Below are 52,466 nucleotides of genomic sequence, written 5' to 3'. Positions count from 1 at the left end.
GATTTGATTGTCGAGATAGTTCACCTCAACTCTTCTGGTTTTCAGAAATTAATCTAAAATTTAAGAATAATATTAGAATTGCTAATCTAATAGCGAAGTCGAGATGAAAACTTTAAAAAAATTATTACCATTAAATAATCACTTCCCCTTCGACAAATGCTCAGGGAGCGTCTCAGTGAGCGCGTACTTTTAATGTTTTTTTGGACACCCTCTTGTTTTATTAAACGTACACTTGTTAAGGATTTAATGCGCGGTTGGCATAACTATTCAAGGCTTCGTATAGCTTTTGGGGTGTCAATGTTCGCCATTTTACTTCCGATAACTGACCGCCATAAAGCAAGTAGTAATTCAGGTTAAGCTTATCAAATTCAGCCTGCACATGTTCCCTGAAGTTTACGAGCATGATCCAGCCATCGTCCAGATCGTTAAACCAATCTTCGTAATAGGAATCATCAGAATAATGAAAGTTGAGTACGTTCTCGCCGATGAGGATAAATTTATTGATTCCTTTATTTTCAAGGTGTTCAACTATGTTTCGTTTAAGGTGCATAATATCGTTATGCAAACAATCATTCCACTCGCCCATTAATTCAATAATGCAATACCCGAAGTCGTAATCTGTGTAAATAATCTTTAGGTATAATGTTGATGAACCAAACTCGTCCCATAGTGGATGGATGTAATGGTTGTATATTGCGTTGCGGCAAAGAAATTCGTTATGGCTTTCACCATAATAGGGCGAATGCGGATCGGTGTAGGTATTATATATATTCTGCCACCTGCTATATGGTTCTATATCTTGCATGGAGTAAAATTAATTAGAAACATGTAATTATTATTGTGAAAAGTTGCTTGCTATCTTAATATTGTACTTGAATAAATATTAGGTATATTCGAGATTCAATTAAGAGCTTTTTTTTTTAAAACAAATCATACACTATGTTATTATATGCGTTGCCTGGTGGGCCTGAATTAATTCTTATTTTATTAGCCTTATTAGTTTTACTCTTACCACTTTGGGCTTTGATAAGTATTTTGAAGAATAATTTTGAAGGAAGCAATAAAATAATTTGGGTTTTAGTTGTGTTGTTTTTGCCTTTTTTAGGCGCGATTTTATACTTTACTATCGGAAGAAAGCAGCGGATCAATTCTTAAGGATATTATGGTATTAATTTACAAGGGAGCTGTTAAGCTCCCTTTGTTGTCTGTTGAAATGTGCGAATAGCGCTGGTGTTGCATGTGCTAATGATGTTTTTGTCAGGAAAAGAACTGATTTAATTCATGAAAAAAATCTATAAACATTGACAATAATCTTGTTTTCAGGAAAGCACTGTATCTAATTTTGACTCGACAAAAATCGAAAAAAAATGAGTGCTTTAAAAAAGTTAAAAGAGAAAGGTTATCTAAAGCGTAGACGATACGAGGGTATTATCTTCCTTGTAACATTTGGTGCCTTTTTTGGTTACCTGGGCCATGTAATGGGCGTTACCAATTTATTAAACACATTGATGCGTACAGCTCATGATTTGTTGATGAACACGGTGTTCTTCATCATGGGTATTACTGTTCTTACTGGTGCATTAGGCCGCTTACTTATTGAATTTGGTGTTGTGCGTTTGTTAGAGGTACTGTTGGCACCTTTAATGCGACCGTTATTTAATCTGCCTGGAGTGAGTGCTTTGGCCGGATTGATGACTTTCTTTTCGGATAACCCAGCTATTATTAGTTTGTCAAACGACAAAAACTTTAGCCGTTATTTCAAAACGCATGAATTGATTTCGTTGACCAACTTTGGTACTGCCTTTGGAATGGGGCTGATTGTATTAGCATTTATGACTGGCCTGGGATATTTCTCAGGAGCTATGATTGGATTGGCTGGTGCTGTTATTGGAGCCATTGTTTCGACGCGTTTGATGCAGTTTTTTATTAAAGGTAAGATTTCGCCAGATAAAGAGTTTGCTGGGGGCGGTGATGAAGAACAAATCTCATTTAAATCAGAGGGTAGTACTTTTCAACGTTTCCTAAACGCGATGCTAGATGGAGGTAAATCAGGTGTTAATCTTGGTTTAGCAATTATCCCTGGCGTATTGGTGATTAGTACTATTGTGATGATCATTACCTTTAAACCTGCCGACGCTGCTATTGGGTATCAAGGTTTAGCTTACGAAGGTGTACCTATTTTACCAAAGCTTGCAGGTTCAGTTGATTGGTTATTTAAATTCCTTTTTGGATTTGAAAATCCTGAATTAATTGCCTTCCCAGTAACTTCATTAGGAGCTGTTGGTGCTGCCTTATCAATGGTAAAAGCTTTTATTGCCCAAGGTATTGTTGGTGGAAACGAAATTGCTGTATTTACTGCAATGGGCATGTGTTGGAGTGGTTTCTTAAGTACACACACTGCTATGTTAGATACTTTGAATTTTAGAGAATTAACTCCTAAGGCATTAATGGCACATACAGTTGGTGGCTTACTTGCTGGAGTTTCCGCCCATTATCTATTTGTATTGCTCAGCATGTTTGGAATAGCATAAAATACTCCTTATAGTTTTGAATTTTTAGTACAACGAAAAAGCGAATCATTAATATGATTCGCTTTTTCTATTAATATCCTTTAAAGTATTGTTTTAGAAGTTAGCCAAGCGATTAAAAAACTTATCCATCCCTAATAATATCAGAATTCCAATTCCAATAAAGTAGATGATCGATGGAATTTGCCCAGCGAACGAAAAGAAACTGCCCAGGCTTTCATTTACAGAAGAGAAGTCAATTAGCTCGGAGCTTAGCTTGAATTGGCCGAGGTAGTTGCTAATGACTGAAGCATCAACGAGGAAGGTGAGCGCAAGCACAGCCGCAAATCCGCCCAATATCCACCAGCGGTTATTTTTATTGATGAGCGAATTATAGGCTGGGGGCTTTTCGGCCCAATCATGTAAAACGCGATTCATCGCATTCTGTTTGATCGATTCCGGCGCCTCCTCTGGCGTGAAGTCTTCAAATAAATCACGAATGAGTTTATCGTCGTCTTCTTGGTTTATATGTTTCTTAAAATTGTTCATTGCCACAAATTTACAAAATTGAATTTAATTCTCCTTTGAGCATTTTGTTTAGTTCTTCATGCATTTGCTTACGACCCCTGTGTAGTTTTACCTTCACATTTGAAGGACTAAGTCCACTCGCTTTACTTATTTCTTCAATATTTAACTCCTTGTAATAATAGAGGGTTAAAATAAATGCATCTTCTTCTTTTAATTGGTTTAAAGCCAGTTTAAGTAGTCTTTTCCTTTCTTGAAGCTCAAGCCGGTGTTTATTGTTATCTGCTATCCGATATTCGTATTTATCCGTTTGCTTATCATCAACATCTTTCATTTCCGGTTTCCTCTGTCGTAACTTCGAGATAGATGTATTATATACAATCCTGTAAAGCCAGGTCGAGAAAGCTGAGTCACCTTTATATTTATCAAGCGACTTATAGGCTTTAACAAATGCGTCTTGCGCCACTTCCTCGGCATCTTGTTTGTTTTTAACAATGCCCTTAGCTAAAGTGTAAACCATATTTTGATGGCTCTCAATCAACTGCGAGAAAGCGGCTACATCACCACCCTTAATCTGCTTTATTAATTCTATGTCTTCTTTTTTGCGCATTCAATCTTATGACGCCGCGTCATTAAAAATGGTTACAAGTAATTTTAAATTTATTAAAATTTGAAGGGTATTGCAAATAGGATCATCTTATGTCCTTAAATAGCTTTGGTAATTTCAATCATTAAAATGGAACGCTGAGACGCAGGAACACAGAGTTTATTTTTTTTTAAAATCTTTCTAAATATTTTTTCAACATTACTCAATACTATTTTTAATTATCGGCTGAATGCTCCTACAATACAATTGTTGCAAGGCTGTAAAAAAAATATCAGCCATTTTGTAACCGGATTAATTTTGGTGGCGTCATAACATTGAACGCTCCAGGAGAGATGATAACAAAAAACATTGTAAAACTTTAAAATATTAAATCATGGAAGGTGCATTAGCAATTATTTTTATTTTCGGTAGTATACCTGCAATCATTATCGCATTGTCGTATTTCAAAAGTAGACGAATTGAACGAACAGCTTTGATTGCAGCAGGAAAAGACGCTTCAATATTTGAGCAGTTTAGTAAAAAATCTAATCCTTATTTAAGCCTGAAATATGGTATGTTCTTAGTGGGATTGGCCGTAGGTGTAATATTAGGATCAGTACTAGATACCTATACAGCAATGGACGAGGTTGCCTCTTACTTTTCAATGGTCTTGGCATTTGGAGGATTAAGCCTAATATTATTCTACCTGATTCAGCGTAAGTTACAAGAAAAGGATAAGCAAGAATAAAGAGATAAGAAAAACTGAATCTTAAATGGCTGTCATAATTTGGCAGCCATTTTTTTTGCTTTTTGTTTTGGGTATTTAAAATAAAGCAACCGATTGCACAATATTTTTGTTTATATTTGGAAAATAATGCAAACGACTTTGTTTAGAACAGATATTGAATCTATAAATAAGCTGTATTCAGACTAATAGGTGACGATGTTTTAAGATGTTGTTTTGTGCAAAATTAGTTGTAGATGTAAAAACCAAACCTATGAAAATCTACTTGTTAATAATTGCTGCCCTTATAGCTATTAGCTGTGTTCCCAGTAATGATCCGCATAGGCCTCCTTTAAAAGAGGAAGCCGAAGTTGAGCTTGAAATTAATTTACCCGACTACAAAACGGACTTGCCATATACAGCTGGTTATCGTTATTCCTCTTATGGAGCGCAGCATTTAAATGTGCAACAGAACGAATATTGGACTACGGTAGGTAAAGAAATGGCGAGTAAGTTTGATGGATCTGCTCCTTCAAGTATCTGGATTTTGGGAACATTGCAAGGTGATGGCATATATTTAAATTTTCCGGCAGAAACGAATCATTCCTTAATTAAAACTGCGAGTACTGATTTTAACGAAGCCATATTTGATGAGTTTGATAAAAACGGTTTCAAGATCTGGTTACAGATTGAGCCTGGCAATGCACCGGTTGAAGAATTGATTAAAGTGATTCTTGAAAAATATAAACACCATTCTTGTATTATTGGATTTGGAGTTGATGTTGAGTGGTATCAGTCGGTTGATAAGCCAGATGGTGTTGCTATTTCAGATAAATTAGCCAAGCAGTGGTTAAGTTTAATTCGTTCATATAATCCAGAATACCGTTTGTTTTTGAAGCATTGGTTAAAGGAGAAGATGCCACCAACTTTTCGTGAGGGACTTGTATTTATCGATGATAGCCAGGGTGTAAGTAGTAAGCAGGTTTTATTGGATGAATTTAAGGAGTGGGGTGAATATTTCTCTGGTGGTCAAGTTGGCTTTCAATATGGTTATGATTCAGATAGAGCTTGGTGGGGCAATATGGATGATCCAGCTAAAGAATTTGGACAAGCCTTAAAAGATGAAATTCCGAATACCATTGGTTTGTATTGGGTCGATTTTACTTTAGAAACAGTACTTAAGCCTTAATGATGAATCGATTTTTACCAATATTGATATTTGTATTTTCGACGCTTTGTTTGTGCTCGTGCGATAGTACACATCAAACTGAGATATTAGGAGTTAAATGTTACGAATTGCCTGATAGTCCTGAAAATACAATAGCGCGATGGAATAATCTGGGCATCAATACAGCTTATGTGAGCGAAGACATAGCTGAGAATTTGGAGTTTCGAAAGTTGGCCAAGGCCTCTGGTATTGATGTTTATCTTATATTCCCAGTTTTTTATAACCCGGAGGCTTTAAAAGCCGATTCTAGCTTGTGGGCGCGTACATCGGATGGCGAACGTGCAAAAGCTGATTGGGTGGAGTTTGTCTGCCCATCACGTAAAGATTATCGTGCTTCAGTTGTAGAACATGCAAAAGACATGGTGAGTACTTTGAAGCCTGATGGTTTGAGTATTGACTTTATCCGTCATTTCGTTTTCTGGGAAATGGTTGGGCCAAATTTTGATCCTAATCGATTACCCGATGCCTGTTGTTGCTCGAATTGCATTGACGGTTTTATTACAGAAACAGGAATGGCTTTGTCAAACGAAATGTATAGTTCGGAAGAAAAGCTTTGGTTTATTCAAGAAAACCATAGCCAACAATGGCAAAAATATAAGGAGCGATTAATAACGACAATGGTCAGCGATTTGGCTCAAGCTGTTAAAAGCATTAAACCTGATACTAAGTTAAATTTACACGCTGTACCGTGGCGAGCTGATGATTATAACGGCGCTAGTCGCACAGTTACGTGTCAAAATTTACCTGAGCTATCAAAGATGGTTGATTACATCAGCCCGATGTGTTATACCCATATGTTATATCGAAGTGCTGAATGGGTTGACTCCTTAGTTGTTGATTTTCAAAAGCAAGGTGTTGATAATGTATTGCCGTGTATTCAGGTTGGCTTGAGTTACCGAAGTGAAGAATTTACACCCGAAGCATTTGATGCATGTGTGACATCAGCGCGAAAGAGCCAAGTCAATGGGCTGGTGTTGTGGTCGTGGGAAATGCTGGCTAAAGATTTAAAGAAACAAAAAAGTATAGAAGGAATTAAATGAACATTTAGGTGATTTCTATTTGTTTTAATTAGTGTGGTTTGTAAGTGTCTGGCTTCGTATTGGTGTGTTGTAGAAGTCAGATAAGAAAAAGGATGTTTTCGCTCGAAAACATCCTTTTTTGGTTTTATTCTTGTGGTTCAGAGAATTCAATTTCTGCTGTTTCTACCATTTTAAATTCATTACTTTCATAAAAAGACTTCATTTCAATTGGAAATTTTTCTGAAGGTTTAAATTCCATACTATCGATTACCAACGTTGTTCCTAATTGGACTTGCCAAGTAATAAATTCAGGTTTAAATATTTTCATTCCAGTTATTGAATCAATTATTGTTTCTCGAATACAATAATCGCAATCGATTAATGTAAAATTAAGTGTTGTTAGTGTCTTATATTCGTTTCTTGTAATCTTTCCTCTATAATAATAAAATCCACCATCAGAGGCTGAACGAATTGTGTCAATTTCAGTAACAAAGAATGGTTCCTTGTATAAAAAGGCAGAATCGCCTTTTATTAAAAGGTGGTTTTTATGAATTAATACACATTCATTATTTATCTTACAAATATTTTCAAATCCAATCCAATAATCTTGCTTTATTGTTGTATAGGAACAGGAAGCCATAATTAAGCCTGCAATTACTATTAGTTTAGACATATTGTAAGTTTTTCTTGTTGTTAAAAATTTACACCTTACCCAACCCTATCTCAATCATACTAATAAGATGGTCAATTTCTTCAATACCTACCGAGAAGCGAATTACACCCGGTAGTGGATATTTAGCGCCCCAAACAGGTTCAACAGGCAAAAGAATTGTGTCTGCTTCACCAAGAGTTGGAATCAGTGGTATATGCTCTTCAAGAGCGGCTACAAAACGATTAAGCTTGTTGCGCTTGTCTTCATCTGAAGTGCCTTTAATATCGAAGGTAATCATGCCACTGTACCCTTTATCACCAAATAGATCAAGAGCTTGTTTACGTGTAGGGTGTGATTCTAATCCCGGATAAAGTACCGACTCAATTTTAGGATGTTTTTCTAAATACTTGGCAACAGCAAGGGCATTGTTGCAATGCTGCTTAAATCGCAGGTTAAATGATTTCAATTGTGACCCTAGTCGGTAGGCATCATCAGGGCTTAAGAAATGACCAGCCCACTTGCGATATTCAATGGCTTCTTTGAGTAATTCCGTATCATTACCACAAATAACACCAGCGGATATATTACCATGCCCGCTAAGGTATTTAGTGGCTGAATGAATAACCAAATCGGCACCATCCAATAAAGGTTTCCATAGATAGGGAGTTCCAAAGGTATTGTCAATGATGATTTTGCAAGAGTACTGCTTAGCCAGTTCAATGATGCGTTTAACATCGGCTACAATTAGCATAGGGTTTGATACTGCCTCGAAGAAGATAAATTCAGGTTTGATCTTTTTCAGCATGTCTTCCAAAGCCGCCAAATCATAATTACCCTCATTCGCATAAAATCGATGTATATCCCGATTACGACGTTTGATTAATACGGTGTCAATAAAAGAATTGGTGCCTCCATATATCTCATGAAAAAACAACCATGGTCGTGTCTCATTTCCTTTTTCAAATATAGAAACGGCCACATCAATGGCCGCCATGCCTGTTTCAACCAATAAAGCCCAATTCGATTCCTCCAATTCCATCAATTGTTTTTCAACGGCTACTGTGGTTGGGTTACGATAGCGCGAATAGATGTAATTATCGGGCTCGTGATGATGTTCCAATTCATCGGCAAAGGCTTTTTTTGTAGTTTCAGAATCTTTAAGGTTGAAGCCTGCCTCGCGGTATAATGGTGTATGATTGTAGTTTACTTTTTTATTGGCCATGATGTATTCTATATTAATTTGATTCTAAAGATAATTCATTCAATGTGCCCTGAGGGGTAATGATCTCTGATTCAGTATAAAACTCGCTTCTATCGATTACTTCACCCAAAAGGATGATTGGTAATAAATACCATAATGGGGTAGATGGGTAATCAATTAATGCAGCTAAAGGCAGCAGAAGTAAAGCTATTCGGGTTAATGTAAGCCAATGCTTCGATTTTGCTTTTTGTTTATCTAGGTATACTTTTCGAACAAGGTATAAGCTCAGCTTAATAAGTGTGAAAGCAATGATTAAAGCTAAACTTTGTGTAAACCATGCAAACAAAAACGGTCCGGTTATGCTAATCAAGGCACTGTGTAATTTAATACTGTCTTTCCGCCTGAAGAATTTATACACCATATCGATTGAGATAAGTGTAAATGAGCCAAAAAGTAGTGCGAGATAGCCGATCGTTTTAGGATCAAAAACCTTATGTTCGAAAAGCTGTATGTTTGATTCTTTGAGAAGTAAAGCCAATCCGCCTAAGCCTAAAAATGCTGAGAAGGCAAATATCTCACGACTCAACCACGATCCTTTTAGGTTGAGTATGAATCGCCACAGTCTTAGTTTTTTGCCAACATGCATTGAAGTCAGAAAAATAGCTGAAGCCGCAATGCTGAAAAATAGAAGAGCAGGTAAGCTAACTCCAGTAATAAGATTGGCTGCTTGCCAGGCAACTAAAAGGGAAGCGGCAAGAGTAAATAGAACCAGGGGCCATTCTTTTTTTAATTCCACCTTGGATGGTGGTTTCTCTTGATATTTACCTATGTCTATTGGGAATTTAATGGCATCACTATTTTCTATTGTAGGTTTACGATGTTCTTCGCGCAATGGAATTAGGTTGATGGAGGGTTTTATTCCCATGTTAACAAAACCAGGACTTAGGTGATTTTTGTAATCAACCTTTGCATCAAAACTAAAGTCCAAAGCCCCTACCGGACAGGCTTGAGCGCACGCGGGCTTTTTACCATCCGAGATTCGGTCGACGCAGAAATTACACTTCTCAACAACTTTCGTCGTTTCATTAAATTTAGGCGCATCGTATGGACAAGCCCATGTGCAATAGGTACAACCAATGCATGCTTCGGCATGATGAATGATGGCGCCAGTGTCCTTATCACGTGTATATGCAAGGGCGGGACAATTTTTCATGCAAGGCGCATCATCGCAATGATTACAAGCCAAAGAAAAATGGAAAACTGGTAAGCCAGGATGTTTAATTTTATTGTGCCCGTTCACCACGCGCCAGTTAAGTTGTGGGGTAGTACCATTCTCGATGGAGCAGCCAGCCACACAAGCCATACAGCCTACGCACTTGTTTGTGTTAAATATGAAAGCGTTCTTTTCCATCTACATTTTTTTTACGTCTACCCAGGTGTTATGGAATGCCGTACCATGTCCCATGTCGGTTTCTATTCCCTTGGTAAATAAATTTGGCGTAGCGCCATCTACTGCCCAATAACCATTTGTTAGTACTACATTGCCTAGCCGCAACCCAAAATCGTATTGTACTTTTATACTTGCCTCTCCTTCATTATTATGAACTGTAACCATTTCATTGTCAGAAATATCTTTTGCTTCGGCATCATAAGGGTGTATGAATAAGCGAGCTTCTGGCTCAAATTGCTTGATGATATTGAGGTTGCCAAATTGCGAATGAATTCGGTTTTTGGAGTTGGGAGATAAGAGCTGAAACTCGAATTCTTTATCCTGAACCAATGGCACAAAGTCGGGCAAAGCATCTACACCCCATCTATCCTTTGCTTCTTTGTTTTCCAGTTCTATTTTTCCCGATTTTGTTGGGAACACATGATCGGCAAAGGGAATTTCCTCAAATGAATTGGCCAATTGCGGTCCTTGTTTTAATGCTTCTAAACTTAACTCCGGGAAGGGTTTAAGTGTTTGTTTTAATAGTTCCTCAATGGGCTCGTCGCCAGGTTGGGGAATGTTTTTTGTTATTTCTTCTTCACCATACCCCAAAGCTTTGGCCAGGTGATAATAGATTTCAGTTTCGGGTTTTACCTCACCAGCAGGCTCCATCACTTTTTGTCTGAGCTGTACATAGGGATTCCAGTACGAACCTATTATGTCGGATTGTTCAAACATGTTTTTAGCCGGTAATATAATGTCTGCTTCGTAGGCGGTATCTGTCATAAACTGATCGACTACAACGCGAAATTCTGCCTTGCGAAAAGCCTTACGTATTTTATTGGTATTGGGATTTTGTGTGAGCGGATTGCCGCGTTCTACCCATATCATTTTTATTTCTGGATCAACTATATTAAGCATGTCTTCACCCAATTTTGCAACAGATATTTTACGGCGGAAGCATGGATCTTCACATCCTGGAAAATAGGATTCTGGTTCTTTAAGATCATCAAATACATAACTCTGTAGATTAGCATAATGCCAACAGCCACCTTTTAATCCGATGTTGCCAGTAATAACTGACAAGGCCAACAAACAGCGAGTAGTTTGTCCGCCATTTTCGTAGCGTTGCATGCCGTATCCTGGTATTAAAGTCATTGGTTTGATAGTACCAATTAGTTTAGCAAGTTCCTTAATGGACTCTACTGGAATACGGCATACATCAGCTACTTTTTCAAGAGTATATAAATCGGCTTTCTTTTTAAAGGCCTCGAAGCCCAATACGTTTTTCTCAATGAATTTTTTATCAATCCAATCATTCTTAATTATTTCTCTAGCCAAGCCTAAGGCTAGTGCTCCATCAGTGCCTGATTTGATTTGAAACAGGGCATTGGCGCGTTCGGCAGAAGGTGTCCTTCGGGGGTCGATAACCACATATTTAGCGCCTTTTTCTTGGGCCTTCTCAATGGGCATCATCTGCTGAATATTTGTTTCCGCTGGATTTTTACCCCAGACAACAATCAACTTTGCATGTTCAAGATCCCAGGGCGCATTGTGTTTGTTGGCTCCTAAGGTTAGTCGAGTAGCTTCCAATCCAGCTGGCCAGCATAGGTTTCCATAACAAGTAGTTGCGCCACCATATAGCTTCCAGAAAGCCGTGCTAACCCCATTCAATAAGCCTGACATACCACTGGAAGCAAAATATAGAACTGAGTGTGGCCCATGTTCTTGCTTAACATTTTTGAGTTTGCTGCTGATGGTTTCAATGGCTTCATCCCATGAAATACGCTCGTATTTACCTTCCCCAACCTTCTTAAGTGGGTAGAGTAGGCGATCCTTTGAGTTGGCTCGTTCCACATAAGCCAAGCCTTTAATGCATGGCCCTTCTGGTGTAGCCAAATTATCGGGGTGTGGCGCCATGCTTTTAATCGTATTGTCTTCAATACCAACCATAAGACTGCAGGTGCTATAGCAGTTGCGAGGACATGCACTTGAGATGAGCTTCATTTTTTAAATCTAACGGTTTAAAATGATTTACAAAATACAAAAAACACTTAGAAGTTGGTGAGGTTTTATTCGCCGATAGGTAAACGTGTATGGGCTATGACCTCAGCAATGTAGCTTAGAACCCGTTTCTATAAGTGAAATTATTCTTAATCTCAACTTCGGCCTTCGGACTATAAACTGATGGACTCTTTTTATGCCATAAGACATGATAATGCGATGCAGTAAAACTTGGACTTTTTGCTCTCGCTTCGCGACATAACAACTACCGGTTTAATGGTGCCTTGAATAAGTCCAGCTAATTCACCTCCTCCAAAAAGCATTTGCCCTTTGTAAAAGCTGTTGGCTGATTCAAGCGATGGGAATATTAAAGCATCGGCTTCGCCATTAATAGGTGTGGGAATACCTTTAATTTCAACACTAGCTTTGTCGCAGGCCAGAAATATATCTAAGGGGCCATCAATTATGCAGTCTTTAATCTGTCCTCGATCGGCTAACTTACAAATGGTGGCATCATCTATGGTACTAGGAAATGCGGCATTTGGTTTTTCGGTGGCGCCTATGAGAGCTACCTTTGGTTTATCAATTCCAAAACGTTTAGCCATAGCAACAGAATAATTAATCATCGCTATTTTTTGATTGATATCGGGATATGGCAATACCGCAGTATCTGAAACAAAAAGTAGTTTGTCGTATTTAGGTAGATCTAAAGCACAAACGTAACTCATTACAGCTTTCGGAGGCAATAGGCCTTTTTCTTTGTTTAATACAGCTTTTAAAAACTTATCTGTGCCAACCAAGCCTTTCATCAATACATCTGCTTCATCTTCTTTTACCATCCGTACCGCTTCAGCAACGGCAGCTTGATTGTCTTTGATGTCTATTATCTGAAAACTGGATGGATCTGTGTTTTCGCCAACTAGAAGTTGTGTGATTCTTGTTTTGTCACCAATAAGTATTGGAGTTGCAAAACCGGATAGGTGCGCCTCGATGATGGCACCAATGGTATTGTCATCCTCGGCTACGGCTACAGCAATTTTCTTATTGACACCTAGTTCTAGTAGGTGTTGTACCATTCCGTTCAGTGATTTTATTTGATTCATTTCCCTGTTTTTTTTGATTAAACAACACAAAGTTGTAATTCTCTCTGAATTAAATAAGACAAACGTTGAATGCCTAATATCGTTTTTTCATCGTTAACATACGAAAAATTTAGGCGGAGCGTGTTAGTAATTTTACCATTACTATAAAAAACTTTACCTAAAACAAAGGCCACCTTGTTTTCAACAGCTTTGTAAAATAATTGCTCAGCATCCATATGTTCTGGTAATGTTAGAAATAAGAATAGGCCACCTTCTGGTACTGTCCAGGTTACCCCCTTGGGCATGTTTCGCTCAAGTTGATTAATCATAACGTTGCGTCTGTGTTTGTATAATTCAATCGTTTTATTTAGGTTGGTTAAAAAATAAGGTGATTTCATGTAACGTACTGCAATTTTTTGCACAAAAGTAGGGGTGCATAAATCAGTAGATTGTTTCGCTATTACTATTTTTTCATTTATCTCTGGTGGAGCTAGAACCCATCCTATGCGAAATCCAGGTGCAACTATCTTAGAGAAGGTGCCAAGTGTTATTACATGATTATCTTTATCTAGCTCATACATTGTACGTTGTGTTTGTCCTTCAAAGCGTATTTCACGATATGGGCTATCTTCCACAATTAGAATATCATAAATGTGTGCTAATGCGATGATTTCAAGTCGCCTAGACTCGGGCATGGTAATTCCCGTTGGATTCTGAAAATCAGGAATGATATAAATGAATTTTGGTTTAGTGCCCGCCTTTTGTAATTCCTTGAGTTTTTGCTCTAACAAATCAGCACGTAATCCAAATTCATCAAGTTCGATACTGTGTATTTTAGCACCATATGACGTAAATGCGCTAATTCCACCAAGATAGGATGGAGAGCCACATATGATGCTATCATTATTATTGATAAATATTTTACCAACTAAATCTAAGCCTTGCTGCGATGCAGTGGTTATGATGAGGTTTTGTAATGTGCAATTAATACCTTCTGCCCTGTATTTTTCTACTAATAATTCTCGAAGTTCAAGTATGCCTTCTGTTGCGTCGTATTGAAGTGAGGCAGGTCCATCTTCTTTTAATAAGGTACTAACAATTTCATTTAAATCATTGACCGGAAACGATTCAGGAGCAGGCAAGCCACCTGCAAATGATATGACTTCTGGGTTCTGTGTGAGTTTGAGAATTTCTCTTATTGCCGATCGTTTAATGTTGTTGCTAATGTTTGAAAAACTTGCATTTAAGTTAGTAATCATGTTGCTGGGTTTTAAAGTTACTATTAATGGAAGAAGGATTTATCGACCCATTGATAACTACATGGGCATGTATACAATGGGTCGAGTAAATCAGGGTGGGACGTAACAATAAGCTATTTCTGAAGCCAATGCTTTCGCATTCTTTCCCACTTTTTATCGCGGTTGCTACTTACTATTTCAATATCCCTATCAGACATGTGTTTAAAGCGTCCTTGTTTCGCTAGGTAATCATTTACTGATTTAAAATTCTTAGGGTTCCGATTAAGTTTGTATTCACCATTTTCGTATTCAGCCAGAAATATCAAACCACAATCAACAGCTTCTTTTGCTATGTCAACCGATGTTTCTGTTGGCGTGCCCCATCCAGTTGGGCAAGAGGCATAAACATGTATGAAAGAGGTCCCTTTAGTGTGCTTTGCTTTGTTGACCTTATTTATGAAATCTTGCGGATAGCCTATGCTTGCTGTTGCTGCATAAGCAATGTCGTGTGCTGCAATTATTTCAAACAGGTTCTTTTTATGCGTAACCGAACCTGGTAAGTTTTTACCCGTTGGTGTGGTCGTTGTTTTTGTTCCATAAGGGGTAAGACCGCTTTTCTGGATGCCCGTATTCATGTAGGCTTCATTGTCGTAGCAGATATACAATACATCGTCATTTCTGTCGATCATGCCGGATAGTGCTTGAAAGCCAATGTCAGCCGTTCCTCCATCACCGGCAATAACAACCGTTTTGAAATCTTTAAGGCCTATGGCTTTGGCTCCAACGGCTATACCTGATCCCATACTTGCAGCACCCGGAAAAGTGGTGATTAGTGCATTGATATTAAATGCCATTTGTGGATAAATAAACCCTACTGCCGACATACATCCTGCTGGTAAGGCTGCAAAGGTGCGTTCGCCCAATACTTTTAAGGCTAGTCGAACAGCAATGCTTCCACCACACCCGGCACAAGCTTTATGACCATAGAAAAATTCCTTATCGGTCATGTTTTTAACATTTACTTTTGGAATGGCTAACATGTTATTCATTTGTTTCAACGTTAAGACTAAAAAATTCGACTTTTTCTTCCTGCTCGGATGATATACCTAGAAAGAGCTTGTTAAACATGGCTTCAATCTCATTCTTGGTAATATCGCGGCCACCTAGTCCGCCAACAAAGTTTTGCTTGAAAACGTGCTTGTCTATTTTAGATAGAGCAGAGTTGACATTGGTGTAAACGGTACCTTCGTATCCAAATGAAATATCTTTATCAATTACACCCATTGCTTTAACACGCTTACCTAATGCTTTTACTTCAGCCTCTGGGAAAGGACGCATGTATCGTATTTTTAGTAAGCCAACTTTCTTACCTGCTTTACGCATGTTATCAATCACTACACGTACGGTTCCACATACACTTCCCAAGGCAACTAATACAACTTCGGCATCTTCACATTTGTATTCCTCAACCATACCGTGGTAGGTGCGGCCAAATTTTGATCCAAACTCCTTATCAACGTCTTGTAATACAGGTATTGCGTTGAACATGGCTTCGTTCTGTTGGTATTTGAATTCGGTATTATCATCAGGCTTTGAGCTAAAACCTAAATTCTTGGGGTCTTCAAAAGACATTTTGTTTGGAGTGATAAATGCTGGTAGAAATTGATCAACTTCATCCTGATTTGGAATATCAACCAATTCATAGGTATGTGTTAATATGAATCCATCAAGATTAACCATCATTGGTGTTAAAACATCTTTATGCTCGGCAATTTTATAGGCTTGAATAATCATATCTAAGGCCTCTTGAGCATCCTCTACATATACTTGAATCCAACCAGAGTCTAAAAGGGATAAAGAATCACGTTGATCTCCATAAATACTCCATGGCAAGGCTACCGAACGGTTAGCATTCATCATAACAACAGGGTAGCGGCCGCCGCTACAATAATGTAAACCTTCTGTCATGTACAGTAATCCCTGCGAAGAAGAAGCTGTAAAAGTACGCGCTCCAACGGCTGAAGCTCCCATAGTCGCAGATATGGCTGAATGTTCTGATTCAACATGCATGTATTCCGCATCCAATTCTTTTGCTTCTACCATGTCAGATAGGCGCTCAACTGTTATTGTTTGGGGTGTTATTGGATAAGCGGCAATAACATGAGGACGTGATAGTTTTACGCCAACAGCAACGGCCTCATCACCTGATATAAATATTTTATTATTTTTCATCGATCACAAATTGAATTCACTAGATTAGTTTACAATTCTTCTTTTATCATTGTTATGGCATCTTTCGGGCATTCAAATGCACATACACCACATCCCTTGCAATAATCCATATCAATGTTTATTTTCCCGTTATCCTTAAATATGGTGCCGTCCGGACAAAGCATATAGCAACGTAGACAAAATACACAGGCTTCATGATCTACAAGTGGTCGTACGGTTCGCCAACCGGCATTTGTTTCAGGTAAGAATCCTGCCGTATATTGTGGCCCTGTTGGGTAATCATCAATGTGCTTTGGGGTTTTAAATTCTTGTTTCTTTGGTTGATTCATCACATCTGGTTTTTTACCGTTTCGTAAGCAAGTTTTACTATTCTCATGTTCTTTTCTGCAATGGCAGGTTTCATTTCTGTTTTAATGCTTTCGAGTGCGGCATCGAGGCTAACTAAATCTGATGCAGCGGCTAAAGCTCCATACATTGCCGTATTGGTAATATGACGACCTAGAATCTCCATAGCTATTTTTGAAGCATCAATGCTCATAATAGTGTAGCTTGGCAATAAGGCTCTATAGCGTTCGGGTTGTGTGGTATTAATTACGATTGTAGCGCCAGTTTTAATGCCTTTTGAAAACCCGGAATCGATTAGCGTTTCGTCCATTACTACCACATAGTCACTTTCTTCAACTTCGCTACGGTCGTTGAGTTTTGTATCATCAATCTTAGTGAAGGCCAAAACAGGAGCACCTCGTCGTTCTGGACCAAAAGAAGGAAATGCCAGTGCGTGCTTATTGCCATGTACACTTGCCGCAATGCCTAATAGTCGGGAGGCTGTAAATCCGCCTTGACCGCCTCTTCCATGCCATCTAATTTCTTTCATTTTATTCGGTTTTAAATGTGTTGTTGATCAGGATTACAATTAATATGTTTGTGCAATTTCAACTTTATCAATCACTCTGAATGCACCTTCTGCTAGTGCTTCCATTTCATTCTCGCCGGGGTAAACATGGAATTCGGTCAGGCAACCAACATAGCTCTTCAGATCAGTGATGAATTTTTCGTTAAAGGCAATTCCACCTGTTGCAATTATCGCCTGCGCCTGACCTTTTGTTGCGGCAAAATAGGCACCTATTTCTTTAGATATTTGATAAACAAAAGCGTTGTAAATCAAGGTGGCATTTTCGTGACCAGATTCGACAAGTTGGATGACATCACGTAAATCTTCTTTCCCTAAATAACCTTTAAGTCCACTGTTTTTAGATAAAAGATTAGCAACTTCATCGTAAGTCATTTCTGTGCATAGTTTCATGATACCTCTTAACGGAATGGCGCCTGCTCGATTAGGAGAGAAAGGTCCCATGCCTAGTAAAGCATCGTTTATATCCACTATTTTACCACCTTGAATATGTGCAATTGATATTCCACCACCTAAATGGGCAACGACATAGTTGGTCTTTTCAAACGGAATATTTTGCATTAGGGCAACCTTTCGAGCCGTCATTTTCATATTTAAGGGATGTCCTCTTCCATTGCGCTTTATCCCTGGTACGCCAGATATTTCAGCTATTGGGGATATGTTTGAGGAAGAAACAGGATCGACGGTGTAGCTGTCTTTTAATCCGAACTCATCTTTTAATCGATCGGCCAAAAGGCTTCCTAAATTTGAAGCATGATCGCCGTATGTGCCATTGGCAGCATCGTATAAGAATTCGGAGTTAATCTTATATGTGCCCCCAGAAAGTGGTTTGACTATTCCGCCACGGCCTACTACACCAACAACTTTATAGGTGTTGTTTTCGAAAAATGAATTTACGGTGTCGCGAATTATTTCAAATCGGTATTCTAGTTGATCACCAATTCGTTCGAACTGGTCTAAATCTGATTGGTAGTGCCCAATTGTTTTGGAACCCAACTTTGTCTTGCGATTATAAATAGCAATTTTGGTTGATGTTGATCCGGGATTAATAACAATTACGATTTCGTTATTCATGATGAATGTTTGTTGTTGATATAATTTTCTACAAATATATTTTAAGGCGAAATATAAATCTGTAAGATTACATTAAAACAGAAAACATTACTGGGTTAAAACTATGAGAATAGTATGCTATTCTATAATTTGCATTTGTTAATTGTTCTAATAGATAAATTTTCTTGTTATGAAAAATTTAGATCAGACCGACCGCAAATTATTAAGACTTCTTCAGCAAGATTGCAGGATAACAATTAAGGAATTGTCAAAGAAACTTTATTTAAGTAATACGCCAGTTTATGAGCGTATTAAGAAGTTGGAAAAGCGCGGTATTATTAAAGGTTATGTCGCCTTATTAGAACCGGAGGTATTAGATAGGAGTATGGTGGTTTTTATTTCATTATCTATGGAAAACCACTCGCGTGATGCAGTTGAAAAATTTAAGAATGAGGTGATGGTTCTTACTGAAGTGATGGAGTTTTATTATACATCGGGTAATTATGATGCCTTGATAAAATTGATGGTAAAGGATATGAATGCATATAGCATATTCGTGCAAGAGAAATTGTCTAAAATTGATATCGTAAGCCGCTTTAACAGTACTTTTATAATTTCTTCAAGTGTAAAAACTGTCTTTGATATTTAAGATTGTTTGTGCTAGTGAAGGTTAAATCTACTACCTAATCTTAATTAAGTTGCTGGATAAAAAAGTAATGTTTGATTTGTGATTTTTTAACCTTAAATAATGACTTGATGGTATTGTCATCTTCAGCTACTGCAACCGCAATTCTTTTATTTACACCTAGTTTTAGTAGGTGTTGTACCATTCCGTTCAGTGATTTTATTTGTTCCATGTTCTTAAGCATTTATACAGTAATGCAATATATTGTTACTATTTTTATTTATTCGTTTTTGAAGTCAAATTTTTAGCAATAATTATTATCACCTATAATGAGCGTATTAGATTTATTTAGCTTAAAAGGAAAAGTTGCCTTAGTAACAGGTTGCAAAAGAGGTATTGGCATGGCTATGTCAATTGCTTTGGCTGAAGCTGGCGCCGATATTATTGGGGTGAGTGCCTCATTGGAAAAAAGTGGGAGTCAAGTTTCGAAAGCAGTTGAAGCTGTGGGAAGAAAGTTTAGTGCTTACGCCTGTGATTTTAGCGATCGTGATGCTATTTATGAATTTATCAAAGCTGTTAAATGTAAGCACCCTGTTATTGATATCCTTGTTAATAATGCAGGTGCAATTCAGAGAGCTCCAGCAGTTGATCATACCGATGAAATGTGGGATGAGCTTGTTAAGGTCAATCAAGATGCGCCATTTATTCTGACACGAGAAATTGGAAAGGAGATGCTTGAGCGCGGTACAGGAAAGATTATTTTTACGGCTTCTTTATTGACGTTTCAAGGTGGTATTACTGTTCCCGGGTACGCTGCTAGCAAAGGTGCCATTGGTCAATTGACTAAGGCATTTGCAAATGAGTGGGCATCTAGCGGTGTGAATGTAAACGCTATTGCTCCTGGATATATAGAAACTGACAATACTAAGCCTATACGTATGGACTCACTTCGTAATGAGCAAATTTTATCCCGCATTCCGGCAGGACGCTGGGGTAAACCACAGGATTTTGCGGGACCAGTTGTTTTTCTTTGTTCAGATGCATCTGCCTATCTAAATGGAAGCATTGTTATTGTTGATGGCGGCTGGATGGGAAGGTAATACCGATAACAAACCATTGTTAATCTTTGTTTGTACTTTTACCCCATGAAACGAGCCACGTGAATAATTTCACAAAAGTAGTATGGCAATTGGCGAGTTCCATCCCGATAGCAATTGGGTGACCGATAAAAATCAAACTATAGCACATGAATGAAAAGATAGGAGAGTTGGTTGATTTTATAAAAGCACATATACAAGCTTTGGATCATTACGCGGAGTTGGTACTGCTTGAAGGATCTGCGCCAGGTCAGGAGGACGAGTTTGATATATACATATTTACCAGTAATGCGGTAGATTACGGATTAGAACAACAGTACCGTGATGCCTGTGTTAAAGTTGGTTTGTTGGCAAAAGTTGATTTGAAATTACATCTATACTCAAAAGAGGAGTGGCATAAGCAGCATGCCGAAACTCCCCTCTACCAAAGAGTTAATTCTGAAGGTTTAATGTTGTAAATCACATTTGTTCTAAATAAATACTAGCTAATGCTTAAATGCGATGTGGCTTAAGGGCCTCAGCTGATGAGCCAATAAACAAGGTTAGTTTGACGGTTAAAATCGTTTTTGTTTGAGCGAAGCGAGTTTAAACGATTTCAGTCAAACAGCCGTAGTTTAGTGAGTGAAGCAGGTGCAGCCTTGACTTTTTTTGTCCCGAAATAAGTTTTTGTTGTTTTGAAGAATTCGAAACTTACAAAACTATAATCGGGATCGGGTTTGGGCGAAGCGCCAAAGGGAAAGTTCGTAAAGACTGCTCAAGTTGTAAGTGAATTAATCAGCAAAGCCGCATGAGAAAGGGAGATGTGTTTAGGTAGGCGCCTTCATCCAATCACGAATCAAACTACTGCCATCTGCCTATAATCTACCAAACTTTTAATTAATGGTATCATCCCTTTGAACTCACTTCGTGCAAGCGACCATTCATTACCATGTGGCCACTTGTTGCAAATGTGGCTATGTATTGGGCTATGTCTTGAGGTTGTACATCGGCTTGATAACCTGGAAAAGCTTGGGTCAGCATTTCGGTTTGTACAGCGCCGGGATTAATGCAATTCACTTTAATGTTATCATTTTCAAATTCCTTGGACATCACTTCTGTCAAGGTATTTACGGCTCCTTTGCTGGTGCTGTAGGCTGATAAACCCGGGAACTTTTCGGTGCCCTGTACACCACCCATTGATCCAATATTTACAATGTGTGCGCTGCTTTTTTTGTTAAAATATGGAAAGAGTTCTCTTGATAATCGGGCAACAGCAAAAACATTGACTTCAAACATGGCCTGCCAATCTTCATCGCTTAATTCAAGAAATGGTTTGTTAATGAGGTAAGCTGCATTATTAATAAGTACATCAACTGCACTATTAAAAGTTGAGTTAATGTCTGTTATTAGGCGTGAGTAGTCTTTCTGCGCCAAATCAAATGAGATAGTTGATAGTTCTGATGGGCCATCATCTGGTAATTGATCTTTAAGTTTAGCCAAACCATCTTTTGATCGTGCTATGGCAATTATATGATGCTTTCCACTTTCAGCAAGGGCTAATGTTGTAGCATATCCTATTCCCTGGCTAGCGCCTGTTATTACAATATTCATAAGAAGATATTTATATCATTTCTTTTATCTAAACAAGGATAAGCCATTTTTGATTAGATTGTTCAGTTCCTTTTTGTTTGTGCTTAGTTTTAATAAGTCCGAATGAATCTGATCGGAGATATTATTGTTCGTTTCTACGGCTAGTTCATACAACTCCAATAACAATAACCATTCGTCAGGATATTTTGAATTAACCTTTTGTACTAACTCCTCAAGTTTGTGCTCTGAGTTGTTACCTCTAAAATCGCGAAGCTCTTGAAACATCCTGATGTATTTTTGATCACTATAATTGTGACTTACAGTATTGGTTTGCGAAACTGGAATTATTTCTTCAAACTCAGACTTGTCGGCTGCGCCCGAAAATACAGAAACAACCTCATTGCCAATAGCCATATCAAAAATACCCCATTCGGGTAAAAATAATACCTGCTCAGCATATCGAACCGTGCAGTCAGTAAAGCTCATTAATAAATTCTTACCAAAGCTATTTTGTCTGATGTATTGCAGTTTGCCCTCTACCTTTACACCACTTTCGAAGTTTAAGGTGCAGGCTTTCCCAACTTCAATCTGATTGGCTTTTAATTCATCAAGCTTAGCTGTATGTAGATTTAGTGTTGAACTGGCCAATGCACCTATTGGTGTGCCAAAGCCATCTTGATGTGCGCTTTTTCCATGGCCAATTAATACCTTGTTATTTTCGGCTAATAAAGTGGGGCCAGTGGTACTTATATAAATTAGTTGTTTGTCTTCCGATTGAATCATTTTTGAAAAAACACCACTAATTTGAAGTCCGCTATCGAGCTGGCAAGTGGATAAGGCCTTTGAATCAATGGCTGCTTGAACACTTGAACATCCACCCTTACGAAAAGCCATGGTATCGGCAAATTCGTTCAGCACTTGAATGAGGTGCGAAAAGCCTGAGGTCACAAATAAATGAGGTTGCTGCTTGGTGATGTCAAAGTCGTAATTAGCTGTGTCTATGGAGTAATTGATTTTTTCAACGGCTGAAGTAAGGCATGTCGCACTTTCGCCAATGGAGGATAACAGACCAGCTCCATATATTTGTGGTTGATCAAGTGTATCAATTAAGCCATATTCCACGGTCCACCAATGCAAATTACGTAAGCGTGCCATCTCCGAAGTTTTACCCATATTGTTTGAGATGTGTTCAAGTTTTTGTTCCGCCACTTTAATATCTTCGTCCGTAGCATTTGGGTTCTCTTTCAGGATTGAGAGTTTGCGAACCGCTTCGTACAAGTCGTAATCGCGCTTTGACGAAAGTGCCTTACTTCCTATTTCGCCAAATAAACGCAGGTATTCAGCATAGGCAGGATCAACAATAATTGGTGCGTGACCAGCTGCTTCGTGCACTATGTCGGGCGCCGGAGTGTATTCAATATGATCGATATGGCGCATGTCGGCAGCAATCACCAATACTTTGTAGGCCTGAAATTCCATAAATGCGGCAGGGGGAATAAAACCATCAACACAGACGGCTCCCCAACCAATTTTTGAAAGAATGGTGTTCATTTCTTCTACTTTGGGGATGCGTTCGATGCTAATGCCAGTTGCGACTAATCCTTTTAAATAAGATTCGTGCGCCGTGTCTTTCAGGAATTGATAGTTTAGGCGCATGATGTAGCGCCATACCGCATGATCAACAGCCGTATATTTCTCGTAATGCTGATCGACTATAAATTGTTTCAGGTAAGCGGGAAGTCGTTGGATGTTTTCGTTTGGCATGTTTTGTTGGATTAGGATTGCATTTGACCGTAGTATTCGACAAAGTTATTCTCTGTTTCAATCAGCTTTATCTTATGTAATTGGCAGTTTGCTGTTTTTAGCTCAGCTTCTATTTCGTTCCAGATGGCGAAAGCTATATTTTCCGCAGTAGGAATAAGGTCTTTTAGAAAATCAACATCCAGGTTAAGGTTCTTGTGATCTAGTTTATTGATTACCCGCTGGTTTAAAATTTCACTCAATTTTTTGAGATCAAACACGTAACCTGTCGACTTATCTATTTCACCCCTTAGTGTAACTATCAATTCGTAATTATGTCCATGAAAATTAGCATTTGCACACTTGTCGTATATTTCTATGTTTTTCTCATCTGAGAATTCATAGTTCCAGAGTTTGTGTGCTGCGCTAAACCGCTCTCTTCGGCTGATGTACATCATTTTGTTGTGTTATCTACAGTCAAAATCAGACTAGGTTATTTTTCTTGTAATAATATAGCAATTAAAACAGCTAGTTTGTTCGACTTGTAAATAGTAACATTCCTAATCGTTTATAAACAAACAGATGTGGAGCTTATATGACCGATTAATATATTGGTCAATGTGATATCGTAAGTTGTCTGGACTTAGGGCAAAATAATAAAAACTATTGGAACTGCCATAATGAAGAAAGCTCGCTTTAATTAAGACCAGGGGCAAAATTATCGTATTCCTAGAGACAAGAACGGTTCTGAGAAGAAAAGTTTAAAAGGAGCGGCTCTTTGTTTAGGATTTATTAAAGAGAGCCGCTCCCTAAATGCCGTTCCGAAAATGAGAATCTAATCTTCTATGGTTTGCGTTTTCAAGAGGTCTAAATATTTCTTATGATAAGCATCTACTTGCTTTTCCTGAAAAGCTTCTGCCTTTGCTTGTCTGGCTTTGTATTCCGTTTTTGACTCACCTTGTTTTCTTGGTTTAAAAAGTGTATTGCCATATACTTCCTTGGCCATTTCAGAGCCAAAGTAATAATCAACAAAAACCTTTGGAGATAATGACCATAGGGCTATTTTTCCATTTTTGTCGCAGGCGTAAAACTCGTCTCCCTTGGCACTCCATTTCACATCTAGTACAGCTGCTTCGTGGTATTTGTAGCGATGAATATGATCACCAGTAGCAATGGCATATAAATTTATAGTATTGTCGTGGGCTGCGGTAAGTAAGTATTTGCCATTTGGACTAATGTCAATGTCGCTAATGGCTTTGGTGTGTCCGTCGTATATGACTTTACGTTCGCCTGTTTTTATATTCCAAAGATATGCTAGTCCATCATGAGAAGCGGAAACCAGGTATGTGTCATCAACAAAGTAGAGGCAGCAAACTGGTTTTGAGTGAGCGTCGATCGACTGCATATGCTGCAGTGAATCAGCCGACCATATTTTGATTGTGTTGTCTAAAGAGCCACTTGCAATTAATTCTTTGTTGTTACTTAAGGCTATGGATATAACACTTTTTTCGTGTGTGGTAGTTACTGTTTCTGGAGTAGCGAGTTCTGTTTCGTTCCAACATCGAAATCGCTTTTCGTACGATCCGCCTACAAAAAAATCTTCGTTGGCTGACATGTCCCAGTCGGTAATTGAAGTATGACTGCCCTTATATATTTTCTCTGGCTTATCAGCATTGTCAATCCATAACTTAAAGCTTTTGTCGCCCACCGTGTAAAAGCCATTGTGCTTTTTCGAGAAATGCACTTCAATAACAGGTTGATAATGGGCAAGGGTTTCAAATAGCACTTTTTTAGTTGTTAAATCCAATAGAGTAACGGTTTTGTTATCGCCGCCTATAAGCATGGTTTTATTATCCTCACTTACTGCAATACAATTTGTTTCGAAATCACATTCGTAAATCACCTCCTTTAGGTATTCATCTTCTTGAGCGAAAGGTACGATGGCATTAAATAATAAAACGACCAGTGTAGTGAGTAGTTGCTTTTGCATTGGATTGTTTTCTTGTGTGAGCTTTTCAGTTAACGCTATTACTACGTGACTTTTAATTTCAGTGTTTCAATCATTTCTTCAAAAGTTGAAAATAATGGTGCTTTCAACACTAAGTCTTCGCCACTAATGGGGTGCGTAATTTTTAATTGCTTGGCATGAAGCAACATGGTCATCATGTTCCAACGTTCTTTAAAAAGCTTATTTTGCTTGTTGCAACCATGCGGGCGATCACCAATAATGGGATGGCGCAGATGGTTGAGGTGTTTGCGTATTTGGTGCATCCGGCCTGTTTTAGGCTTTGCTTCTATCAGAGAGTATCGCGAGGTGTTGAACTTCCCAAAGGGTATTTCTAACTCGGTATGCTTGAGATTTCTAAAAGAAGTAAATGCTTCCTGGGTTTTGCCACTATCATTGGTAAGTGGGTAATCCACATCAATAGTTTCAGGGAAGTGACCTCGAACGATGGCTAGGTATATTTTCTGGGTAAGCTCGTCTTCCAGGCAGGCTTGTAGTTTGGCTGCAACTTCACTACTTAGTGCAAACAGCAATATACCTGATGTTTTTCTGTCCAGTCGATGAATGGGGAATACCTTACGTTGCAATTGGTCGCGAAGTAATTGTAGTGCAAATTCTTCTGCGTCGGCTGCTATTGGGCTGCGATGCACCAACAAACCATGGGGTTTGTTAATAGCTACAAAATATTCGTCCTGATAGATGATTTCTAACATTCAATCTTAAATTTATTGTTAGTTTACAAAGTTAGAAAAGGTACTGAATAACTAGTTGTAAAGCTGAGTAGAGGATTAATATTAACAATTTGTCTAAATTATAAATTGTCCAATTTCCGGCGAAGGCTACACTGTGTGTTTTGTATAACTATCATACTATTTTAATTTTTCATATTTGCCTGTTATTTAGGTATAAAGGTTTGAACTTAACAGCAAATAGGTGCGCTGATATTCGATACTAGAACAGAAGGAGGTATTATTTCCATTCTGCTTCAATCATATCAAAGACATTAGCATCACGACTAAAGTATAATGTAGACCAAACCAATTCGGTATCATTTATTTCCATAATAATTTTGTGGTAGCCACTAAACATAGATACGTCAATTATTTCATTGAAAGCACTATTAGCTAAAATGTTTAGCTCGCTCATTCCGGTCGTGTCAATTGAGTTATTCGAATAGTAGTTGGTAAAATCAGTATTCGTGAATTGTTTAGATATTTGCCCCTTTATCAGCCAAACTCCTGTTATGTTTGCAGAGCTATGTATGAGCAAATAATCCGAAGTTGGATTCGGGTAAAATGCTGTAGAGATGTCTAGTTCTGGTATTCTGGTTTTATCACATGGATTTCCATAATGAATCATTGTTTGACCTGTTTCATCAAGGATTCTAATTCCAGTTACAAGTTCTTGGCTATTTAGGTTTAGGTTATGCTCAGTGGTGTCGTCTTTTGAACAAGCAATTAGGATGATGGTTAGCATTATAAGATTGAAGATTCTCATGTGTTTAGTTTAGGTTGTAATAATTGAGCTTAAATAGTCTAAAATAGTGCTTCTATTTTTAAGGAATTGCTAATGTAATTATTTATTAGCGTTTGCTTGTCGGTTTATCGATATGATTTATTGCAAAGTTTTGATAAATTTATTTATAACAGAGTGATGTGCTTTCAACCTGCTCAAGCAATAGTAGATGAAGTAATTAATAAACCATTCTTGTTTTTACTATTCCAGTGATACGATGTACATCTTTTGGAGAAAAAACAAGGTCTTGTTGTTCTTATCATTAAGAATACTTTTTGAATAGAAGAAAAGTGCTGATAGTTATGAAAAATAGGTATTCTTTAAACTATTCGTCGGGATGACAGGATTTGAACCTGCGACCCCTGGTCCCCCAGACCAGTGCGCTAACCGAGCTGCGCCACATCCCGTTATTTATTCTGAAAACAAATATAATTAAAATGTCAATTATTAATAAGCCGCACTCAATTAGAATGACGATTAAAGTTAAAATTTACAAAAGCCAAGCGAATTTAATGTAAAGTTAATAGTAATTTATATTTTTACTGAGCAATCAACCTTATTAAGCATCCTTAATGCAGAAAGTACAAGATGATAGTTGGATCATAGAAGGAATCAAAGCAGGTGATGAATCTGCCTATGAACAACTCTTTTTAAAGTTTTATGCCCAGCTGGTTGTATTTGCTCGTAAAGTGGTTATTGATGATGATTTGTCTCGTGAATTGGTGCAGGATGTTTTTGTGTCATTCTATGAAAAAAGAAAAGAAATAAAAATTCATACTTCCCTAAAAGCTCACCTCTATCAGTCTGTTCGTAATAGGTGCTTAAATCAATTAAAACATAGTCAAATACGACGCGACCACCATGCGAGCATGTATCTTGATAAGAAGAATGAAGAAGCTTATGTTGAAGATAAGTTACAGCAAACCGAACTTGAATATAAAATTCATAGCATAGTAAAGACTTTACCAGAACAGTGTAGAAGGATATTTGAAAAAAGTAGGTTCGAAGGAATAACTAATCAGGAAATAGCGGATGAACTTGATCTATCGAAGCGAACTGTGGAAACACAAATAAGTAAAGCGCTAAAAATTCTGCGCAAGAATTTGGCTGGATACTTGGATGTAATAGCTTGGTTAATAATTGTTTTAAAGTATTGGTGAAAAAATATTGAAATTAAGTACGTGTGATGATAAGTTAGGTTGTCTTATTATCGAAACATTGGAATATTAAACCTAATCTAATTATAATGGAATTTATTTTTCAAGTATTAGCGGAGTTTTTATCTCCTGTAGATGAGGAGAATGGAAAAATAAAAGCGGAAGAAAGTGTTAAGGAGCAAGTAAAAGAAGAAGTGCTTGTTGATAAGACAGAAAAGGTAGAAACAGAAGATACCAATTTATTTGGTATGGTGGAGTTTCATTAAGCGTATGGATAGAGACTGGAACGATATTGATGAATTGATAGTCAGAAGATTTTCTTCTGTATTAGAGCCGAATGAACAAGAATGTTTGGAGGCTTGGATACAAGAGTCGACTGAAAATGCAAAGTATTTTGAGGACATGCAAAAGATTTGGCAGGGTTCTGAAGATATTGCTGCATTTGATGCTATTGATGTAGAACTTGATTACAAGAAGTTCGCCAATAAAGTAGGTTTCCAGAAACATAGTATAAATACAGTATCACAAAGTTTATTGTCACTTCGTAAGATAGCTGCCATCATGATCCCATTTATGGCCATCTCCGTAGCGATAGTTCTATATCAAACAACACCTGGATTTGGTAAGTGGGTGGCTTTTTCATCATCTACTGAGATGATTGAAAATGAACTGCCAGATAACTCTACTGTTGCAATTAATGCAAATAGTAAGTTAGTTTTTCAAAAAAGTTTTAAGGGACAGGAGCGCTTATTGAAACTTAAGGGTGAAGCTTATTTTAAAGTCGCAAAAAACCCTTCAAAACCTTTCGTTGTAAATGTTGGAGATGCTCAGGTTAAAGTTCTAGGAACAGAGTTTAACCTTGAAGAAAATGAAAAGACTGGTGATGTTTTATTATTAGTTACCGAGGGCAAAGTTTTATTTTCAACAACGAATAATGAGCTTGAATTAGTTAAAGGAGAATCTGCAATTTGTATTGATGGTGTTATTTCTAGAAAAAACAATATTTCTTCCAATATAATGGCTTGGAGAACTGGAGAAATTAATTTTACAAAAGCACCATTAGCAGAAGTAATGGAAACCATTCTTGATTATTTCCCTGAAGTTGAAGCTATCGAGAATAATACAAACATTTCTGAAACTACTATGACTTCGAAGTTTGAAAGTCCATCTTTGGAAGATGTAATGGTTGAATTACGTATTCACTTCGATAAAAAGTTTAGCTTGGATGGTAACAAATTGATCATCTCTGATTAAATTCGGGGACGATTTAGATGTTACATGTTCCGAAGTTCGAAAACTACTTTTAAGAATATATTTTTTTTGTTGCTCATTTTTTTGATTCCTAGTCAAATAAGTGGGCAAAGTGTTTTGTATAAGACGGTAAGTTTTAAACAAAAGACGGCTTCGACTGCCTATTTCCTTTCGCAGATAGAAAAACAAGGTGAGGTGGTTTTTAGCTATAGCAATAAATTGTGCTTTAGCGAAAGCATCACCCTAAGTAAAAACTCTGGTTCGATTCGCGAAATACTTAATGAATTGTTTATTTCGTGTCCTTCAAATTTTATCGTTAAGGGACCTAAGATTATTATAGAGCCCTATTCTGCTGAAGCAGGTAAGTTTATAATTCGTGGTTTTATTCGTGACTCTGAATCCAAGGAATCATTGATTCAAGCTAATATTTATGAACCTGATCAGCTCCTTGGTACCGTAAGCAATAATTTTGGGTTTTATAGCCTAACGCTTCCCGCAGGTTTGATAAGGCTACAGTGTTCATATGTTGGTTTTAAAGATGAACATTTACTTCTTAATTTACGGGGTGATACAACCATCAATTTTTACCTTAAGACAGAGTCAGAGCTGGGGCAAATTGATGTGGTGGGTTCACGCGTGCCTGGACGATTGCAAAGTACACGAACAGGAACCATCGATGTGCCTATAGAGCAAATTAAGAATGTACCTGTTTTTTTAGGCGAAGTAGATATCGTCAAAAGCATACAGCTGTTGCCAGGCATTCAAAGTGGTGGTGAGGGCCTGAGTGAAATGTATGTTAGAGGCGGGGGGCCGGATCAGAATTTGGTTCTAATGGATGATGTTCCAGTGTATAATGTTGGCCATTTACTAGGGTTCTTTTCCATCTTCAATGCTGATGCAATTAATCATGTTTCAGTTATCAAAGGAGGTTTTCCTGCTCGATACGGCGGGCGTTTGTCATCTGTTGTCGATATCCGATTAAATGATGGCAATATGACCGAACATAAAGGTGTGGCAAGTGTTGGCCTGCTGTCAAGTCGCTTATCTGTTGAAGGCCCTTTGGTAAAAGATAAATCGTCCTATTCGGTTTCTTTTCGTCGTACCTATTTCGATTTGTTTACTGGATTATTACAATACAGCGCTGTAGAGAAGAGCCGTTATTATTTCTACGATTTTAATGCAAAGTTCAATTATAAACTGTCGAAGCGCGATCGATTGTTTTTTAGTGCATACGCTGGTAAAGATCAATATGGCTTGCAGTACAATGAACAAAAGGTATCTGTTACACCTCCGGATGAGAGTAGTGAAACTCAATTTGTAACAACGCATGATAACAGTGATGTGGGCTGGAAGAATTACGTTGCTTCTACGCGTTGGAATCACATATATGGTGATAGGATGTTTTCAAACCTGACACTAACCTATAGCGATTACCGCTTTTTCATCCAACAAAGATTGAATTATCAAACGGATGGAAATTGGAGCATTGGGACACAGAACTATTACAGTGGAATTCGCGATTTCAGTGTGAAAGCTGATTTTGATTATTTTCCATCACCAAAGCATTACTTACGTTTTGGAGCCAACTTAACCATGCATACCTTTTATCCCGGGGTAGACTTATTAGTGCAAGAGATTTCTGGTGGAACTCCCATCGATACAGCTTTTGGAGGTAAGGATGTGTTTAGGCCTGAATTACGAACATACATTGAGGATGATTTTAAATTGTCTGATAAATTAAAGCTGAATATTGGGGCACACTTTTCATTATTTCGAACCGAAAATCAGTATTATTGGTCGGCCGAACCACGTTTGTCCGGATTGTATCTCATAAACGATAATTTCTCAATAAAAGCCGCCTATAGTCATATGACACAATATATGCACCTGTTGAGAACGGCATCAGTCGCCATGCCAACCGATCTGTGGTTGCCTGTTTCTGATAATATTAAGCCCATGCGGGCATCGCAAGGCGCCCTTGGCTTAGAATATGAGTTTAATCGTGGATTTAGTCTTGCTATTGAGGGATATTATAAACGCTTTCATGATATTTTAGCTTATAAAGAAGCGGCTGGTTACTTTGATTTTGCATCTGATTGGGAAGATAAGTTAACCAGTGGAGAAGGTTTGTCTAGAGGTGTGGAAATTCTATTGCATAAAAAAACTGGAAAATTATCAGGATGGATTGGTTACACGTATTCTAAAACGACTAATCAATTTGAGGGATTAAATGGAGGAAGGGAATTTGCTGCGGATTTTGATCGAACTCATGATTTATCCATTTTTGGTAATTATAAATTTTCAAAGAAGGTAGATATGGGTTTAACTTGGACTTTTGGAACTGGAAGCCCAATCACTTTGCCCGAAACAAAGTATTATGCGCCCGATTTACCAACTGGTCAGGCACCTGTTAACTCGGGTTTTAATCAGTTTATTAGTGAGCGAAATGGATATCGAATGCCCAATTTTCATCGTTTAGATGTTGGTTTTAATTTTAATAAAGTGAAATCCTATGGAAGTAGAACTTGGAGTCTGGGTGTAATGAATTTATATGGGCGACAGAATCCTTTCTTTTTGTACTTTGCAGATTCAGAAAATGAACAGACTGGAGAATTACAGCGTTCGTTAAAACAGTTTAGTTTGTTTCCGTTTCCAATACCCTATTTGCGTTTAACTGTTAGATTTTAAATTGATTTAAAATGCGAGCATATTTTGGCATATTCGTTATCTTTTTTTTATTGCTTGCTTCGGCTTGTGAGAAGGATATTGAAATTGAGCTTAATTCACAGGAAGATCAGATGGTGATGTATGCTTTTATCTATCCTGATAGTGCTTTGAATCTCCATTTTAGTAAAAGTCAGAGCATATTGGCCTTGCCAGATTATAAGCAAATCGAGAATGGCCGATTCCGAATTTCCATTAATGATAATAATCAAGGTACTTATATCCTGCCATCCGATACGGTTTGGAGTACTTGGAAAGAATTCATTTTTAAACCGGGAGATAAAGTTCGGATTGAAGCTTACGAGCGTGATGGAGATACCGTTAAAGTTGAATCATTTTTGCCTGAAATCATTGATGTAGAATCAATGGATACAACTCGAATTAATACGCCAATAGATGATGGTGGGAGTGAGGCATTTCTTAAGACGCGCCTATCCTTTACCGATCCGGCTGATGAGAATAATTATTACCAATTATATGTGGTTCGGGAAGGATGGGGAGTTAAGGGAGGTGATCTTTATTATACCTATGCTGTTGTTGAATTTATGAAAGATGACCCAATTTTCCTACAGCGCGATCAAGGAGGAAGTTTGTTACAAGGACTCGATTTTCAGGGATTATTCACCGATCAGTTAATAAATGGCCATTCCTATGAACTAACTTATAATTTACCTGTTGATTATATGTTTTTCGATTATTACGAGGACAAAATAAAAATAACAACTTATCTCTATCACCACACAAACGATTATTATTCTTATTTTAGAACCAAGATATTATCGGCCGGATATGAGGGTTTTTATGAAGGCTTACCAATTTTTGATCCGGTGCGTGTTCATAATAATGTGCAGGGTGGTTTAGGGCTAGTGTCTGGATTGACTTTTGATTCCGATTCGATTGTTCTCCATAAATGACGTTTCTATTTAATTGGTAAATTGTCAGTTGCTAAGTTGATTTGTCAGTTTTGTCACGAAAAGAATCATGTTTTTAATGACGGCATATATTTTGATAGGAATAGCCAAAATTCGTAAGTTTGCAACTTATTTATAAATATTAATATATAGATATTATGGCTCTATTTGGGAAAATGGAGAATTTAAATACTCCAAATAAAGAAAACAAAGATATGAGTGAAGTAGAAAAAGTTAAAGTTCTTATTGTAGGTTCTGGACCTGCAGGGTATACCGCAGCAATTTACGCAGCACGAGCTAATCTGAGCCCGGTAATGTACGAAGGAATGCAACCAGGTGGACAGTTAACAACAACAACAGAGGTTGAAAACTTTCCGGGTTATTCTGATGGTGTTACTGGTCCTGAAATGATGGAAGATGTTAAGAAGCAGGCAGTACGCTTTGGAACAGATGTTCGTTTCGGTATGGCTACTGCGGTTGATTTGTCACAACGTCCTTTTAAGGTGACCATTGATGGTACGAAAGAGATGGAAGCAGAAGCTTTGATTATTGCTACTGGAGCTACAGCAAAATATTTGGGATTAGAAGATGAAACCAAATATGCAGGATCGGGTGTTTCGGCTTGTGCAACTTGTGATGGTTTCTTTTACCGAGGTAAAGATGTTGCCGTTGTAGGTGGTGGCGATACCGCACTTGAAGAGGCCTTGTACCTTGCTGGTTTATGTAAAAAGGTATACTTGATTGTACGACGCGATGTATTCCGTGCTTCGAAAGTAATGCAAGCAAGGGCTGAAAAGGCTGAGAATATTGAGATTCTGTGGAAGCATCAAACCAAAGGATTATTTGGTGATGGTGTTGTTGAAGGTGCTACCTTGGTGAAAAACCAGGGAACTCCTGAAGAGGAAGAAGTGAAAATCGCCATTGATGGTTTCTTCTTAGGAATTGGTCACAAGCCAAACTCTGACATTTTTGCAGATTACATCGATACTAATGAAGTGGGTTATATCAAAACCATTCCTGGTACAGCGAAAACCAATGTTGAAGGTGTATTTGCTTGTGGCGATGTTCAGGATGATCAATACCGTCAAGCTGTAACAGCAGCTGGATCGGGTTGTATGGCAGCCATCGATGCTGAACGTTTCTTAGCAGAACAAGAGTAAATCAAAATATTTTCTTAGAAATGGAGGATGTCCAAAAAGTAAGCTCGTTCATCGAGCGTAGTCGAGATGAAATTTTATTAATGCTGATTATCAACTAATAATCACTTCGACTTCGCTCAGTGAACGGATGCTTTCAGAGTTTTTGGACACCCTTTTTTGTATTATTGATTTATATAATAATCTACTGCTTTTTTTACTGAACCATGTTCTAGCAATAATGCATTAGCAGCTTCGTAGGAAATCCCAATTTCTTCCATAATCATACGCGTACCTCTATCCACTAATTTATTGTTGGTTAATTGCATATTTACCATTTTATTTCCCTTAACCCGGCCCAGCTTTATCATGATAGTTGTGGTTATCATGTTGAGTATCATTTTTTGAGCAGTTCCAGATTTTAGACGCGTACTTCCGGTAACAAATTCAGGACCAACAATGGCTTCAATGGGAATTTCACATGCCTGGGCTATTTTACTGTTAGGGTTGCACGTGATACATCCGGTTAATAAACCATTTTTACGGGCATGCTTCAAACCACCTATCACATATGGTGTGGTTCCCGAAGCGGCAATACCTATCACTGTGTCTTTTGTGCCAACATCATATTTTTGTAATTCTTGCCAAGCTTTATTCGGATCATCTTCAGCTGCTTCAACAGCCTTGCGTAAAGCAATATCTCCACCAGCTATTAAGCCAATTACCATGTCGGCTGATACACCAAAGGTGGGAGGAAGCTCCGAAGCATCTAAAACGCCAAGACGGCCACTTGTTCCGGCACCCAAATAGAACACACGACCACCTTCCTTCATTCTAACTACAATCTGTTCTACTAACTTTTGTATTTGTGGTAAAGTCTGTTTTACGGCAAGATGAACTTTTGCATCTTCTTGATTAATGCCTTTAATGAGCTCTTCGACACTCATCTTTTCCAGGTTTTCGAAATTAGATGATGCTTCAGTTATGTTTGTTTTTTTATTGTCCGGCATAATTCCTTGTTTAGCTGTGAAACTTTATTAATCCTTGCATCGGTGACTGAATTATAGTACCTGTAGTTAACTTAAACTCATCAAGTACAGTTAGTAGTTGGTTCTTAAAATAAAAAGCAATGCTACCAATAAAATGTATTGGCAATTGTTTGCACTTACTATATTGTAAGATATTTCGCCTTATGAAATTTCGAAAGTTGTTTAACACCAAGGTTTCCAGTTCAGGGCTATTAATATTTTCTAATATGAATTTAGAAAATTGAGCTAAATATCGATTTGGGAAAGGTTCTTTATAGATGGCATTTACTATTTCGGAAGGATTGATATTGTAATACTGGTAAAAAGCGTCGACTATCTTCGATGGTAACTGATTCTTTAATAAATCAGCAATAAACAGTTTCCCCAATACGGCTCCGCTGCCTTCATCGCCTAATATATACCCCAAGGGTGAAATGTTTTCTGTAATATCTTTACCATTGTAAAAGCAAGAATTTGAACCAGTACCCAGTATGCAAGCAATTCCCTGTTTATTTTGGCATAAGGCTCTGGCACTTCCCAATAAATCGCTCTCTACAGTAATATTATTTATTTGGAAGAATTCTTTTAAGGCAGATTCAACAATGGCGTTTTTTTCTTTGTTTGCACATCCAGCTCCGTAAAAATGGATTTCATTAGGTCTTGAAAAAGCATTGTCAAATTGAGATTCTAAGCTTTTTAAAATCTCTGATGAAGTTTGGTAAAATGGGTTTATGCCTTTGGTTGAAGTCTTATATATAACTTGGTTTGAGTCGTTGATAAGTATCCAATCTGTTTTTGTTGATCCGCTGTCTGCAATAAGTTTCATTGTCAATGATTTAAAGTGTTGTGTTGGATTTAACTCAAATACAAATGTATTAGAAATAAAATTGTGCTAAAATGTTTTTACATTTGATTAAAACATGAGCTATAGTAATTGTATGTTATGAATAAAAATCATCGTGGACTAATTGCATTTTGTTTGCTGATCTTTTGGGGCTCAACCGTTATAGTTGGTCAATCTTTAAGATCGCTTAATCTGAACAAAAAAGCTAATAAGAGGCTTGAGAATTGGCAGAATGTTTTTTATGAGTGGGAACACCTTGGCAAGGTTAGTATTGATTCAATAAAAGTAGAGGAGAGTATAAAAGAGATTGATGTTTATTTCTCCGAAAATTTAGCTTATATGCCCGTTCGTGAAACATCAATTGACGTTTTAAGCGCATCATTAAAAACTAAACTTCGGAAGAAATTTAAAGATTATACGCTTAATGTCTATACCGGAGCTTATGAGTATTCCGAATTGGTTCCAAATATTTACAGGGATTCATTAGCTATATGCGGAAAACGTACCTTACCACCTAAGGTAAAAGCAGGTAATTTGGTACAGCGTGTTGATGACAACAAATATTCCAAAGGTTTAAGTTCAAATCATCTTGCCTTGTGGCACAGTCATGGTTGGTATTACGAATCGAAATTGGATCGATGGGAATGGCAACGCGCACGTTTGTATGGAACAGTTGAAGATATCTTCCCAATGACTTATGTGCTGCCCTACCTGGTGCCAATGCTTGAAAATGCTGGTGCCAATGTGTTTCTGCCGCGCGAACGTGATTTTCAAAAGCACGAAGTTATCGTTGATAACGATGGATGTACAGGTAATTCTGAATTTTATTTGCATTCGAATAATGAGCCGATACCAAAAGAAGGATTTGCTTGGCGAGATACTTTATTCTCTGGTGATAATCCTTTTAAGATAGGCAATTCACAAACGCTTAGGCTCGATGAAGAACAGATAGTTGCAAGTTATTTGCCAGAATTCCCTGTTAGTGGTGAATATGCCGTTTATGTCTCTTATCATCAAAGCGAAGAAAATAGCGATGCAGTCGAATACAAGGTTAATCATACGGGGGGAAGTACTTCTTATATTGTTGATCAAACCATGGGCGGCGGAACATGGGTTTATCTTGGAACTTACAGTTTTAATAAAGGAATAGATTCCTTACAAGGTAGTGTTGAGGTGTTTGGTATGGATCAGGTTTCGCTTGATGCAATTCGTTTTGGTGGAGGTATGGGTAATGTAGCTCGCAGACCTTCGGATAAACTAAAGGCCAACGAATGGTCGCTCGCAGGAACAAATGCTGTTTCCAATGATATTGAGGTGAGCCCCGATGATTATTCCTGGAAGACATCAAAACGACCGAGGTATATGGAGGCTGCCCGTTATTGGATGCAATATGCAGGCATGCCTGATAGTTTGGTATACAGCCTAAATGAAGAAAAAAACGATTATAATGATGATTATCAATCGCGAGGGGAATGGGTGAACTATTTAAAAGATGGGCTCAACATTCCAATTGATTTAGCATTTGCTTTTCATACCGATGCAGGAGTTACTCCCAACGATTCTATAATTGGCACTTTGGGGATTTATAGTTCCGTTCGTGATGGTGGGGTGTTTTCAAACGGTCAATCGAAATTAGCCAATCGCGATTTATGTGATGTTGTTCAAAGTGAAATTGTGAATGATATAAGGCATTTATTTAATGAGAATTGGACGCGCCGTGCCATGTGGGATAAACAGTATTCCGAGGCTTGGCGTCCAGATGTACCAACCATGCTGCTAGAACTATTGTCGCATCAAAATTTGGCTGATATGCGTTATGGACTCGATCCTCGTTTTCGATTTGCCGTAAGCCGTTCCATTTATAAAGGCATATTGAAATTTCAAGCGTTTCAGGAAGCTCGTTCGTATGTAGTCCAACCGCTACCTGTTGATCATATGGCCATTGAAAAGCATGAAAATGAATTTGTATTAAGTTGGCACGCAGTCGTTGATAGTTTGGAACCATCAGCAAGAGCGACCAGGTATAAGGTTTATAAACGCATAGGTAATAATGGTTTTGATAATGGAACTGTTGTAAGCGATAGTTTTTATCGTTTTTCTCAGCCTGAGCAAGGAGAAATAGTAAGTTTTAAAGTGTCTGCTTTAAATGATGGAGGTGAAAGTTTTCCAAGTGAGATTTTATCCATGGGAATCGGCGAGAAAGTTGACGAATTTGTTTTGGTTGTTAATGCCTTTGATCGAGTTGCTGGACCAGCTAAAATTGATGCAAAAGAAATGGCAGGCCTTGCTTCTTGGAAGGATGAAGGTGTTGCTGATAAGTTTAATTTTGGCTTTACAGGTCAACAATATGACTTTGATCGAAATTCGCCATGGTTAGACGATGACAGTCCGGGTTGGGGAGCAAGTTATGGCGATCAGGAAGGCAAAATTATACCCGGAAATACTTTCGATTTTACTGCAATTCATGGTGATGCTCTTATGGCAGCGGGGTATTCGTTTGTTTCCATGAGTGATGAAGTGTTTAATCAAACGAAGACTACCTTAAGTGTTTATAAAGCGATTGATATTGTATTGGGGGAGGAGAAAACGACTCAGGGGTATAAGGATGAGGATAAGGTGGGTTTTAAGATTTATACACCAGAATTCATGAGTAAACTCAAGCATGCTTGCGAAAATAGAATTCCATTGATAATGAGTGGTGCTCATGTTGGAAGCGATATGGTTGAAAATATGGATTCCGTAGCTATCCAATTTACAGCCGATTATTTGCATTTTAAATGGCGAACAAATCATGCGGTTAGAACTGGTGGAGTATATTCAACAGATTATGCCAAAGGTGATTTTCAAACGGAATTTAAATTTAATACACACTACAATCCTAATATTTACAAAGTAGAGGCGCCTGATGCTATTGAGCCTGTTGAAGGAGGGATTACGGCTTTTCGATATGGAGAGAATAACAGTAGTGCTGGTGTTTTATATAAAGGGAAGCATTGTAGCTTAACGCTAGGTTTTCCTTTCGAAACCATTATTGATGTAAAGCAACGCCGTGAATTAATGAGGCAGATTGTGGCTTGTTTATTGAATGAAGACTATAACTTAGAAGTTGGACGAAATAATGATGAAGATGAGTAAGAAAATAACATGTGTTTTGCCAATGGCTGCGCTGGAAGAACTAGAACTTAGTATTAAATCTTTTAAAGCAGAGCTGAAAGAAGTTGATGTAATAGTTGTAGCTAAAGAAGAAGTTGAGTTAAGTGACGCTCGTGTTATTGTAAGCAATGCTTCTATTGAAGCAAGCCAAACATGGAAGCATTTAATTAAGGAAATAGATTCGCCATATGTATTTATTTATACTAAAGATGTTGCTTTAAATCTTGGGCAATATGCCTTGGAACGCATGGTGCGCACCTGTGAGGATTGCAATGCTGGTATGGTTTACGCCGACTACTACGAACAAAAGGAAGGTGCTTTGAAGGCGCACCCACTAATCGATTATCAGGAAGGCAGTTTGCGCGATGATTTTAATTTTGGATCTTTAATGCTTTTCAATGCTAATGATTTGAAAGATGCTGTCATAGCAATGTCTGAGGACTTTACCTTTGCAGGATTATACGATTTGCGATTACGTGTGTCACAAAAAAAAGAACTGATTCATTTACCTGAATTATTGTATACCGAGTTGGAATTAGACACACGAAAGTCAGGTGAGAAAATATTTGACTACGTTGATCCTCAAAACCGATCTCGTCAAATTGAAATGGAAAAGGCTTGCACCGCACACCTCAAAATAATTGGTGCTTATTTGGAACCAAAATTTAAGGCTATTCAGTTCGATGTATCTAATTTTCCAGTAGAGGCTTCTGTGATCATACCTGTGCGCAATCGCGAAAAAACAATTGCCGATGCCATTGAATCAGTGTTAAAACAAAAAACGAAGTTTGCTTTTAACTTGATTGTTGTTGATAATCACTCCACTGATCGTACCCCTGAAATAATTCGCTCGTTTGCATCTGACGAACGATTGATTCACATTGTTCCCGATAGCAATGATTTGGGCATTGGTGGATGCTGGAATTACGCGGTGGCCGATGAACGTTGCGGTAAATTTGCCATTCAGTTGGATAGTGATGACCTGTATATAGATGATCAAGTTATAGAAAAAGTAGTAAGCGCCTTTTATGGGCAGAACTGTGCAATGGTAGTTGGAAGTTATCAGATGGTTAATTTTAAACTGGAAGAAATTCCACCAGGATTAATTGATCATCGCGAATGGACGCCAGATAATGGAAGGAATAATGCCTTACGTATAAATGGCCTTGGTGCACCACGAGCTTTCTACACGCCGGTGTTGCGAGATGTTAAAGTGCCCAATACTAGTTATGGCGAAGATTATGCATTGGGATTGAATATAAGTCGTCATTACCAAATTGGTCGCATCTATGACCCACTTTATTTGTGTCGTCGTTGGGACGATAACTCTGATGCTTCGTTGGATGTGCTTAAGATGAATGCGCATAATTTCTATAAGGATAAAATTCGAACCATTGAGTTAAAGGCGAGAATCCAATATGTGTCAGCTGGCCAATTGGTATAATCAATTCGAAATTTATTAATAATGAAACTCCAAGAACAAGTAGAAAACTTATTTTTAGAGCAATTGCAAAATTGGCCACTTGCTGCTACCAACTATTCTGGGTTAAATAAAATTCAGACTAAAATGGTTCACTTGTCGGGAGGAGCTGAAATTAAGGTGCAGTTCAATCCTGAGCGTATTCGGTCTTCAGCTGCTAAGGTAGATGTAAAGTCAATTGCGGAGCGAGCTTGTTTTTTATGTAGTGAGAATAGACCTAAGGAGCAAAGCGGGGTAGGATTTTTAGAAGACTACACCATATTGGTCAATCCTTTTCCGATTTTTCAAAAGCACCTTACCGTTCCTTTAAACAAGCACTCCAATCAAGAGATTAAGCCTTATTTCTCTTCGATGCTTTCCTTGGCAAAGTCCCTGCCAGATTATACCATTTTCTATAATGGTCCTAAATGTGGCGCTTCAGCACCCGACCATTTTCATTTTCAAGCAGGAAATAAAGGTTTGTTGCCCCTTGAAGTGGATTTTGAGAATAAAGAATTTACACATTTGCAGAAAGATGTTGAAGGCGTTAATATTTATAATTGGGAGGCTTATAACAGAGGACTAATCAGTTTGGAATCAAGTTCTGAGAGTGCGCTTCAAAAGGTTTTCGATTTAATTTATGATAGCTTGCTTAAGCGAAGTTCCGAAGCCTTGGAGCCGATGTTAAATATTTTGGCTTATTCCAAAGGAGAGAAATGGGTGGTTCATATATTTCCGCGTATGAAACATCGCCCAAGTTGCTATTTCAAGGAAGGAAATGAGCAGTTGCTTATTAGTCCAGCATCTGTTGATATGGGTGGTGTTTTTATTATGCCGCGTAAGGAAGATTTTGATAAAATTACTGATCTGGAAATAGAAAGTATTTTAAACGAAGTTTGCCTGAGTGAGAAAGAGTGTGCTCAAATAATAAGCGAAGTTTCAAATGTAATTTAACTTAATCATGATGGTTCAATCACCATATATACAAATAGGCATTCAGTTTGAAAAGGCAATAGAATTTTCATTAAACGAAGAATATACTTTGCCTTCAGGAAGCATATTGAATGGTCGTTGCATTGTTCAAATGAAGGGAAATGGCTTGTTACTCAAAAATGGAAGTGGTGAGCATAGCATAAATTCAGGCACAGAACTTAAACCATTAAATAAGGCGGAAGGTACATTCACATTACATGGGGTGACTATTGGTATCAATTTTCATTGGGAGAGAAAAGAGGATCAGACTTTTAAAGGCAGTTTAAAGTTGTTGATCGAAGATAAAAAAATCAGTGCTATAAATATTCTCCCACTAGAAGATTACTTGTTGAGCGTTATTTCATCAGAAATGAGTGCAACATCTTCATTGGAATTATTAAAGGCGCATGCTGTAATTTCACGCAGTTGGTTACTGGCTCAAATTCAAAAGAATAAAGAAATTGAAGAAAAGAGCGAGTCCTATGTTTCAATGCAGCAAGATGAACATGAACACATAAAATGGTATGATCGGGAAGATCACGCTAATTTTGATGTGTGTGCCGATGATCATTGTCAGCGCTATCAAGGTATAACCCGCAGTAGTACAAAACATGTGGAGCAAGCAATTGGTGCTACTAGAGGGGAGGTGTTGGTGTATGATGGTGATATATGCGATGCGCGTTTCTCAAAATGTTGTGGAGGAAAGGTTGAGGTATTCGAAAAAGTGTGGGAGCCAGTTAATCATCCGTATTTACAATCATTTTTGGATTCTGACACTGAGCTTAGCGATTATAGCCTTGACCTTGTCAAGGAAGATGCTGCTCAGTTTTGGATAACTGGTCAGCCAGATGCGTTTTGTAATACCAGCGATAAAAGCGTATTGAGTCAGGTATTAAATGATTACGACCAGGAGACCAATGATTTTTATAGATGGAAACAGACCTATTCACAAGATGAATTAAGCCAATTGGTACGAGAGCGTAGTGGAATCGACTTTGGTTTAATATCAGATTTGGTGCCCGTCGAGCGTGGTGATTCTGGTCGTTTAATAAAGCTAAAGGTAATAGGTGATAAACGAGCCATGGTGATAGGGAAAGAACTGGAAATAAGAAAAACCTTGTCAACTTCACACCTTTATAGTTCTGCCTTTGTAATTGAGAAAGAAGAGAAAGACGGTCAATTATATTTTAATTTGCTAGGTGCAGGCTGGGGGCATGGTGTAGGACTTTGTCAGATAGGAGCTGCAGTGATGGGAGCCAAGGGATATGATTACAAAGCTATATTAAATCATTATTTTAGAGGCGCTACACTCAATAAACGTTACTGATGAATAGGAGGTTATGAATAAACAAAAGATAAAATCGCCATGGGCTTGGGTGCCATCCCTTTATTTTGCTGAAGGATTGCCGTATGTGGTGGTAATGACATTGGCGGTTATCATGTATAAACGTCTGGATATTTCAAATACTGATATTGCTTTGTATACCTCGTGGTTATATTTGCCTTGGGTAATTAAACCATTCTGGAGTCCTATTGTCGATATTTTAAAAAGTAAACGTTGGTGGATTGTGACCATGCAATTACTTATTGGAGCTGGTTTAGCGGGTGTAGCCTTCACAGTTCCAACCACTTTATTTTTTCAGTCCACATTGGCTTGCTTCTGGTTGTTGGCATTCAGTTCTGCTACGCATGATATAGCTGCCGATGGCTTTTATATGTTTGGTATGGACGAAAGTAAACAGGCTTATTTTATTGGTATTCGTAGCACATTTTACCGTCTTGCTATGATTGCAGGGCAAGGAGGTTTGGTTTTTCTTGCGGGTAAATTGGAGGAAGTAACTTTGTTTGGCAAAGATGAGCCAAGCATTCCTATGGCTTGGTCACTTACTTTCTTGGTTTTAACAGCATTATTTCTCGTTTTCAGCTTGTATCACAAATATGCCTTACCATATCCCGAAGGAGATAAGGATAAAGCCGTCAAAGGTTTCGCTGAGATCATGTCTGATTTTGGCGATACCATCGTTACTTTTTTCAATAAGAAAAATATATGGGTGATACTTGGTATGTTGCTCTTTTATCGCCTGGGAGAATCTCAGTTGGTGAAAATGGCCTCTCCATTTTTATTGGATGGACAAGAGGTTGGGGGATTAGGTTTGTCCACGAGTGATGTGGGCATTGTATACGGAACGATTGGAGTCATTTTTTTGACCATTGGAGGTGTATTAGGGGGTTATGTGGCTTCAAGAAGAGGTCTGAAATATTGGTTGTGGCCAATGGTGATTGCCATCAACCTTCCAAATTTAGTATACGTTTATTTATCCTATGTATTGCCCGATTCTTTTTTATTGGTTTGTGCATCGGTTGCAGTTGAGCAATTCGGTTACGGTTTTGGTTTTACGGCTTATATGCTCTATCAAATTTATATTTCTGAGGGTGAGCATAAAACGGCTCATTTTGCATTCTGTACTGGCTTAATGGCTTTGGGCATGATGTTGCCGGGAATGGTATCAGGTTATATTCAAGAGTTGATCGGGTATCAGAACTTCTTTGTTTGGGTGGTCATTTGTACAATTCCAAGTTTCATAATGGTTAAACTTATTAAGGTGGATCCAACGTTTGGGATTAAAAAACAGAATATTTAACCTTTAATTCTAAACTGTACTATGACTGGGAATAAACGATATTTAGCTCTTGATGTACTCCGAGGAATTACTATTGCTGGTATGATATTGGTAAATACGCCTGGTAGTTGGTCTTACGTGTATTCTCCTTTGCGACATGCTTCATGGCACGGTTGTACACCTACCGATCTTGTTTTTCCATTTTTCTTATTTGTGATGGGGGTTTCGATGTTTTTCTCCTTTTCTAAGAATGCTTATGAATTAAATAAACATGTCTTTCTTAAAATAGGAAAAAGAGCATTGATAATATTTGTGTTGGGATTGTTTTTACGTACGTTCCCTCAGTGGCAAGCTGATTTTAGCAATGTTCGATTGCTAGGCGTATTGCAACGTATAGCCATTGTTTATTTCATAGCTTCACTTATTGTGCTTTCCTTTCGTATTAGAGTCATACAAATTATTTCATTAGCTCTTCTTATTACTTATTGGCTCATCTTATATGTCTTCGGTGGTGATGCTCCTTATAGTCTTGAGCAAAATGTGGTTGGTTTTATTGATTTACTAATCCTTGGTGAAAAGCACATGTATCTAGGCTTTGGTATTCCTTTCGAGCCCGAGGGTTTGATGAGTTCGATAGGCGCTTTGGTTAGTGTATTAATTGGATACGTGATTGGTTATGTAATTGTTAAAACTAAGAGAAAGAAGTTACCCTTTAAGCTTCTACTAATTGGTACTTCTCTAGCAATTGTTGGATGGGTATGGGGATTAATTTTACCACTAAATAAAGCACTTTGGACAAGTTCTTATGTGATGTATACGGGAGGCTTAGCTGTTGTGTGTCTTAGTATTTTAATCTTTCTAATTGACATTAAGGGTTATAAAACATGGGCGAAGTTCTTTTCCGTTTTTGGTGTGAATCCCTTATTCATATTTTTTATTTCTGCCATTTGGGTTAGGGTGCTGTCAAAACTGATTTCATTTACTAATGAGGACGGAATAAAAATCAATGGCTATAATGCTTTATACGAATATATTATGGCACCCTTGTTTGGGTCATATAATGGTTCATTAGTATTTGCTTTATTACATGTTTTTATTTTTTGGTTCATTGCGTGGCTCATGTATCAGCGAAAAATCTTTATCAAGGTATAATTTTAAAGTATTTCCTTCCACGATATGCAACCTCTGGCTAAGTATCTTGTCTTTTAGAGTGATGAAGCAATTTTTTATGGCTTCATTACGTTTTGAAAGATACACACAACCTACCTACTCATGAATAGAACAAAAAAGGGCATTGCCCTCATTACAGGACCTACCAGTGGTATTGGAAAGGCTTTTGCATTTTGCCTTGCTGAACAAGGCTACGATTTGGTTTTAGTTTCACGTCGTAAGAATCAACTCAAGCAATTAGCTAATTCGTTATTAGCTAAATACCATACGCATTCTGAATGTGTGGTGGCTGATTTGTCATTGGAGAATGATATAGCAAGAATTGAAAATTATATTAAAAGTTTAAATCAACTTTCTTTACTAATAAATAATGCGGGATTTGGTGTTGGTGGCTATTTCTTGCAAGTGCCCTTGGCTGAACAAATGCAGATGGTGAATGTGCATTTAAGCAGTACTATTCGTTTTTGCCGGGCAGCTATTCCTATTTTAGCAAAAGAGAAGAATGGTAGTATTATCAATGTGGCATCATTTTCTGCATTTATGCAATTGCCAGGAAGCGTTATGTATACCACTACTAAAGCAGCGGTAGTTAGTTTTTCCCAAACCTTACAACTTGAATTAAAACCTTCAGGAATTAAGGTACAGGCCTTATGCCCGGCATTTACGCCTACTTCGTTTCACGCCTCTATTAATCGGGAAGTGAAGTTTGTTGAGCAAATTCCTGATTATCTGTGGATACCTGCTGAAAAGGTGGTTAACTATTCATTAAAATCACTTAAGCGAAAACGAGTGGTTTGTGTGCCAGGCTTTCTGTATCAAACAATTTATACTTTAAACAAACACCCTTTAATATCGGCGCTAATTCATCGAATAGCCCGACCAAAGCAACAAAACTTAAAAACTCTCACTCCATTAGCTAAGAATAAAGAAGCTAAACAGAGTGAAAAGTATAAGATTGCTCATGAATTAGAATTATCGTCTTTCTAACAATACAACATTTTCTACATGATGTGTATGTGGGAACATGTCAACAGGCTGTATTTTCGTAACTCTGTATCTAATATCCAATAAATTGGTGTCGCGTGCTTGTGTTGCAGAATTACAACTGACATACACAATTCGATCCGGTGTTGAGTTTAATATTGTCTCAACAACATCAGCATGCATACCAGCCCTAGGCGGATCAACAATCATCACATCCGGATGACCATGGGTTTCAATAAAGTCGTGGTTAAGCACGTCTTTCATATCACCAGCAAAAAAACTGGTATTATCGATGTTATTAAGTTTAGAGTTTTCCTTCGCATCTTCAATGGCTTCAGGAACATACTCGATACCAACGACCTTCTTTGCATTTTTTGCAACAAAGTTGGCAATAGTTCCAGTGCCAGTATAGAGGTCATAAACAGTTTCGTGATTTTTGATATCGGCAAATTCGCGAGTGATTTTGTAAAGCTCGTAAGCTTGATCGGAATTGGTTTGGTAAAACGATTTCGGACCTATTTTAAATTTAAGCCCTTCCATTTCTTCAAAAATATGATCGCGACCACTAAAGAGTTCAATTTCTTGATCAGTAATGGTGTCGTTGCCCTTTGAGTTAATTACATACATCAACGATGTTAACTCTGGGAATTTCTCTTTGATATGAGTTAATAATGCTTCACGCGCTTCCTTATCTTCATGAAACAATGTTAAAATCAACATGTTTTCACCTGTAGAACTTGTTCTGATAATGAGTGTTCTAAGGAAGCCTTCTTGTTTTTTGAGATCGAAGAAAGTTAAACCATTTTCAAGTGCGTAAGCTCTAATAGCTAAACGAATCGAGTTGGAAGGTTCTTCTTGTAGATGACATTTGTTGATATCTACAATTTTATCAAACATCCCGGGTATATGAAAGCCTAAAGCATTGCGATGAGGAAAGTCATCTGCCGAATCAAGTTCTTCCTTAGTTAACCATCTGTTGTTCGAAAAAGTGTATTCCATCTTATTGCGATAGAATTCTGTTTTCGCCGAAGCAAAAATTGTTTCGCTTTCGGGCAATTCAACTTTTCCGATTCGAGTGAGGTTGTTAACTACTTCGCGTTGTTTGTACTTCAACTGATGATCATACGGAAGTGCTTGCCATTTGCAACCTCCACAAGTTCCGAAGTGTTCGCAAAGTGGTTCTTGTCGTATGTCGCTGTATTTATGAAAATGAACAGGATAACCTTCGTAATAATTCTTACGCTTTTTGGTCACTTGAACATCCACAATGTCTCCAGGTACAGCTTTCTGAACAAATACCACACGGTCTTCTATTCTGCACATTGCCTTACCCTCGGCAGCTACATCTGTAATTACAACTTCTTTTAAAAGCGGCTTATTTCGTCTTGATCTTCCCACAATATCATAGTTTTTCGGGCGCAAAATTAATTAAAATAATCTGAATAGGTTTTAAACAATCATTATAAATGAAGGGTTATTATTTGAGCTGGTGAAATAGATGCAAGTAATTTGTGAGATAACTATTTAATATGATTTAATTGGTATCAATTAATGGTTGATAAAAATTGCGTAATTTAGCGAGCTATTAGCAAAACATATAACCAAATAATTTTATTAATGGAACAAAAAGTACTGACTTACAAAGAGATTGACGCGTCGATCTTGAAGTCTTTGCCAAACCCAAGTGGAGAGGCGTATGAAATAAAGGTTAAAATACCTGAGTTTACTTTTTTAGGAGTAAAAAATCAACCCGATTTTGCAGACGTATACATTACTTTCTATCCTAAGAAACGTATTATTGAATTAAAATCGTTAAAGGAATACGTACACCACTTACGTAATATCACCGTTTCGTATGAGCGTTTAATCAATGTTTTCTACGATCATGTAATGGAAGTGTATGATCCGGAAAGAGTACGTATCACAATGGTATGTAATCCTCGTGGCGGAATTAGTTCGAAATTAACCATCGACTCTGATTGGAAAGTACGTGGTGGGAAAGAAAGCTTTGGCGATTGGAAAAACAATTTGGAAGATAGCTGGAACGTTACCATGTAATTATTATCCCTATGATAAATTGAAAAGGAGGCCACTGGCCTCCTTTTTTTTATTTTGTTTCCTCAAATGGATTTGATTCGAAAGGGTTTTCTTCCTGAGCTGCACCACGTCGAGGTGGGTCAGGAGGATCCGTTTCGCTTGTCATCAAGATAAGAGAAATCTCATTATCTATTTGATGCACTTCCAGTTTTGGGCTAATATATTGGCGTTTCGTAACTTTGTTCATAATTATTAGTGCCAAAGATATTATTTTAAATTTAACTTACGTGAAATTACTCCTTCTTTAGAAGTAATTTTTACGATAACTAATCCATTAAAAGTACTGTTTATCGTATTTAAAGTACCTGATTGTAATCTTTGATTATCAATTAACCTACCAGAAAGGTCATACATTTCAAAAAGTGGTTCTGTTAATTCTGGTAGATCAATAAATATGTTATTATTTGAATTGTAAATGTTGACAGTCTCTGAAAGTTGGCCAGTATTTATATTGGTTGCCTCTTGTTCAGAAATATGTAAAACAAATCGCGTTTTATTGATGCCACCACTTGTAGTTGTAAAAGTGAAAGGTATATTTGGTATTAGCTCTTCGATAGGTGCATTATTATCAGAAGTATCTTCAATTTTTACAACAACATCCTTATCAAAGCCTTTCAAATCACTTATGATGATGTCGTATGTACCTGCGTTTTTACATTTATATCCCAAGTTAATTGCGATACCATCGCCTATAGTATTGTAGGTGTCGATTGTTAAAGATTTACCTTCATTAACTGTAAATAGTTCAAGTAATTCGTCGTTATATGAGGCAAAGCGTTTTTCAGAGTCATATATGTCATAACTATCAAAAGCTGAAGAATGGAATGCAACTAATAATTCATCTAAATTTCCGCTATTATCACCTTTGAAACGAATGGATTTAGCTTCGGTATCAGACTTTACATTTTTCAAATAAGTATAGTTTGAACTAACTCGAGCTCCTTCGGGTATGGTAAGTAAACCTGAACTCTGCCCTATGGTTACTTGCGTCCAAAACGAATGCATAGATGGAATATGACTCGGATTAGTCGGTCTAACATTAGTACCTGCTCCAAGATCTCCATTGTAAGTCCCATATTGGCCGGATTCATTGCGAAGTACATAAAAATGATTGTTCATGTTCGTTTTTACAATACCTGCATTGTCCCAGTCTATGGCACAGGGATAAGGATTACCTGCAAGGTTCCATCCATAGTTGTCGGGTGTAATTGTGCGCACTGTACTGAAGTTATATGAAGCAGCACTATTAAAGCTACCACTGAAACTTAATGTTGTGCCACTTGTGCTCCAGGCAGAATAACCAACGCCAGCAATCATTGCCTCCGTACTACCTAAAGTAAGCCATGTAGCATTGCTGGCATCACGACGATAAACACTACCATTAACTCCCGTATTTTGAGGTGTAGCACCTGACACAGGTGATGCAATAAAATAATCGTAAGATTCAGTCGATATTTGCTGTAAAGCCACCATGTTTGAACCTGGCATTTCAGTAATTGTGCCTCGATTAATAAATGTGGCATTACCTAAGGCTTCTGTATTAGACGAAGCCAACTCTAATGTTCCTTCCAGTATTAGTTCGCCTCCTATTGCTATAATAAGTTCCGCTCCAGCTTCAATGTTAACATTGTTAGTGGTGTGTACTGATGTAATGGTTGGATTGTTTGCCGTAACAGGAATTAGAACACTAATGCCATTGGTAAAATTATCGCCTACCCAATTAAAATCATCACCAAAATCATTGGACTCAGAACCATCCCAAATATTGTATTGGTCTGTTCTGAATTGGCAAGTTTGAACGCTGCCTTGTGCTGTTCCAATGTTGTTTTCTACTGGGAGAATTGTTACATCGATGTATGAGAATGCGGGTAAGTTTGAACTAGGTGTTATTGTAATGAGCGTTTTGCCTGCATTAATAGTTGCACTAAAAGGTATCGGGCTACCACCTGATTCAAGAGTTATTAATGTTGCTACATTAGCATCAGTGATCTCTGTTCCACCAATGAAACGAATAGCTTGGTCATATGATACTTCAACGTTGGATAGTATACTAACATTAAAAGTGCCATCGGCAGGGGTGAAGGTGGTGATTGGAATTGATCCTTGCGTTGTGAATGATAATTCAGTAGGAATCGTTTCTTCGATTAAAACAGGAGTAAGATCTTCAAAGTAATACGAAATACAATATGCGATATAATCTGAAGAAGGAGTTAAATCGGTTGTGTTTATACTATACTCCGTATCTTGATTATTTACGGTTATTGATTTGCTACGTTCTATCGGAACACTTTGATTATTTCCATCAAGCCCCTGGAATACTTGCAGTAAAGAAGGAGCAGGTTCACTTGACAAGAGCACAACAAATTTGGTATAAAAAACATTACTATTAGTGTTTGTTACGTTTGTGTTTATGGTTGCTTGCGTATCGGTTACGTTTGATGTGTTAGGGTAGCCAATATTGTATGAGGCGCTCGCCATTAAGGTTGTGAAGCTTACTTCCGTTGGCACCGTTTGTTCAATCAATGAAGGATTGAAGCCATTGTAGTAAAAGGATACGCAATATGCCGTGTAATCTGTACTTGCAGTAAGGTTACTAACTGCACTAGCATAATCAGTGTCCGCATTGGTCACCGAAATTTCTTTAAAGTAATCGCTTCCAACAGCTTGTCCATTGCTGTCTTGTCCATTGAAGACTTGACTAAGATCAGGTGCTGGTTCTGAGCTTTCAAGGATAACAATTCTAGTGTAATGTTGTTTTCCACCTGTATTTGTTAAGTTGGTGATTAGGTTAGCCGAATTTTCAGTAATAGAATTGGCCAATGGGTATCCAACAGTATATTCTGCAGTAGCATCTATAGTTGTAAAAGGTACTTCAGTAGGGATACTAGACTCGACTGGTGTTGGGGTAAAACCATTGATATAATAGGATATGCAATAGGCAATGTAATCAGTAGAGCCTGTCAGCGCCGTCGCATCAATGCTGAATTGGGTGTCAGAACTTGAGATGGTCATTGTTTTGCTTTGTTCAGAAGCAACAATGTTATTATCTCCATCTCTTCCTTGATAAACTTGCTGTAAAGTTGGTGCGTTGGCACTTGCTGGAATGATAACAAATTTTGTATAATATATTGTGCCATCAGTGTTGGTTAAACTGGAATTAATACTTACCTGATTGTCGGTTATATTATCAGCATTGGGAAAACCAATAGTATAATCCGCAATAGCAACTTGTGTTGTGAAAGTCGCTTCCGTTGGCACTGTTTGTTCAATTAGCGAAGGAGTGAATCCATCGTAATAAAAGGATACACAATATGCCGTGTAACCTGTATTTGAAGCAAGGTTACTAATCGCGCTAGCATAGTCGGTGTCAGCATTGATTACCGAAATTTCTTTGAAGTAATCGCTTCCAACGGCTTGTCCATTGCTGTCTTGTCCATTGAAGACTTGACTTAGGTCAGGAGCTGTTTCTGTACTTTCGAGAATAACAATTCTGGTGTAATATTGCATTCCTCCTGTATTTGTTAGATTGACTATTAAATCGGCTGAATTCTCAGAGATGGCACTAGCCAATGGATATCCAAGTGTATACTCAGCGGTAGCATTTAGCGTAGTAAAAGGCACCTCAGTAGGTATGCTAGTCTCAATCGGAGTTGGCGTAAAACCATCGATGTAATAGGTAATACAGTATGCAATGTAGTCAGTTGAGCCCGATAATGCAGTTGCATCTATGCTATATTGCGTGTCAGAATTAGAGACAGTAATAGTTTTACTTTGTTCCGAATCGACAATGTTATTATCTCCATCTCTACCTTGATAAACCTGTTGTAAAGTTGGGGCATTTGCAGTTGCTGGAATCACTACGAATTTTGTGTAGTAGACAGTGCCACTGGAGTTGGCTAAACTGGTGTTTATACTTACCTGATTGTCGGTAATATTATCCGCACTTGGAAAGCCACTTGTGTAATCGGCTATTGCAACTAAAGTTGTGAAAGTTTCCTCTGTTGGAACAGTTTGTTCA

48 protein-coding genes and 1 tRNA gene (1 of these 49 only partly in view) are annotated in these 52,466 nt (G+C 37.8%); 22 read left to right on the top strand and 27 right to left on the bottom strand.

What is annotated here, in order from left to right; genetic code table 11:
• Positions 1-235: 235 nt before the first annotated feature.
• On the bottom strand, positions 236-805 hold the full coding sequence (locus ACRD7B_RS08305; protein WP_430824043.1) for a hypothetical protein: 570 nt from the start codon (positions 803-805) through the stop codon (positions 236-238).
• A 134-nt stretch (positions 806-939) separates the two neighbouring features.
• On the opposite strand from ACRD7B_RS08305, the gene ACRD7B_RS08300 reads away from it, so the two are divergent.
• Positions 940-1,155: a PLD nuclease N-terminal domain-containing protein gene (locus ACRD7B_RS08300; protein ID WP_430824042.1), complete on the top strand. Its 216-nt coding sequence runs from the start codon at positions 940-942 to the stop codon at positions 1,153-1,155.
• Between the two features lie 212 nt (positions 1,156-1,367).
• Positions 1,368-2,531 carry a CD0519/CD1768 family membrane protein gene (locus ACRD7B_RS08295; RefSeq protein ID WP_430824041.1) on the top strand — a complete coding sequence of 388 codons (1,164 nt, stop codon included), beginning with the start codon at positions 1,368-1,370 and terminating at the stop codon, positions 2,529-2,531.
• Between the two features lie 93 nt (positions 2,532-2,624).
• On the opposite strand, the gene ACRD7B_RS08290 is transcribed toward ACRD7B_RS08295, so the two are convergent.
• Together ACRD7B_RS08290 and ACRD7B_RS08285 are read right to left on the bottom strand one after the other, a co-directional pair.
• Positions 2,625-3,056 (bottom strand): hypothetical protein, encoded by a 432-nt coding sequence (locus ACRD7B_RS08290; RefSeq protein WP_430824040.1) that lies wholly within the window; start codon positions 3,054-3,056, stop codon positions 2,625-2,627.
• A 10-nt stretch (positions 3,057-3,066) separates the two neighbouring features.
• Complete coding sequence (locus ACRD7B_RS08285) at positions 3,067-3,642, bottom strand: RNA polymerase sigma factor (protein WP_430824039.1); 576 nt, start codon at positions 3,640-3,642, stop codon at positions 3,067-3,069.
• A gap of 370 nt (positions 3,643-4,012) precedes the next feature.
• Here ACRD7B_RS08285 and ACRD7B_RS08280 point away from each other — a divergent pair, with 370 nt between their 5' ends.
• The 3 genes from ACRD7B_RS08280 to ACRD7B_RS08270 all read left to right on the top strand — a co-directional run bounded on the left by ACRD7B_RS08280 (position 4,013) and on the right by ACRD7B_RS08270 (position 6,610).
• Positions 4,013-4,366 (top strand): DUF6249 domain-containing protein, encoded by a 354-nt coding sequence (locus ACRD7B_RS08280; RefSeq protein ID WP_430824038.1) that lies wholly within the window; start codon positions 4,013-4,015, stop codon positions 4,364-4,366.
• Between the two features lie 250 nt (positions 4,367-4,616).
• Positions 4,617-5,531 carry a hypothetical protein gene (locus ACRD7B_RS08275; protein ID WP_430824037.1) on the top strand — a complete coding sequence of 305 codons (915 nt, stop codon included), beginning with the start codon at positions 4,617-4,619 and terminating at the stop codon, positions 5,529-5,531.
• 2 nt (positions 5,532-5,533) lie between these two features.
• Positions 5,534-6,610, top strand: coding sequence for a glycoside hydrolase family protein (locus tag ACRD7B_RS08270; protein ID WP_430824036.1), 1,077 nt, complete (start codon positions 5,534-5,536; stop codon positions 6,608-6,610).
• Between the two features lie 124 nt (positions 6,611-6,734).
• Here the strand turns inward: ACRD7B_RS08270 and ACRD7B_RS08265 are convergent, their stop codons facing one another.
• The 11 genes from ACRD7B_RS08265 to buk form a co-directional block, all read right to left on the bottom strand.
• A complete protein-coding gene (locus tag ACRD7B_RS08265) occupies positions 6,735-7,262 on the bottom strand; it encodes a hypothetical protein (protein WP_430824035.1) in 528 nt (175 codons plus the stop codon).
• A gap of 28 nt (positions 7,263-7,290) precedes the next feature.
• Positions 7,291-8,463, bottom strand: a complete 1,173-nt coding sequence (locus tag ACRD7B_RS08260; protein ID WP_430824034.1) for a trans-sulfuration enzyme family protein — start codon at positions 8,461-8,463, stop codon at positions 7,291-7,293.
• Positions 8,464-8,476: 13 nt separating this feature from the next.
• On the bottom strand, positions 8,477-9,853 hold the full coding sequence (locus tag ACRD7B_RS08255; RefSeq protein ID WP_430824033.1) for a 4Fe-4S dicluster domain-containing protein: 1,377 nt from the start codon (positions 9,851-9,853) through the stop codon (positions 8,477-8,479).
• Positions 9,854-11,878: a molybdopterin-containing oxidoreductase family protein gene (locus ACRD7B_RS08250; protein ID WP_430824032.1), complete on the bottom strand. Its 2,025-nt coding sequence runs from the start codon at positions 11,876-11,878 to the stop codon at positions 9,854-9,856. It lies immediately after the preceding gene.
• Between the two features lie 191 nt (positions 11,879-12,069).
• Positions 12,070-12,978, bottom strand: a complete 909-nt coding sequence (locus ACRD7B_RS08245; protein ID WP_430824031.1) for a phosphate acyltransferase — start codon at positions 12,976-12,978, stop codon at positions 12,070-12,072.
• A gap of 17 nt (positions 12,979-12,995) precedes the next feature.
• A complete protein-coding gene (locus ACRD7B_RS08240; protein WP_430824030.1) occupies positions 12,996-14,216 on the bottom strand; it encodes an aminotransferase-like domain-containing protein in 1,221 nt (406 codons plus the stop codon).
• Positions 14,217-14,329: 113 nt separating this feature from the next.
• Complete coding sequence (locus tag ACRD7B_RS08235) at positions 14,330-15,244, bottom strand: thiamine pyrophosphate-dependent enzyme (protein WP_430824028.1); 915 nt, start codon at positions 15,242-15,244, stop codon at positions 14,330-14,332.
• Positions 15,237-16,427 (bottom strand): hypothetical protein, encoded by a 1,191-nt coding sequence (locus ACRD7B_RS08230; protein ID WP_430824027.1) that lies wholly within the window; start codon positions 16,425-16,427, stop codon positions 15,237-15,239. Before ACRD7B_RS08230 ends, ACRD7B_RS08235 begins: the two co-directional genes overlap by 8 nt.
• A gap of 29 nt (positions 16,428-16,456) precedes the next feature.
• On the bottom strand, positions 16,457-16,756 hold the full coding sequence (locus tag ACRD7B_RS08225; RefSeq protein WP_430824026.1) for a 4Fe-4S binding protein: 300 nt from the start codon (positions 16,754-16,756) through the stop codon (positions 16,457-16,459).
• Positions 16,756-17,301 (bottom strand): 2-oxoacid:acceptor oxidoreductase family protein, encoded by a 546-nt coding sequence (locus ACRD7B_RS08220; protein WP_430824025.1) that lies wholly within the window; start codon positions 17,299-17,301, stop codon positions 16,756-16,758. The genes ACRD7B_RS08225 and ACRD7B_RS08220 overlap by 1 nt, the downstream gene beginning before the upstream one ends.
• A gap of 39 nt (positions 17,302-17,340) precedes the next feature.
• The gene (buk, locus tag ACRD7B_RS08215; protein ID WP_430824024.1) at positions 17,341-18,411 is read right to left on the bottom strand and encodes a butyrate kinase; all 1,071 of its coding nucleotides are present in this window, start codon (positions 18,409-18,411) and stop codon (positions 17,341-17,343) included.
• Between the two features lie 169 nt (positions 18,412-18,580).
• On the opposite strand from buk, the gene ACRD7B_RS08210 reads away from it, so the two are divergent.
• Positions 18,581-19,039, top strand: a complete 459-nt coding sequence (locus tag ACRD7B_RS08210) for an Lrp/AsnC family transcriptional regulator (protein WP_430824023.1) — start codon at positions 18,581-18,583, stop codon at positions 19,037-19,039.
• Positions 19,040-19,079: 40 nt separating this feature from the next.
• Here ACRD7B_RS08210 and ACRD7B_RS08205 read toward each other — a convergent pair whose 3' ends face one another.
• On the bottom strand, positions 19,080-19,247 hold the full coding sequence (locus ACRD7B_RS08205; RefSeq protein WP_430824022.1) for a hypothetical protein: 168 nt from the start codon (positions 19,245-19,247) through the stop codon (positions 19,080-19,082).
• A 97-nt stretch (positions 19,248-19,344) separates the two neighbouring features.
• Here ACRD7B_RS08205 and ACRD7B_RS08200 point away from each other — a divergent pair, with 97 nt between their 5' ends.
• A complete protein-coding gene (locus ACRD7B_RS08200) occupies positions 19,345-20,115 on the top strand; it encodes an SDR family oxidoreductase (protein ID WP_430824021.1) in 771 nt (256 codons plus the stop codon).
• A 146-nt stretch (positions 20,116-20,261) separates the two neighbouring features.
• Positions 20,262-20,570 carry a hypothetical protein gene (locus tag ACRD7B_RS08195; RefSeq protein WP_430824020.1) on the top strand — a complete coding sequence of 103 codons (309 nt, stop codon included), beginning with the start codon at positions 20,262-20,264 and terminating at the stop codon, positions 20,568-20,570.
• Between the two features lie 427 nt (positions 20,571-20,997).
• Here ACRD7B_RS08195 and ACRD7B_RS08190 read toward each other — a convergent pair whose 3' ends face one another.
• The 7 genes from ACRD7B_RS08190 to ACRD7B_RS08160 form a co-directional block, all read right to left on the bottom strand.
• Positions 20,998-21,702, bottom strand: coding sequence for an SDR family NAD(P)-dependent oxidoreductase (locus ACRD7B_RS08190; RefSeq protein ID WP_430824019.1), 705 nt, complete (start codon positions 21,700-21,702; stop codon positions 20,998-21,000).
• A gap of 24 nt (positions 21,703-21,726) precedes the next feature.
• A complete protein-coding gene (locus ACRD7B_RS08185; RefSeq protein ID WP_430824018.1) occupies positions 21,727-23,445 on the bottom strand; it encodes an aromatic amino acid hydroxylase in 1,719 nt (572 codons plus the stop codon).
• A gap of 11 nt (positions 23,446-23,456) precedes the next feature.
• The gene (locus ACRD7B_RS08180; protein WP_430824017.1) at positions 23,457-23,879 is read right to left on the bottom strand and encodes a 6-pyruvoyl trahydropterin synthase family protein; all 423 of its coding nucleotides are present in this window, start codon (positions 23,877-23,879) and stop codon (positions 23,457-23,459) included.
• A 377-nt stretch (positions 23,880-24,256) separates the two neighbouring features.
• Positions 24,257-25,411, bottom strand: coding sequence for a WD40 repeat domain-containing protein (locus ACRD7B_RS08175; protein ID WP_430824016.1), 1,155 nt, complete (start codon positions 25,409-25,411; stop codon positions 24,257-24,259).
• Between the two features lie 41 nt (positions 25,412-25,452).
• Complete coding sequence (locus tag ACRD7B_RS08170) at positions 25,453-26,139, bottom strand: pseudouridine synthase (RefSeq protein ID WP_430824015.1); 687 nt, start codon at positions 26,137-26,139, stop codon at positions 25,453-25,455.
• 256 nt (positions 26,140-26,395) lie between these two features.
• The gene (locus ACRD7B_RS08165) at positions 26,396-26,923 is read right to left on the bottom strand and encodes a hypothetical protein (RefSeq protein ID WP_430824014.1); all 528 of its coding nucleotides are present in this window, start codon (positions 26,921-26,923) and stop codon (positions 26,396-26,398) included.
• A gap of 350 nt (positions 26,924-27,273) precedes the next feature.
• Positions 27,274-27,348 (bottom strand) — tRNA-Pro (locus ACRD7B_RS08160).
• A gap of 165 nt (positions 27,349-27,513) precedes the next feature.
• Between ACRD7B_RS08160 and ACRD7B_RS08155 the strand changes: the two genes are divergently transcribed.
• From ACRD7B_RS08155 to trxB, 6 genes are all read left to right on the top strand, one after another.
• On the top strand, positions 27,514-28,101 hold the full coding sequence (locus ACRD7B_RS08155; protein WP_430824013.1) for an RNA polymerase sigma-70 factor: 588 nt from the start codon (positions 27,514-27,516) through the stop codon (positions 28,099-28,101).
• Between the two features lie 86 nt (positions 28,102-28,187).
• The gene (locus ACRD7B_RS08150; protein ID WP_430824012.1) at positions 28,188-28,364 is read left to right on the top strand and encodes a hypothetical protein; all 177 of its coding nucleotides are present in this window, start codon (positions 28,188-28,190) and stop codon (positions 28,362-28,364) included.
• Between the two features lie 4 nt (positions 28,365-28,368).
• Positions 28,369-29,352, top strand: a complete 984-nt coding sequence (locus ACRD7B_RS08145) for a FecR family protein (RefSeq protein WP_430824011.1) — start codon at positions 28,369-28,371, stop codon at positions 29,350-29,352.
• Positions 29,353-29,418: 66 nt separating this feature from the next.
• Positions 29,419-32,037, top strand: coding sequence for a TonB-dependent receptor (locus tag ACRD7B_RS08140; protein ID WP_430824010.1), 2,619 nt, complete (start codon positions 29,419-29,421; stop codon positions 32,035-32,037).
• 11 nt (positions 32,038-32,048) lie between these two features.
• The gene (locus ACRD7B_RS08135; RefSeq protein WP_430824009.1) at positions 32,049-32,987 is read left to right on the top strand and encodes a DUF4249 domain-containing protein; all 939 of its coding nucleotides are present in this window, start codon (positions 32,049-32,051) and stop codon (positions 32,985-32,987) included.
• 155 nt (positions 32,988-33,142) lie between these two features.
• Positions 33,143-34,144 carry a thioredoxin-disulfide reductase gene (trxB, locus tag ACRD7B_RS08130; RefSeq protein WP_430824008.1) on the top strand — a complete coding sequence of 334 codons (1,002 nt, stop codon included), beginning with the start codon at positions 33,143-33,145 and terminating at the stop codon, positions 34,142-34,144.
• Positions 34,145-34,305: 161 nt separating this feature from the next.
• On the opposite strand, the gene murQ is transcribed toward trxB, so the two are convergent.
• Positions 34,306-35,130: an N-acetylmuramic acid 6-phosphate etherase gene (gene murQ / locus ACRD7B_RS08125; protein WP_430824007.1), complete on the bottom strand. Its 825-nt coding sequence runs from the start codon at positions 35,128-35,130 to the stop codon at positions 34,306-34,308.
• 10 nt (positions 35,131-35,140) lie between these two features.
• Positions 35,141-35,974, bottom strand: coding sequence for an ATPase (locus ACRD7B_RS08120; RefSeq protein WP_430824006.1), 834 nt, complete (start codon positions 35,972-35,974; stop codon positions 35,141-35,143).
• 117 nt (positions 35,975-36,091) lie between these two features.
• Between ACRD7B_RS08120 and ACRD7B_RS08115 the strand changes: the two genes are divergently transcribed.
• The 7 genes from ACRD7B_RS08115 (at position 36,092) to ACRD7B_RS08085 (ending at position 46,354) form a co-directional block, all read left to right on the top strand.
• Positions 36,092-39,127 (top strand): golvesin C-terminal-like domain-containing protein, encoded by a 3,036-nt coding sequence (locus ACRD7B_RS08115; RefSeq protein ID WP_430824005.1) that lies wholly within the window; start codon positions 36,092-36,094, stop codon positions 39,125-39,127.
• Positions 39,120-40,589, top strand: a complete 1,470-nt coding sequence (locus ACRD7B_RS08110) for a glycosyltransferase family 2 protein (RefSeq protein WP_430824004.1) — start codon at positions 39,120-39,122, stop codon at positions 40,587-40,589. The genes ACRD7B_RS08115 and ACRD7B_RS08110 overlap by 8 nt, the downstream gene beginning before the upstream one ends.
• 21 nt (positions 40,590-40,610) lie before the next feature.
• A complete protein-coding gene (locus ACRD7B_RS08105) occupies positions 40,611-41,558 on the top strand; it encodes a DUF4922 domain-containing protein (RefSeq protein ID WP_430824003.1) in 948 nt (315 codons plus the stop codon).
• A gap of 7 nt (positions 41,559-41,565) precedes the next feature.
• Positions 41,566-42,903, top strand: a complete 1,338-nt coding sequence (locus tag ACRD7B_RS08100; protein ID WP_430824002.1) for a SpoIID/LytB domain-containing protein — start codon at positions 41,566-41,568, stop codon at positions 42,901-42,903.
• Between the two features lie 13 nt (positions 42,904-42,916).
• Positions 42,917-44,218 carry an AmpG family muropeptide MFS transporter gene (locus ACRD7B_RS08095; RefSeq protein WP_430824001.1) on the top strand — a complete coding sequence of 434 codons (1,302 nt, stop codon included), beginning with the start codon at positions 42,917-42,919 and terminating at the stop codon, positions 44,216-44,218.
• A gap of 21 nt (positions 44,219-44,239) precedes the next feature.
• Entirely contained in the window at positions 44,240-45,349 is a 1,110-nt protein-coding gene (locus tag ACRD7B_RS08090; protein ID WP_430824000.1) for an acyltransferase family protein, read from the top strand.
• Positions 45,350-45,469: 120 nt separating this feature from the next.
• Entirely contained in the window at positions 45,470-46,354 is an 885-nt protein-coding gene (locus ACRD7B_RS08085) for an SDR family NAD(P)-dependent oxidoreductase (RefSeq protein ID WP_430823999.1), read from the top strand.
• On the opposite strand, the gene rlmD is transcribed toward ACRD7B_RS08085, so the two are convergent.
• Positions 46,340-47,749 carry a 23S rRNA (uracil(1939)-C(5))-methyltransferase RlmD gene (gene rlmD / locus ACRD7B_RS08080; RefSeq protein ID WP_430823998.1) on the bottom strand — a complete coding sequence of 470 codons (1,410 nt, stop codon included), beginning with the start codon at positions 47,747-47,749 and terminating at the stop codon, positions 46,340-46,342. The two genes, ACRD7B_RS08085 and rlmD, sit on opposite strands and share 15 nt — an antisense overlap.
• A 219-nt stretch (positions 47,750-47,968) precedes the next feature.
• On the opposite strand from rlmD, the gene ACRD7B_RS08075 reads away from it, so the two are divergent.
• On the top strand, positions 47,969-48,409 hold the full coding sequence (locus tag ACRD7B_RS08075) for a preQ(1) synthase (RefSeq protein WP_430823997.1): 441 nt from the start codon (positions 47,969-47,971) through the stop codon (positions 48,407-48,409).
• Between the two features lie 49 nt (positions 48,410-48,458).
• Here ACRD7B_RS08075 and ACRD7B_RS08070 read toward each other — a convergent pair whose 3' ends face one another.
• Both ACRD7B_RS08070 and ACRD7B_RS08065 read right to left on the bottom strand, forming a co-directional pair.
• Positions 48,459-48,635, bottom strand: coding sequence for a hypothetical protein (locus ACRD7B_RS08070; protein WP_430823996.1), 177 nt, complete (start codon positions 48,633-48,635; stop codon positions 48,459-48,461).
• Between the two features lie 20 nt (positions 48,636-48,655).
• Positions 48,656-52,466, bottom strand: the 3' portion of a protein-coding gene (locus ACRD7B_RS08065; RefSeq protein ID WP_430823995.1) for a hypothetical protein. It continues 770 nt past the right edge of the window; 3,811 of the gene's 4,581 nt are visible here — the last part of the coding sequence; its start codon lies off the right edge, out of view; its stop codon occupies positions 48,656-48,658.

The sequence above is a fragment of the Carboxylicivirga fragile genome, from assembly GCF_050589805.1.
In the GTDB taxonomy this organism is placed as follows: domain Bacteria; phylum Bacteroidota; class Bacteroidia; order Bacteroidales; family Marinilabiliaceae; genus Carboxylicivirga; species Carboxylicivirga fragile.
This window is presented reverse-complemented; position numbering and strand designations above follow the sequence as displayed.

What these genes read in the sequence shown, in the direction of transcription:
- ACRD7B_RS08305 (WP_430824043.1), bottom strand. Translation starts at nt 805, where the DNA reads ATGCAAGATATAGAACCATATAGCAGGTGGCAGAATATATATAATACC.
- ACRD7B_RS08075 (WP_430823997.1), top strand. Translation starts at nt 47,969, where the DNA reads ATGGAACAAAAAGTACTGACTTACAAAGAGATTGACGCGTCGATCTTG.
- ACRD7B_RS08190 (WP_430824019.1), bottom strand. Translation starts at nt 21,702, where the DNA reads ATGAATATTGTAATAACAGGCGCTAGCCAGGGAATAGGATATGCTACA.
- ACRD7B_RS08120 (WP_430824006.1), bottom strand. Translation starts at nt 35,974, where the DNA reads ATGAAACTTATTGCAGACAGCGGATCAACAAAAACAGATTGGATACTT.
- ACRD7B_RS08290 (WP_430824040.1), bottom strand. Translation starts at nt 3,056, where the DNA reads ATGAACAATTTTAAGAAACATATAAACCAAGAAGACGACGATAAACTC.
- buk (WP_430824024.1), bottom strand. Translation starts at nt 18,411, where the DNA reads ATGAATAACGAAATCGTAATTGTTATTAATCCCGGATCAACATCAACC.
- ACRD7B_RS08115 (WP_430824005.1), top strand. Translation starts at nt 36,092, where the DNA reads ATGAATAAAAATCATCGTGGACTAATTGCATTTTGTTTGCTGATCTTT.
- ACRD7B_RS08155 (WP_430824013.1), top strand. Translation starts at nt 27,514, where the DNA reads ATGCAGAAAGTACAAGATGATAGTTGGATCATAGAAGGAATCAAAGCA.
- ACRD7B_RS08260 (WP_430824034.1), bottom strand. Translation starts at nt 8,463, where the DNA reads ATGGCCAATAAAAAAGTAAACTACAATCATACACCATTATACCGCGAG.
- ACRD7B_RS08185 (WP_430824018.1), bottom strand. Translation starts at nt 23,445, where the DNA reads ATGCCAAACGAAAACATCCAACGACTTCCCGCTTACCTGAAACAATTT.
- ACRD7B_RS08295 (WP_430824041.1), top strand. Translation starts at nt 1,368, where the DNA reads ATGAGTGCTTTAAAAAAGTTAAAAGAGAAAGGTTATCTAAAGCGTAGA.
- ACRD7B_RS08250 (WP_430824032.1), bottom strand. Translation starts at nt 11,878, where the DNA reads ATGAAGCTCATCTCAAGTGCATGTCCTCGCAACTGCTATAGCACCTGC.
- ACRD7B_RS08165 (WP_430824014.1), bottom strand. Translation starts at nt 26,923, where the DNA reads ATGAGAATCTTCAATCTTATAATGCTAACCATCATCCTAATTGCTTGT.
- ACRD7B_RS08205 (WP_430824022.1), bottom strand. Translation starts at nt 19,247, where the DNA reads ATGGAACAAATAAAATCACTGAACGGAATGGTACAACACCTACTAAAA.
- ACRD7B_RS08095 (WP_430824001.1), top strand. Translation starts at nt 42,917, where the DNA reads ATGAATAAACAAAAGATAAAATCGCCATGGGCTTGGGTGCCATCCCTT.
- ACRD7B_RS08265 (WP_430824035.1), bottom strand. Translation starts at nt 7,262, where the DNA reads ATGTCTAAACTAATAGTAATTGCAGGCTTAATTATGGCTTCCTGTTCC.
- ACRD7B_RS08085 (WP_430823999.1), top strand. Translation starts at nt 45,470, where the DNA reads ATGAATAGAACAAAAAAGGGCATTGCCCTCATTACAGGACCTACCAGT.
- ACRD7B_RS08245 (WP_430824031.1), bottom strand. Translation starts at nt 12,978, where the DNA reads ATGAATCAAATAAAATCACTGAACGGAATGGTACAACACCTACTAGAA.
- ACRD7B_RS08285 (WP_430824039.1), bottom strand. Translation starts at nt 3,642, where the DNA reads ATGCGCAAAAAAGAAGACATAGAATTAATAAAGCAGATTAAGGGTGGT.
- ACRD7B_RS08300 (WP_430824042.1), top strand. Translation starts at nt 940, where the DNA reads ATGTTATTATATGCGTTGCCTGGTGGGCCTGAATTAATTCTTATTTTA.
- ACRD7B_RS08180 (WP_430824017.1), bottom strand. Translation starts at nt 23,879, where the DNA reads ATGATGTACATCAGCCGAAGAGAGCGGTTTAGCGCAGCACACAAACTC.
- ACRD7B_RS08255 (WP_430824033.1), bottom strand. Translation starts at nt 9,853, where the DNA reads ATGGAAAAGAACGCTTTCATATTTAACACAAACAAGTGCGTAGGCTGT.
- ACRD7B_RS08225 (WP_430824026.1), bottom strand. Translation starts at nt 16,756, where the DNA reads ATGAATCAACCAAAGAAACAAGAATTTAAAACCCCAAAGCACATTGAT.
- ACRD7B_RS08135 (WP_430824009.1), top strand. Translation starts at nt 32,049, where the DNA reads ATGCGAGCATATTTTGGCATATTCGTTATCTTTTTTTTATTGCTTGCT.
- ACRD7B_RS08230 (WP_430824027.1), bottom strand. Translation starts at nt 16,427, where the DNA reads ATGAAAAATAATAAAATATTTATATCAGGTGATGAGGCCGTTGCTGTT.
- ACRD7B_RS08175 (WP_430824016.1), bottom strand. Translation starts at nt 25,411, where the DNA reads ATGCAAAAGCAACTACTCACTACACTGGTCGTTTTATTATTTAATGCC.
- ACRD7B_RS08150 (WP_430824012.1), top strand. Translation starts at nt 28,188, where the DNA reads ATGGAATTTATTTTTCAAGTATTAGCGGAGTTTTTATCTCCTGTAGAT.
- ACRD7B_RS08220 (WP_430824025.1), bottom strand. Translation starts at nt 17,301, where the DNA reads ATGAAAGAAATTAGATGGCATGGAAGAGGCGGTCAAGGCGGATTTACA.
- ACRD7B_RS08240 (WP_430824030.1), bottom strand. Translation starts at nt 14,216, where the DNA reads ATGATTACTAACTTAAATGCAAGTTTTTCAAACATTAGCAACAACATT.
- ACRD7B_RS08110 (WP_430824004.1), top strand. Translation starts at nt 39,120, where the DNA reads ATGAGTAAGAAAATAACATGTGTTTTGCCAATGGCTGCGCTGGAAGAA.
- ACRD7B_RS08145 (WP_430824011.1), top strand. Translation starts at nt 28,369, where the DNA reads ATGGATAGAGACTGGAACGATATTGATGAATTGATAGTCAGAAGATTT.
- murQ (WP_430824007.1), bottom strand. Translation starts at nt 35,130, where the DNA reads ATGCCGGACAATAAAAAAACAAACATAACTGAAGCATCATCTAATTTC.
- ACRD7B_RS08070 (WP_430823996.1), bottom strand. Translation starts at nt 48,635, where the DNA reads ATGAACAAAGTTACGAAACGCCAATATATTAGCCCAAAACTGGAAGTG.
- ACRD7B_RS08210 (WP_430824023.1), top strand. Translation starts at nt 18,581, where the DNA reads ATGAAAAATTTAGATCAGACCGACCGCAAATTATTAAGACTTCTTCAG.
- ACRD7B_RS08275 (WP_430824037.1), top strand. Translation starts at nt 4,617, where the DNA reads ATGAAAATCTACTTGTTAATAATTGCTGCCCTTATAGCTATTAGCTGT.
- trxB (WP_430824008.1), top strand. Translation starts at nt 33,143, where the DNA reads ATGGCTCTATTTGGGAAAATGGAGAATTTAAATACTCCAAATAAAGAA.
- ACRD7B_RS08235 (WP_430824028.1), bottom strand. Translation starts at nt 15,244, where the DNA reads ATGAATAACATGTTAGCCATTCCAAAAGTAAATGTTAAAAACATGACC.
- ACRD7B_RS08200 (WP_430824021.1), top strand. Translation starts at nt 19,345, where the DNA reads ATGAGCGTATTAGATTTATTTAGCTTAAAAGGAAAAGTTGCCTTAGTA.
- ACRD7B_RS08170 (WP_430824015.1), bottom strand. Translation starts at nt 26,139, where the DNA reads ATGTTAGAAATCATCTATCAGGACGAATATTTTGTAGCTATTAACAAA.
- ACRD7B_RS08105 (WP_430824003.1), top strand. Translation starts at nt 40,611, where the DNA reads ATGAAACTCCAAGAACAAGTAGAAAACTTATTTTTAGAGCAATTGCAA.
- ACRD7B_RS08090 (WP_430824000.1), top strand. Translation starts at nt 44,240, where the DNA reads ATGACTGGGAATAAACGATATTTAGCTCTTGATGTACTCCGAGGAATT.
- ACRD7B_RS08100 (WP_430824002.1), top strand. Translation starts at nt 41,566, where the DNA reads ATGATGGTTCAATCACCATATATACAAATAGGCATTCAGTTTGAAAAG.
- ACRD7B_RS08195 (WP_430824020.1), top strand. Translation starts at nt 20,262, where the DNA reads ATGAATGAAAAGATAGGAGAGTTGGTTGATTTTATAAAAGCACATATA.
- ACRD7B_RS08270 (WP_430824036.1), top strand. Translation starts at nt 5,534, where the DNA reads ATGAATCGATTTTTACCAATATTGATATTTGTATTTTCGACGCTTTGT.
- ACRD7B_RS08280 (WP_430824038.1), top strand. Translation starts at nt 4,013, where the DNA reads ATGGAAGGTGCATTAGCAATTATTTTTATTTTCGGTAGTATACCTGCA.